At 73.2% G+C, this 56,505-nt stretch carries 54 protein-coding genes (1 of these 54 only partly in view); 9 read left to right on the top strand and 45 right to left on the bottom strand.

Annotated elements, in window-relative coordinates; translation table 11 throughout:
• Position 1, bottom strand: partial view of a flavin monoamine oxidase family protein gene (locus tag ACIQCH_RS23645; RefSeq protein WP_402583844.1) — a 1-nt sliver only. The gene continues 1,694 nt to the left of window position 1, outside the view; just 1 of its 1,695 coding nucleotides falls inside the window; only part of the start codon is in view: it crosses the left edge, with 1 base visible at position 1; the stop codon falls past the left edge of the window.
• Between the two features lie 144 nt (positions 2–145).
• Positions 146–943 (bottom strand): carbon-nitrogen hydrolase family protein, encoded by a 798-nt coding sequence (locus ACIQCH_RS23640; protein ID WP_402583842.1) that lies wholly within the window; start codon positions 941–943, stop codon positions 146–148.
• Between the two features lie 364 nt (positions 944–1,307).
• Here ACIQCH_RS23640 and ACIQCH_RS23635 point away from each other — a divergent pair, with 364 nt between their 5' ends.
• On the top strand, positions 1,308–1,889 hold the full coding sequence (locus tag ACIQCH_RS23635; RefSeq protein WP_402583841.1) for a Repetin: 582 nt from the start codon (positions 1,308–1,310) through the stop codon (positions 1,887–1,889).
• 151 nt (positions 1,890–2,040) lie between these two features.
• Here the strand turns inward: ACIQCH_RS23635 and ACIQCH_RS23630 are convergent, their stop codons facing one another.
• Together ACIQCH_RS23630 and ACIQCH_RS23625 are read right to left on the bottom strand one after the other, a co-directional pair.
• Positions 2,041–2,496 carry an Lrp/AsnC family transcriptional regulator gene (locus ACIQCH_RS23630; protein WP_030199146.1) on the bottom strand — a complete coding sequence of 152 codons (456 nt, stop codon included), beginning with the start codon at positions 2,494–2,496 and terminating at the stop codon, positions 2,041–2,043.
• Between the two features lie 10 nt (positions 2,497–2,506).
• The gene (locus ACIQCH_RS23625; protein WP_402583839.1) at positions 2,507–3,973 is read right to left on the bottom strand and encodes an amino acid permease; all 1,467 of its coding nucleotides are present in this window, start codon (positions 3,971–3,973) and stop codon (positions 2,507–2,509) included.
• A gap of 431 nt (positions 3,974–4,404) precedes the next feature.
• Between ACIQCH_RS23625 and ACIQCH_RS23620 the strand changes: the two genes are divergently transcribed.
• Positions 4,405–5,409 carry a GDSL-type esterase/lipase family protein gene (locus ACIQCH_RS23620; protein ID WP_402583925.1) on the top strand — a complete coding sequence of 335 codons (1,005 nt, stop codon included), beginning with the start codon at positions 4,405–4,407 and terminating at the stop codon, positions 5,407–5,409.
• A 165-nt stretch (positions 5,410–5,574) separates the two neighbouring features.
• Here the strand turns inward: ACIQCH_RS23620 and ACIQCH_RS23615 are convergent, their stop codons facing one another.
• The 31 genes from ACIQCH_RS23615 to ACIQCH_RS23465 all read right to left on the bottom strand — a co-directional run bounded on the left by ACIQCH_RS23615 (position 5,575) and on the right by ACIQCH_RS23465 (position 37,559).
• Entirely contained in the window at positions 5,575–6,642 is a 1,068-nt protein-coding gene (locus ACIQCH_RS23615) for a calcium-binding protein (protein ID WP_402583837.1), read from the bottom strand.
• A gap of 248 nt (positions 6,643–6,890) precedes the next feature.
• Positions 6,891–8,108: a hypothetical protein gene (locus ACIQCH_RS23610; RefSeq protein ID WP_402583836.1), complete on the bottom strand. Its 1,218-nt coding sequence runs from the start codon at positions 8,106–8,108 to the stop codon at positions 6,891–6,893.
• A 114-nt stretch (positions 8,109–8,222) separates the two neighbouring features.
• Positions 8,223–8,852 carry a GNAT family N-acetyltransferase gene (locus tag ACIQCH_RS23605; protein ID WP_402583834.1) on the bottom strand — a complete coding sequence of 210 codons (630 nt, stop codon included), beginning with the start codon at positions 8,850–8,852 and terminating at the stop codon, positions 8,223–8,225.
• A 177-nt stretch (positions 8,853–9,029) separates the two neighbouring features.
• A complete protein-coding gene (locus ACIQCH_RS23600; RefSeq protein WP_402583924.1) occupies positions 9,030–10,478 on the bottom strand; it encodes a GuaB1 family IMP dehydrogenase-related protein in 1,449 nt (482 codons plus the stop codon).
• 133 nt (positions 10,479–10,611) lie between these two features.
• Positions 10,612–11,790, bottom strand: a complete 1,179-nt coding sequence (locus ACIQCH_RS23595; RefSeq protein ID WP_402583832.1) for an XdhC family protein — start codon at positions 11,788–11,790, stop codon at positions 10,612–10,614.
• 12 nt (positions 11,791–11,802) lie between these two features.
• Positions 11,803–13,092: an IS701 family transposase gene (locus tag ACIQCH_RS23590; protein ID WP_402583830.1), complete on the bottom strand. Its 1,290-nt coding sequence runs from the start codon at positions 13,090–13,092 to the stop codon at positions 11,803–11,805.
• 72 nt (positions 13,093–13,164) lie between these two features.
• On the bottom strand, positions 13,165–13,809 hold the full coding sequence (locus ACIQCH_RS23585) for a TMEM175 family protein (RefSeq protein ID WP_402583828.1): 645 nt from the start codon (positions 13,807–13,809) through the stop codon (positions 13,165–13,167).
• Between the two features lie 84 nt (positions 13,810–13,893).
• Positions 13,894–14,235 carry a nuclear transport factor 2 family protein gene (locus ACIQCH_RS23580; protein WP_030199171.1) on the bottom strand — a complete coding sequence of 114 codons (342 nt, stop codon included), beginning with the start codon at positions 14,233–14,235 and terminating at the stop codon, positions 13,894–13,896.
• Between the two features lies 1 nt (position 14,236).
• Positions 14,237–15,727 (bottom strand): ATP-binding protein, encoded by a 1,491-nt coding sequence (locus tag ACIQCH_RS23575; RefSeq protein WP_402583826.1) that lies wholly within the window; start codon positions 15,725–15,727, stop codon positions 14,237–14,239.
• Positions 15,724–16,998 (bottom strand): MFS transporter, encoded by a 1,275-nt coding sequence (locus tag ACIQCH_RS23570; protein ID WP_402583824.1) that lies wholly within the window; start codon positions 16,996–16,998, stop codon positions 15,724–15,726. The genes ACIQCH_RS23575 and ACIQCH_RS23570 overlap by 4 nt, the downstream gene beginning before the upstream one ends.
• A gap of 41 nt (positions 16,999–17,039) precedes the next feature.
• Positions 17,040–17,882: an FAD binding domain-containing protein gene (locus tag ACIQCH_RS23565; protein WP_402583822.1), complete on the bottom strand. Its 843-nt coding sequence runs from the start codon at positions 17,880–17,882 to the stop codon at positions 17,040–17,042.
• Positions 17,879–20,272, bottom strand: coding sequence for a xanthine dehydrogenase family protein molybdopterin-binding subunit (locus ACIQCH_RS23560; protein WP_402583820.1), 2,394 nt, complete (start codon positions 20,270–20,272; stop codon positions 17,879–17,881). Before ACIQCH_RS23560 ends, ACIQCH_RS23565 begins: the two co-directional genes overlap by 4 nt.
• A gap of 6 nt (positions 20,273–20,278) precedes the next feature.
• On the bottom strand, positions 20,279–20,812 hold the full coding sequence (locus ACIQCH_RS23555) for a (2Fe-2S)-binding protein (RefSeq protein ID WP_402583818.1): 534 nt from the start codon (positions 20,810–20,812) through the stop codon (positions 20,279–20,281).
• A gap of 22 nt (positions 20,813–20,834) precedes the next feature.
• Positions 20,835–21,452, bottom strand: a complete 618-nt coding sequence (locus ACIQCH_RS23550; protein WP_402583816.1) for an NADPH-dependent F420 reductase — start codon at positions 21,450–21,452, stop codon at positions 20,835–20,837.
• 15 nt (positions 21,453–21,467) lie between these two features.
• A complete protein-coding gene (locus ACIQCH_RS23545; protein ID WP_402583814.1) occupies positions 21,468–22,952 on the bottom strand; it encodes an aldehyde dehydrogenase family protein in 1,485 nt (494 codons plus the stop codon).
• Positions 22,953–23,019: 67 nt separating this feature from the next.
• Positions 23,020–23,757: a type 1 glutamine amidotransferase domain-containing protein gene (locus ACIQCH_RS23540; protein WP_402583813.1), complete on the bottom strand. Its 738-nt coding sequence runs from the start codon at positions 23,755–23,757 to the stop codon at positions 23,020–23,022.
• A gap of 70 nt (positions 23,758–23,827) precedes the next feature.
• Positions 23,828–24,574, bottom strand: a complete 747-nt coding sequence (locus tag ACIQCH_RS23535; protein ID WP_402583811.1) for an AAA family ATPase — start codon at positions 24,572–24,574, stop codon at positions 23,828–23,830.
• Complete coding sequence (locus ACIQCH_RS23530) at positions 24,574–25,818, bottom strand: PP2C family protein-serine/threonine phosphatase (RefSeq protein ID WP_402583809.1); 1,245 nt, start codon at positions 25,816–25,818, stop codon at positions 24,574–24,576. The genes ACIQCH_RS23535 and ACIQCH_RS23530 overlap by 1 nt, the downstream gene beginning before the upstream one ends.
• Positions 25,800–26,273, bottom strand: a complete 474-nt coding sequence (locus ACIQCH_RS23525; RefSeq protein ID WP_402583807.1) for an ATP-binding protein — start codon at positions 26,271–26,273, stop codon at positions 25,800–25,802. Before ACIQCH_RS23525 ends, ACIQCH_RS23530 begins: the two co-directional genes overlap by 19 nt.
• The gene (locus tag ACIQCH_RS23520) at positions 26,266–26,577 is read right to left on the bottom strand and encodes an STAS domain-containing protein (protein WP_030199195.1); all 312 of its coding nucleotides are present in this window, start codon (positions 26,575–26,577) and stop codon (positions 26,266–26,268) included. The genes ACIQCH_RS23525 and ACIQCH_RS23520 overlap by 8 nt, the downstream gene beginning before the upstream one ends.
• 38 nt (positions 26,578–26,615) lie before the next feature.
• Entirely contained in the window at positions 26,616–28,754 is a 2,139-nt protein-coding gene (glgX, locus tag ACIQCH_RS23515; protein ID WP_402583805.1) for a glycogen debranching protein GlgX, read from the bottom strand.
• On the bottom strand, positions 28,751–29,113 hold the full coding sequence (locus ACIQCH_RS23510) for an STAS domain-containing protein (protein WP_402583803.1): 363 nt from the start codon (positions 29,111–29,113) through the stop codon (positions 28,751–28,753). Before ACIQCH_RS23510 ends, glgX begins: the two co-directional genes overlap by 4 nt.
• 37 nt (positions 29,114–29,150) lie before the next feature.
• A complete protein-coding gene (locus tag ACIQCH_RS23505; RefSeq protein ID WP_402583801.1) occupies positions 29,151–30,971 on the bottom strand; it encodes an AGE family epimerase/isomerase in 1,821 nt (606 codons plus the stop codon).
• On the bottom strand, positions 30,964–31,446 hold the full coding sequence (locus tag ACIQCH_RS23500) for a VOC family protein (protein ID WP_402583799.1): 483 nt from the start codon (positions 31,444–31,446) through the stop codon (positions 30,964–30,966). Before ACIQCH_RS23500 ends, ACIQCH_RS23505 begins: the two co-directional genes overlap by 8 nt.
• Positions 31,446–32,060, bottom strand: a complete 615-nt coding sequence (locus tag ACIQCH_RS23495; RefSeq protein WP_402583797.1) for a DJ-1/PfpI family protein — start codon at positions 32,058–32,060, stop codon at positions 31,446–31,448. Before ACIQCH_RS23495 ends, ACIQCH_RS23500 begins: the two co-directional genes overlap by 1 nt.
• Positions 32,050–33,651, bottom strand: a complete 1,602-nt coding sequence (locus ACIQCH_RS23490; protein WP_402583795.1) for a GMC family oxidoreductase — start codon at positions 33,649–33,651, stop codon at positions 32,050–32,052. Before ACIQCH_RS23490 ends, ACIQCH_RS23495 begins: the two co-directional genes overlap by 11 nt.
• 12 nt (positions 33,652–33,663) lie before the next feature.
• Positions 33,664–34,065, bottom strand: a complete 402-nt coding sequence (locus ACIQCH_RS23485; protein WP_402583793.1) for a nuclear transport factor 2 family protein — start codon at positions 34,063–34,065, stop codon at positions 33,664–33,666.
• Between the two features lie 13 nt (positions 34,066–34,078).
• The gene (locus ACIQCH_RS23480) at positions 34,079–34,534 is read right to left on the bottom strand and encodes a nuclear transport factor 2 family protein (protein ID WP_402583791.1); all 456 of its coding nucleotides are present in this window, start codon (positions 34,532–34,534) and stop codon (positions 34,079–34,081) included.
• Positions 34,535–34,556: 22 nt separating this feature from the next.
• Positions 34,557–34,988, bottom strand: coding sequence for a nuclear transport factor 2 family protein (locus ACIQCH_RS23475; protein ID WP_030199227.1), 432 nt, complete (start codon positions 34,986–34,988; stop codon positions 34,557–34,559).
• A gap of 24 nt (positions 34,989–35,012) precedes the next feature.
• Positions 35,013–36,659 carry a thiamine pyrophosphate-binding protein gene (locus tag ACIQCH_RS23470; RefSeq protein ID WP_402583789.1) on the bottom strand — a complete coding sequence of 549 codons (1,647 nt, stop codon included), beginning with the start codon at positions 36,657–36,659 and terminating at the stop codon, positions 35,013–35,015.
• 75 nt (positions 36,660–36,734) lie between these two features.
• Positions 36,735–37,559 carry a type 1 glutamine amidotransferase domain-containing protein gene (locus tag ACIQCH_RS23465; RefSeq protein WP_402583787.1) on the bottom strand — a complete coding sequence of 275 codons (825 nt, stop codon included), beginning with the start codon at positions 37,557–37,559 and terminating at the stop codon, positions 36,735–36,737.
• A 275-nt stretch (positions 37,560–37,834) separates the two neighbouring features.
• Between ACIQCH_RS23465 and ACIQCH_RS23460 the strand changes: the two genes are divergently transcribed.
• The 5 genes from ACIQCH_RS23460 (at position 37,835) to ACIQCH_RS23440 (ending at position 41,430) form a co-directional block, all read left to right on the top strand.
• Positions 37,835–38,101 (top strand): UBP-type zinc finger domain-containing protein, encoded by a 267-nt coding sequence (locus tag ACIQCH_RS23460; protein WP_402583785.1) that lies wholly within the window; start codon positions 37,835–37,837, stop codon positions 38,099–38,101.
• A complete protein-coding gene (locus ACIQCH_RS23455) occupies positions 38,098–39,840 on the top strand; it encodes an FAD-dependent oxidoreductase (RefSeq protein WP_402583783.1) in 1,743 nt (580 codons plus the stop codon). The genes ACIQCH_RS23460 and ACIQCH_RS23455 overlap by 4 nt, the downstream gene beginning before the upstream one ends.
• 95 nt (positions 39,841–39,935) lie before the next feature.
• Positions 39,936–40,439 carry a hypothetical protein gene (locus tag ACIQCH_RS23450; RefSeq protein ID WP_402583781.1) on the top strand — a complete coding sequence of 168 codons (504 nt, stop codon included), beginning with the start codon at positions 39,936–39,938 and terminating at the stop codon, positions 40,437–40,439.
• Positions 40,440–40,556: 117 nt separating this feature from the next.
• On the top strand, positions 40,557–40,886 hold the full coding sequence (locus tag ACIQCH_RS23445) for a putative quinol monooxygenase (protein WP_037888416.1): 330 nt from the start codon (positions 40,557–40,559) through the stop codon (positions 40,884–40,886).
• Positions 40,887–40,941: 55 nt separating this feature from the next.
• A complete protein-coding gene (locus ACIQCH_RS23440; protein ID WP_037888418.1) occupies positions 40,942–41,430 on the top strand; it encodes a group II truncated hemoglobin in 489 nt (162 codons plus the stop codon).
• Positions 41,431–41,512: 82 nt separating this feature from the next.
• On the opposite strand, the gene ACIQCH_RS23435 is transcribed toward ACIQCH_RS23440, so the two are convergent.
• From ACIQCH_RS23435 to fmt, 9 genes are all read right to left on the bottom strand, one after another.
• Positions 41,513–41,941: a barstar family protein gene (locus tag ACIQCH_RS23435; RefSeq protein WP_402583779.1), complete on the bottom strand. Its 429-nt coding sequence runs from the start codon at positions 41,939–41,941 to the stop codon at positions 41,513–41,515.
• A complete protein-coding gene (locus ACIQCH_RS23430; RefSeq protein WP_402583777.1) occupies positions 41,938–42,408 on the bottom strand; it encodes a ribonuclease domain-containing protein in 471 nt (156 codons plus the stop codon). The genes ACIQCH_RS23435 and ACIQCH_RS23430 overlap by 4 nt, the downstream gene beginning before the upstream one ends.
• A 93-nt stretch (positions 42,409–42,501) precedes the next feature.
• Positions 42,502–43,077, bottom strand: a complete 576-nt coding sequence (locus tag ACIQCH_RS23425; protein ID WP_402583775.1) for a hypothetical protein — start codon at positions 43,075–43,077, stop codon at positions 42,502–42,504.
• A gap of 125 nt (positions 43,078–43,202) precedes the next feature.
• Positions 43,203–44,261 (bottom strand): sugar-binding transcriptional regulator, encoded by a 1,059-nt coding sequence (locus tag ACIQCH_RS23420; protein ID WP_402583773.1) that lies wholly within the window; start codon positions 44,259–44,261, stop codon positions 43,203–43,205.
• Positions 44,262–44,395: 134 nt separating this feature from the next.
• On the bottom strand, positions 44,396–45,082 hold the full coding sequence (gene rpe, locus ACIQCH_RS23415) for a ribulose-phosphate 3-epimerase (protein WP_402583771.1): 687 nt from the start codon (positions 45,080–45,082) through the stop codon (positions 44,396–44,398).
• A 159-nt stretch (positions 45,083–45,241) separates the two neighbouring features.
• Entirely contained in the window at positions 45,242–47,764 is a 2,523-nt protein-coding gene (locus ACIQCH_RS23410) for a M48 family metallopeptidase (protein ID WP_402583769.1), read from the bottom strand.
• A gap of 120 nt (positions 47,765–47,884) precedes the next feature.
• Positions 47,885–48,496, bottom strand: a complete 612-nt coding sequence (locus ACIQCH_RS23405; protein ID WP_402583768.1) for a hypothetical protein — start codon at positions 48,494–48,496, stop codon at positions 47,885–47,887.
• Between the two features lie 260 nt (positions 48,497–48,756).
• Complete coding sequence (locus tag ACIQCH_RS23400; protein WP_402583766.1) at positions 48,757–50,217, bottom strand: RsmB/NOP family class I SAM-dependent RNA methyltransferase; 1,461 nt, start codon at positions 50,215–50,217, stop codon at positions 48,757–48,759.
• A 255-nt stretch (positions 50,218–50,472) separates the two neighbouring features.
• On the bottom strand, positions 50,473–51,402 hold the full coding sequence (fmt, locus tag ACIQCH_RS23395) for a methionyl-tRNA formyltransferase (protein WP_402583922.1): 930 nt from the start codon (positions 51,400–51,402) through the stop codon (positions 50,473–50,475).
• A gap of 705 nt (positions 51,403–52,107) precedes the next feature.
• On the opposite strand from fmt, the gene ACIQCH_RS23390 reads away from it, so the two are divergent.
• Together ACIQCH_RS23390 and ACIQCH_RS23385 are read left to right on the top strand one after the other, a co-directional pair.
• Positions 52,108–52,632: a hypothetical protein gene (locus tag ACIQCH_RS23390; protein ID WP_030211095.1), complete on the top strand. Its 525-nt coding sequence runs from the start codon at positions 52,108–52,110 to the stop codon at positions 52,630–52,632.
• Between the two features lie 385 nt (positions 52,633–53,017).
• Entirely contained in the window at positions 53,018–53,656 is a 639-nt protein-coding gene (locus ACIQCH_RS23385; protein WP_402583920.1) for a GNAT family N-acetyltransferase, read from the top strand.
• Between the two features lie 132 nt (positions 53,657–53,788).
• On the opposite strand, the gene ACIQCH_RS23380 is transcribed toward ACIQCH_RS23385, so the two are convergent.
• Positions 53,789–56,038 (bottom strand): primosomal protein N', encoded by a 2,250-nt coding sequence (locus ACIQCH_RS23380; RefSeq protein WP_402583764.1) that lies wholly within the window; start codon positions 56,036–56,038, stop codon positions 53,789–53,791.
• Positions 56,039–56,505: the final 467 nt, after the last annotated feature.

Below are 56,505 nucleotides of genomic sequence, written 5' to 3'. Positions count from 1 at the left end.
TGGGGTACGACTCCTTGCGCGGGGGTGGTGTGGCAGGCGAGCGGTTCCGGCGCGAGGAGGGGGGCGCCGGGTCCGGATCCGGGGGCAGATCCGGGAGACCCTTGCGGAGCGGTCTCGGGGGCGGGATCCGGGGGGATCCGTCAGGTCAGAGGAGCGACTCGTAGAGTCCGGGGCGGCGGTCGCGCAGGTACGGGTTGTTCTCGCGCGAGGCCCGCAGCAGCTCCGGGTCCACCTCTCCGAGGACGAGCTCCTCGCCGCGGCCGGCCCGGGTCCGGGTGGTCCCGTCGGGGCTCGCCAGGCAGGACAGGCCGACGAACTCGAACTCGCCCTCGGGGCCGGTGCGGTTGACGTACGCGACGTACATCTGGCTCTCGAAGGCGCGGACCGGCACGAGGCTCTCGGCCACGAACTGGAACGGGTGCATCTGCGCGGTCGGCACCAGCAGCAGGTCGGTCCCGGCCAGCGCGTGGGCCCGTACGTTCTCCGGGAACTCCACGTCGTAGCAGATCAGGATGCCGATGGTCAGGCCCGCGTACTCGGCCTGCACGACCGGGGTGTCCCCCGGGGTGAAGCTCTCCTGCTCGAAGCAGCCGAAGAGGTGGGTCTTGCGGTAGTTCGCGAGCGACGTGCCCTCGGGGCCGATCAGCTGCGCGGAGTTGTAGACCGTGTCCCCGTCCCGCTCCGGGTAGCCGTACAGCACCGCCAGGCCGTGCCGGCGGGCGATGTCGCCGATGGCCCGCGCGGACATGCCGTCGACGGACTCGGCGAGCTTGGGGACGTCCTCGCCGATGGCGTAGCCGGTCAGGAACATCTCGGGGGCGACCAGCAGCCCGGCCCCGGCCGCGGCGGCGCGCTCGGCAGCCTCGTCGAGCGCCTTCAGGTTCTCGGCGACGTCGCCGAGTCTTCCGGAGCTCTGGAGGAGTGCGGTGCGCAGCGAAGACATGGGCGAACCTCTGGGGCGAGTGGGGGCGACTGGTACACCTGCGACGTCGGGAGCGTCTGGGACGGTCCGGCGCGTCTGGGGCGAAAGTCTGTTCCTGGGGGACTTCTAGACCGTACGGGTCACCGTTCGACCCGGACAAGGCGCCACCGTTGCGCGGCGCCGACCGATTCGTTGCGCGTTCACCGCCCCTTGCGGCGATTCGTTGCACGGTCCTGTCTCATCCGCCGGGTGGAGGGGGTCCCCGCCGTACGGGTGAGCGGATGGGTCCCGTGGTCCGATGTTGCCCGGACGGCGGACCGGAAGAGTAGGGGGCACCGGGGAGGAGCCCCGGGGATCACGCCCCTGACCTGCCGAAAGGGTCATCATGAACGCCATCCGCGCCCACCGCCGCACCCGTCTCGCCGCACTCGCCACCGCCCTCCTCCTCACGGCGGGCGCGGCCGGTTCGGCCGCCGCGGCGGCGGACAACGATTCGTCGGGGCACCGGCGCGAGGCGGCGGCGCTGACGGGTACCGCGAAGCTCTACCGGCCGGCGGGCGACGACATCACCTTCACCGTCGACGCGCACCTGGCCGCGAAGGACAACATGGACCCGCGCAAGGCCACCGGCACCTTCCACTTCAGCCACTACACGGGGACGTGGGGCGCCTCGGCCGACGTGAAGGTGGACTGCCTGGTCACCGGGGGCAACGTCGCCGTGGTGACCGGGATCGTGACCCGCGCGGACGGGGTCGCGGCCCCCGCGGTCGGCAAGCGGGTCGGGGTGACGGTGCACGACCTGGGCCGGCACGACCGGCTGGGCTACAGCTGGGCCGCCGTCGGCGTCCCGGGTGAGGGCGAGCCGCTGCCGTGCACCAGCTCGGCACCGTTCGAGAAGGTCAAGGCCGGCTCGGGCGACTGGAAGGTGCTGCCCTGGATCCCGGAGTACCCGCAGTCGAACGAGTAGGCCCCGTCGGACCCGGCCGGCCCGGGTACCCGGGACGCGTACGGCCCGGCCGGCCGGTACGCGTACGGCCCGGCCGGCCGCGGGTCGCGTGAGGGGGACGGGGGTCCCGTCACGCGCCCGGGCCGCCGGGCCGTACGGACGAGCGGGTCGGTCAGGCCGGGGAGCCCGACGAGAACCGCCGCAGCAGCGGCGAGAGCACCAGCACGGACTTGGTGCGCTCCACGAAGGGCTCGCCCGCGATCCGCTCCAGCACCCGCTCGAAGTGCCGCATGTCGGAGGCGAAGATCTGCACCAGGGCGTCCGCGTCGCCGGTCACGGTCGACGCGGACACCACCTCCGGGTACCGCTCCAGGCCGCGCCGGATGTCGTCCGGCGAGGTGTTGTGGCGGCAGTAGATCTCGATGAAGCCCTCGGTCTCCCAGCCCATGGCGGCGGGGTCGACGCGGACCGTGAAGCCGGTGATGGCCCCCTCCGCCCGCAGCCGGTCCACCCGTCGCTTGACGGCGGGGGCGGACAGCCCGACCTCGGAGCCGATGTCGGCGTAGGAGCGGCGGGCGTCCTCGGCGAGGGCGTGCACGATGCGTTCGTCGAGATCGTTCAGTCGCACTGCGGGTGGATCACTTCTCTGCGGTAGCCAGTTCCGATCGGCGGATGCCGTAGAGGAAGTAGACCACGAGGCCGACGGCCATCCAGCCACCGAACGCGATCCACGTGGCGGTCGGCAGGTTGTACATCATCCAGGCGCAGGCCATGAAGCCGGCGATCGGGGTGATCGGGAAGAGCGCCACCTTGAAGGTGCGGGGCATGTCCGGGCGGGTGCGGCGCAGGATCATGACGGCCACGTTGACCAGGGCGAAGGCGAAGAGCGTGCCGATGCTGGTGGCGTTGGCCAGCTCGCCGAGCGGGATGAAGGCCGCCAGCACGCCGCAGAAGATCGAGACGATCACGACGTTGGCGCGCGGGGCACCGGTCTTCTCGTCGACCTTGGCGAAGACCTTGGGGACCAGGCCGTCGCGGGACATCGCGAAGAGGATGCGGGTCTGGCCGTAGAGCACGGCGAAGACGACGGAGAAGATGGCGACGACGGCGCCGGCGGCCAGGACCACGCCCCAGAAGCTGTGGCCGGTGACGTCGGTCATGATCTTGGCGAGCGCCGCCTCGGTGCCCCCGAAGTCCTTCCACGGCATGGCGCCGACGGCGACGAAGGCGACCAGGACGTAGAGGATCGTGACGATGCCCAGCGACAGCATGATCGCGCGCGGCAGGTCCTTCTTCGGGTTCTTGGCCTCCTCACCGGCGGTGGAGGCGGCGTCGAAGCCGATGTAGGAGAAGAAGAGGGTGGACGCGGCGGCGCTGATGCCGGTGACGCCGAGCGGGGCCAGCGGGGTGTAGTTGCCGGCCTTGATGCCCATGACGCCGATGCCGATGAAGAGCAGCAGGGTGACGATCTTCACGCCGACCATGATCGAGTTGACCCGGGCGCTCTCCTTGGCGCCGCGCATCAGGAAGACCATCGAGAGCAGCACGACGACCAGCGACGGCAGGTTGATGTAACCGCCCTCGCCGAACGGCGCGGCCGCGAGCTTCTCGGGGATGGTGATGCCCAGGGTCCCGTCGAGGAGCTCGTTGAGGTACTCGCCCCAGCCGACGGCGACGGCCGCGACCGAGACGGCGTACTCCAGGACCAGGCACCAGCCGCAGATCCAGGCGATGAACTCGCCCATGGTGGCGTACGAGTAGGAGTACGAGGAGCCGGAGACCGGGACGGAGCCGGCCAGCTCGGCGTAGGACAGGGCCGAGAACAGCGCGGTCAGACCGGCGACGACGAACGAGATCGTCACGGCCGGGCCGGCCTTGGGAGCGGCCTCGCCGAGCACGACGAAGATGCCGGTGCCCAGGGTGGCGCCGATGCTGATCATCGTCAGCTGCCACATGGTGAGGGAGCGCTTCAGCGCACCGCCCTCGCCCTGGCCGCCCTCGGCGACCAAGCGCTCGACCGGCTTGCGCCGGAGGAGCGGGTTGCCGCCGAGCCGCGAGGGCGCGGTGGCAGGGGAGGCGGGGGGCGCCTGGCCGTGGTCCAGCACGGAGGGACTCCTTGTTCGTCGCGGATCGGGGAAGGCGTCGACCGCGGCGGTCCGGAGCAGAGCAGTGCCTGGTCAGGCAGGAGCTAGGGGGACCGCCGAGCAGGCGGTCTCGCCACTCCACGTACAGCGAGTGAGCCTACGAGCAGCTGGTAACCGCCCGTAATGCACCATCCTTGCATATTGACGCACGATCATTGCGCACATCTGTCCAGGATGGGTGTTTGTTGCACGCAGGTGAAAGATCACTGCGCGGTAACGCTCTGCGACCGAACTTGACGGTTCGTCAGATCTGGCGGATGGTGTGCCCGCCCGAAGGGCTCGGAAGGGGTGGCGCGGGGGCCCGCGCGGGGCAGTCTTGGGAGGGGTGCGGCGGTGCGGCGGGGGTACCGGCAGGGGGCCGGTACCGGCGATCGGAGGCGGGGCGAGTGGCGATGGGCGTGCACGCGGGCGAATGGCTGGATCCGGTCCCCTTCCTCCGCGGGGTGGCCTGGCGGGACGGCGGCCGCGCGCTGCGGGCGGACCCGGCGGACACCGAGCGGCTGCCGTGGGACACCGGGGAGCGGGCCACGCTGCCGATCGGGGTGCGGCTGGAGTTCACGGCGCCGCGGGCGCACGCGGTGGAGATCAGCTACCGGGCGACCGTGCCCGGGCCCACGGACGCGCTGCGCGACCTGGCGCACGGGTTCGCGTTGTGGAACCGGTCGGGTCCCCTGTCGGAGGTGTTCACCGAGCCCGCGCCCGAGGCCGTGCTGCGCATCGAACTCCCGCCCGGCTCGGGGCCGTTCACGATCCACCCGCCGGAGACCCAGTCGCCGCTCATCCTCGGGCTGCGCGGCGTCGGCGGTCCGCTGCTGCCCGCGCCGGCGGCCCCGCGGTGGGTGGTGCACGGCGACTCGATCACCGAGGGCTGGTGGTCGACGCGGCCGGCGCACGGCTGGACCGCGGTGGCCGGCCGCGCGCTCGGCGTCGACACCGTCAACCTCGGCTACGCGGGGGCGGCGCGCGGGGAGTTGGTGGTGGCCGAGCAGCTCGCGTCCCTACCCGCGGACGTGCTGACGCTCGCCTTCGGCACCAACTGCTGGTCGCGGGTGCCGTTCTCGGCACCCCTGCTGTACGAGACCACGCGGGCGTTCCTGGAACTGGTGCGGCAGGGGCATCCGCAGACCCCGCTCCTGCTGGTCTCCCCCGTCCTGCGGCCCGGGGCGGAGGCCGTCCCGAACAAGCTCGGTGCGACGCTGGCGGAGCTGCGGGCCGCGATGGAGCGGGCCGTCCGGGAGCGGATCCTCGCCGGTGACCGCCGGCTGGCGGTGCTCCCGGGCCTGCCCCTGCTCCGCCCCGAGCACCTGGCCGACGGGCTGCACCCCAACGACGCCGGGCACGCGGCCCTCGGCGCCGCGGTGGCGCGGTCGCTCCGGGAGGAGGGCTTCGTGGGGTAGGCCCGTCTCCAGGGTCCTGCGTGCCCGCACCGCTCCCTCGGCTACCGTCCGGGACGGCGTTCCGCAGGCGGGCGCGGCGTCGCCGGCAGTACCCCGTCACGGCCCTCGCCGGGCCCGTCGCCGTGCAGCACGGCGACGGGCCCGGCGACGACCCCTGCCGGGTGCCTACGGGACACCGACGACCGTCTCGCAGTGCACTGCGGTGTCACCCGTGCCGGCTTCGCCGTCGCAGTCGTCGGTCTGCTGCCCGCCGTCGAGGCGGTCGTCGCCCGGGCCTGCTCGCAACGCGTCGTCCCCGGCACCGCCGTCGAGGTGGTCCCGCCCGCCGGCAGTGCCGACGGTCCTGGTGCCGTCGACGTCGGTGTTGTCGCCGAAGAGGACGTCGTTCCCGCCCCTTCCGTCGATCCGGTCCCTGCCGGCGTCGGAGGAGTCGTCCGCGGCGCTGTCGCCGATGAGCAGTTCGGCTCCGGACCCGCCGAGGATCCGGTCGTCGCCCGCGCCGGTCGCCGTGGCTCCCGGCGTGAACGTGTTGTGGTCTCCGACGACGAAGTACCCGCCGTCCGCGCCGAGGTCCAGGGTGTCGTCCCCGCTCCCGTCGGCGCCGAGGGCCGCGTTGCCGTCTCCCGTCAGCGTGTCCAGGAGACCCGGGCCGGCGAGGAGGGTGTCATCGCCCGCACCCGTGGCGCGGCCGGAGAACGTGGTGCTGTCTCCCGCGATGCGGTCGTCGCCGAGTCCGCCCTCGATCCGGTCGCGGCCACCTCCCGAGACGTCGCCGTCGATGGCCAGGCTGTCGCCGGTGGCGGCGTCGTCACCCGGCCCGAGGAGCAGGAGGTCGTTGCCCCCGCCGTGGGCGTCGCCGCTCGCGGTGCGCACGTCGCCGACGGTGATGTCGTCGCCGGGACCGGCATCGATCCGGTCGTCGCCGAGCCCCCCGATGAGCAGGTCCTTCCCGTCGAGGCCGCAGATCCGGTCGTTGCCGCCCTTGCCGTCGACGGTGTCCTCCCCGGGAGAGCCGATGATGACGTCGTCGCCCGGCGTTCCGTCGACGATGCCCGCGCCCGTGATCGTCGCCGGGCGGCCGAAGCACGTCGGCTGGGCGGGGCCGGCGGCGACCGTGGGGACGGTCAGCACGAGCAGTGCCGCGGTGACCAGGCCGGTGGTGAGCGCCTGTCGGGGTGCCGGACGGTGGAACCCCTCCCTCGGACACGGCAGGGGAAAGGACTGCAAGGGCATGCGAAACCTCCGACTGCTGGCTGGAACGTGCGGTGCGGCGCTGTACCGATGGCGGCATGAGGGCCCCGCGCGTCCTGCGGACGGCGCGGCTCCGGCTTCGGTCCAACTCCGCATGGGGATGCGATGGGGAACACATCGGGTGGTTCGGGCGGGTGTGCGCGGCGCACGCCCCGCGTCCGGGTGAGAGCCCTTCCGACTCGGGTCGCCGGCCGGCCCGTGCGTCCCGGCGGCGGGGGCCGACCCGCGGCTCAGCGGCAGGGCACCGGCACCCCGCGGCCGTCGGCCGGTGCGCAGGGAAGCCGCCGCGCGGGACGCACGGGGCGGTGGGCCGCCCGGCCCGGGGCGTGGGCCTTGGCCTTGGCGAGGGCCAGGGCCGGGACGGGAGCCCGGGTCGGGAGCCGGCCCGGGTCGAAGGCCCGGGTCGAGGGCCGGGCCGGGGCGTGAGCCGGGGCGGCGGCGTACGGGCCGGCGGCGGGCCCCGGCAGGGCCTGGAGGCGGCCGACGGCGTTGCCGATCAGTTCGGTGAACCAGATGTTCCGGTCGGGGCCGGTGGCGATGTTGAAGGGCACCGTGTCCGCACCGCCCGCCACGGGGAACTCGGTGATCCGCCCGTAGGGGGTGATCCGGCCGATGTAGCCGGACTGGTCGGCGTACCACATGTTCCCGTCGGGTCCGCGGGTGATCCCGTCGGCTCCGCCGTCCTGGTGCGGCCGCAGGTAGAGGGTGACCGTGCCGGACGGGCTGATCCGCCCGATCCGGTCGGAGGCCGTGAACCACATCCCGCCGGGGCCGGAGGCGATGTCGGAGGGGAACTCGTAGCCGGTGGGCAGCGCGAACTCGGTCACGGTGCCGGACCGGTCGACCCGGCCGATCTTGCCGGCGATGATCTCGGTGAACCACACCGAGCCGTCGGGGGCCGCCGCGACGTGGTACGGGTAGGCGTCCGGCGTGGGGATCGGGTACGAGACGGCACGGCCGCTCGTCGTGATGCGCCCGATGGAGTTCGTACCCCCGTCGGCGAACCACAGCGCCCGGTCGGCCCCGCGGGTGATCCCCAGCGGGTACGCGCCGGCCCAGGGCAGCGGGAACTCGGTGACCCGGCCCTTCGTGGTGATCCGCCCGATCACGCCGGCGACCCCCTCGCTGAACCAGAGCGCGCCGTCGGGACCCTCGGTGATGTCGAACGGGAAGCCGTCCGCGGTGGGCAGGGCGTAGTCGGTCACGTCGCCGCGGGTGGTGATGCGCCCGATCCGGCCCACGCCGGACTCGGTGAACCACAGCGCGCCGTCCGGTCCCGCGGTGATGCCGGCGGGGAAGCCGTCGGCGACGGTGGTGATCGGGAACTCCGTGACGTCCCCCACGTCGGCCCGGGCGGGCGCGGTGGCGGCCGTCACCGCGAGCACTGCGCCGAGGGCCGTGGTGAGCAGGCGGTGGAGACGTCGTCGGGCGGTGGGCGCGTGCGGCATGGACCGACCCCTTCCGGGTGGCGGCAGGCAGGGCGACAGGTGACGGGTTATCAGCTGCGCCCCGTCCCCGTCCGCGCACACGCCCGGTCGCCGCGCCCCAACCCCCCGACTGCCCTACGGCGTCGCGCCCGAACCCCCCGACGTGCCGCGGCGGCCCGGCCCGCACCCGGACCGTCGCACTCCGTCGGCGGCCGTCCGCACGTGCAGGTGCCCCTCGGTGCGGAAGGCGGGTGGATACGGGGGGAGCACCGAGTCGAGACCGTACCCGCTCTTCTCGGCGACACGGCAGGACGCCGCGTTGCCGGACGCATGGATCAGATGCAGCCGGTCCAGACGCATGCCGGTCCGGGGACCGAGCGCCCAGCGCGAGACGGCGTCGAGGGCGCGGGGGGCGACTCCCCGGCCCCTGGCCCCCGCCGAGGTCCAGTAGCCGACTTCCGCCGGGTCCTGCGGACGGCTCCCGCGCTTGAGCGCGACATGGCCGATGGGCGGGCCCGCCCCCGTCCGCCCGTCCCCGCACTCCAGCACGGCGAAGCTGAAGCGGGTCCCCGCGCTCCACCCCGCGCCCTGGTCGACGATCCACCGGCGCGCCTGGTCCTCGCCGTCGAGGTGCGTGGCGAGCCAGGTCTGCAGGAGGGGGTCGCGGTGCGCCGCGAGGAGCGCTTCGACGTCCTCAGGTGACCAGGGCCGCAGCACCAGACCGGGTGATGACGGAGTGGGATCCACCGACAGAGTGACGACCACGTTCCCCCCTCGGGCGCTCGACGGTGATCCACAACCTAGGTCAAGGGGCCGTGCGGGGGAAAACGCGCCGCGCCGGCGGAACCCGACGGAGGGCTCCGCCGGCGCGGCGGGTGGAACGGGTCGGGCCCGGAACGTCGGGACCGGGTCGGGGGCGGGAGCCCCCGCGGGCCGGGAGCGTCAGCTCCAGGAGGCGTGGAGGGGCTTGCCCTCGGCGTAGCCCGCGGCGGACTGGATGCCCACCACGGCCTTCTCCTCGAACTCCGCCAGGGAGCCCGCACCGGCGTAGGTGCAGGACGAGCGGACACCGGCGATGATCGAGTCGATCAGGTCCTCGACGCCGGGACGGGTCGGGTCGAGGAACATGCGCGAGGTGGAGATGCCCTCCTCGAACAGCGCCTTGCGGGCGCGGTCGTACGCCGACTCGTCCGAGGTCCGGTTGCGCACCGCGCGCGCGGACGCCATGCCGAAGGACTCCTTGTAGAGGCGGCCGTCGGCGGCCTGCTGGAGGTCGCCCGGGGACTCGTACGTACCGGCGAACCAGGAGCCGATCATCACGTTCGACGCACCGGCGGCCAGGGCCATCGCCACGTCGCGCGGGTGGCGGACGCCGCCGTCGGCCCACACGTGCTTGCCGTACTTCTTGGCCTCGGCCGCGCACTCCAGCACTGCGGAGAACTGCGGGCGGCCCACGCCGGTCATCATGCGGGTGGTGCACATGGCGCCGGGGCCGACACCGACCTTGATGATGTCCGCGCCGGCCTCGACGAGGTCCTTGACGCCCTCGGCGGCGACGATGTTGCCGGCCACGATCGGGACCTGCGGGTCCAGTGCGCGGACCAGCTTGATCGCCTCGATCATCTTCTCCTGGTGGCCGTGCGCGGTGTCGATCACGAGCACGTCCGCGCCCGCGTCGAGGAGCTGCTTGGCCTTGCCCGCCACGTCGCCGTTGATGCCGACCGCGGCCGCGATGCGCAGCTTGCCGTCCGCGTCCACCGCCGGGCTGTACAGGGTCGCGCGCAGCGCGCCCTTGCGGGTCAGGATGCCGACGAGCTTTCCGTCCGCGTCGACGGCCGGGGCCAGCTTGCGGTGGCCGGCGTCGAGGGTGGTGAAGGCCTCGCGCGGGTCGATGTCGGCGTCGATGAGCAGCAGCTCCCTCGACATGACCTCGGAGAGCTGGGTGAAGCGGTCGACGCCGGACAGGTCGTGCTCGGTGACGACGCCGATCGGGCGGTGCTGGTCGTCGACGACGACGCCCGCGCCGTGGGCGCGCTTGGGCAGCAGCGACAGCGCGTCGGCCACCGTCTGGGTCGGGGCCAGGACGATCGGGGTGTCGAGCACGTGGTGCCGGGTCTTGACCCACGCGATGACGTCGGTGACGACCTCGATCGGGATGTCCTGCGGGATGACCACGAGACCGCCGCGGCGGGCGACCGTCTCGGCCATGCGGCGGCCGGCGATCGCGGTCATGTTGGCGACCACGAGCGGGATGGTCGTGCCGGTGCCGTCGGGCGCGGAGAGGTCGACGCCCTGGCGGGAGCCGACCGCGGAGCGGCTCGGCACCATGAATACGTCGTCGTACGTCAGGTCGTACGGCGGCTTGAGGTCATTGAGGAAACGCACGTGCAGACATCCCAGTCGTTCGGAGGTACCTCGACAGGACGACAGCCGAGGCAAACGCACGTACTTCATTCTCCCATGTCCGGACCTTTACGACTCCCGGGACGATCGTCCAGGACATACCGGGCCGCCTGGTCCTTTCCTACGGGACTGTGGTCCTCGCCGGCCCCACCGGCCCCGTGGAACCCACGGTTCCCGGCCGTCGGTGGATGGGCCGCCGGGTCCCGGTCAGCGGCCCTCCGGAGGCCCCGTGCCGGGCGGCGACGATCTCCGCGGCGATGGACAGGGCGGTCTCCTCGGCCGTGGCCGCGCCGAGGTCCAGCCCGATGGGCGAGCGCAGCCGGGCCAGCGCCCGGGGGCCGACCCCCTCCTCGCGCAGCCGGGCCAGCCGCTCGGTGTGGGTACGGCGCGAGCCCATGGCCCCCACGTACCCGACCGGCAGGCGCAGGGCCAGCTCCAGCAGCGGTACGTCGAACTTGGCGTCGTGCGTCAGGACGCAGACGGCGGTACGGGCGTCCAGCCGGCCCGCTTCGGCCTCGACGGCCAGGTAGCGGTGCGGCCAGTCGACCACCACCTCGTCCGCCCCGGGGAACCGCTCGGGCGTGGCGAACACCGGCCGGGCGTCGCACACGGTCACCCGGTAGCCGAGGAAGGAGCCGGCCCGGGCCAGCGCGGCGGCGAAGTCGATGGCGCCGAAGACCAGCAGCCGGGCCGGATCCGCCGCGGACTCCACCAGGAGGGTGAGCGGCTCCCCGCACAGGCCCCCCGCGCTGCCGAGCTCCGCGGTGGCGGTGCGGCCCGCCAGCAGCAGGGCGTGGGCGCACTCGGCCGCGGTGCGGTCCAGCGCGGCGGGTCCGCCGAGGTCGCCCTCGTACGAGCCGTCGGCGCGCACGGCCAGGGCGCGGCCGAGCTGCCCGGGCGGGCCGGTGACGACGCGGGCCAGCGCGGCCCGGCCGCCGCGCGCCGCGGTGTCCAGTACGGCGCCCAGCACGGGCCGTACCGGGTCGGCCCCGCGCACCGGCGTGACCAGCACGTCCAGCACTCCCCCGCAGGTCAGGCCGACCGCGAAGGCGTCGTCGTCGCTGTAGCCGAAGCGGTGCAGGCCCGGCTCCCCGGAGGCGATGGCGTCGAGGCACAGCTCGTGCACCGCGCTCTCGACGCAGCCGCCCGAGACGCTGCCCAGGGCGGTGCCCCGGTCGTCGACGGCCAGCGAGGCGCCGGGGCCGCGGGGCGCGCTGCCGCTGACGGCGACCACGGTGGCCAGGGCGAACTCCCGCCGGGCCGCACACCACGCGCGTAGCTCGGAGGCGATGTCCAGCATCGGCCGGCCCCCTCAGCGGATGTACTCGTGGCGGGAGGCCCGCCCGGGGTTCAGGGGGCGCCGGGGCGGCGGCACGGGCGCGGGTCGCGGGGTGCCGTAGCGGCCGTCGTCGTGCGCGGCGGGCCGGGCCTGCCCCTCGTGGGGGCGGCGGGTGGCCAGCAGGGTCGCGGCGTGGGCGACGCTGGCGAGGGTGGCGTGGTGGTGCCAGCCGCGGAAGGAGCGGCCTTCGAAGTCGCGGATGCCGACCGGCTCGCAGATGTCGGTGAAGTCGAGCTGGACGCGGTCGGTGAGCTTGGCGAGCAGGAAGAGCTGGGCGAGCGGCCGGTCGCCGATGTTGGTGAGCCAGAACTCGGTGGGCAGCAGGGCGGTCTCGGTCCAGGCGCCCATGAGGAGCAGCGGCGGGTGTGCCGGTGGGCCGGGCCGGTCCTCGTGGTGGGCGCCGAGGACGGTGGCCGAGGTCAGCAGGGTGACCGCGCCCTCGCCCCGGCCGTGCCGGGTCCACTCGACGACCCGGCGCTGGGAGCGCAGGGAGTCGATGAGCTCGCGGGCCGGGGCGACGTACGGGCCGGGCCGTTGGCGGCCGGCCGCGCCGAAGGCCACCGGCAGGGAGCCGTCGACCTTGAGGACGAAGGGGATGTCCTGTGCGCACAACGCGTCGACGCTGCGCGGCAGTTCGGTGTTGGACAGGTCCATCACCACGGGTCGGCGCTGGAGCTGCCAGGTGGCGGCCATGCGCTGGACGGCGTGGACGGCGTCCTGGGAGGGGGTCAGGGAGCGGGCGGTGTCCGGGATGCCGGCGCGCCGCCTGCGCAGGAGTTCGCTGGTCCACGGACCGGGGAGGGTGAGGGTCCATTCGACCGGGAAGCTGGCCTGGCTGGACGCGAGCCATATCCCGCTGGCCTGCTGGCAGTTGGCCGTGCGGCCGAGCTGGGGGACGAACTGGCGGCCGACACCGACGGAGCGGTCGCCGGCCTTCTCGATGACCATGGGGCGCACGACCCAGGCCAGCGGCCGCTGGGCGGTGCGTTCGAGGTACTGCGCGAGGGAGCGCCGTACCGGCGCCCAGTCCCAGGGGGACTTGCTGATGAACTGCTGGAGGCTCTGCTCCACGGAGCTCGCGCCGGCTCCGGCGATATTGCGGATGGTCTTCTTTCCGGTGGTGGAAACAAGGCCGTTGAGGTATACGCGGGCCCAGTTCCGCTGGTCCCGCCGGGGTAATGACTCGAAGAACAAGGAAATCAGTACGTCGATTAATTCGGAGACTTCCTTCGAGGATTCCTCCGGCAGGACTCCGCGAGCCATCTGCGCCTCCCCCGCCCAGATCTAGATCCAATACCCTACTTGACCGATTAGCCCGCCCGTAGGCCCCGGCGACTACTTCATGAGGTCGACTTCGCTTTCGAGCCGCTCTTCTCCCACCACGAGCGGGATGGGCAACTGGTTCGCCGCGTAGTAGATCGCGATGACCCCGTGTGCGACCAGTGTGGCGGTGGCGGAGAAGAAGGACAGGACGACAGTGAAGGGGTACGCGATCGCCCCCAGGCCGAACCGCATCCGGGTGGCACGGGCCCCGCCCTTGTCCACCCGTTCGTGGAACAGGTGGCCGACGCGGGTGACGTACCACCAGAAGCCGAGGAACGCGAGGGCGTAGACGACGGTCCACGAACTGTAGAGGATCGCCGCGGCGTTGGCCGATTCCGGGTCCTTGAGGTGCTCGGCCAGGACCGAGGTGGTCCACGGGATCACCGAGACCACCATGAGGAGCATGAGGTTCAGGAAGAGCAGGGGGCGGTCGACACGCTTGAGGTGACTGAAGATGGTGTGGTGGTTGACCCACATCACCCCGATCACGAGGAAACTGACCACGTACGCGGCGTAATGCGGCCATTGATGACCCAGTGCGGGCCAGAGCTCGTCGCCGCCGTGCTCCGGGACCTTGATCTCGAGGACCAGAATGGTGATGACAATCGCGAACACACCGTCACTGAAAGCCTCGACGCGGTTGGTCTCCTGCTCCATGGACCATCCTTTTAATTGTCGTCCGAGTATGCGGGGAAGGCGGCTCGGCCGCCGTCCCCGCACACGCTACCCAGAAGTTCGCGGTCAGCTGCCGAATCCCGCGGTCTGGCGCCAGATCCGGCCATCGCGGACGACGAGTGTCCCGAACGCGTGCTCCGGTTCGCCGTTCAGGTTCATGATCGCCCGGTAGAAGATGGTGTCGTCGGTCTCGATGTACTCCTGGAGTTCGACGAGAGTCGGCTTCAGCGTCAGATATCCGGTGAACGTCTCGCGTACGGCCTTCGCCCCGGTGGACACCCCCTCGAAGCGGAGCAGCACCGCGTCGTCCGTGTAGTTCGCCATCACCGCGTCGATGTCGAGCGCGGCCAGCGCGTCCATCTGGCGGCGGAACACCGGGTGCAGCTTCTCGATCTCGTACTTCGGCATCTCAACTCCCTGTCTGAGGTGTCACGTTGGGATCGGACGACGGGTTCGTCGCGAGGGGCAGGCGCACGGTCATGCGGGTGTCGCCCGGCGCCGAGCGCGCGGTGAGCGAGCCGCGGTGCCGCTGGGTCACGATCCGGTAGCTCAGGTGCAGCCCCAGGCCGGTCCCCTTGCCCACGTCCTTGGTGGTGTAGAAGGGCTCGAAGATGCGGGGCAGCACGTCCTCGGGGATCCCGCGGCCGCTGTCCTGGACCTCGACGACCATGCAGCCGCCCTCGGTGCGGGCGCGCAGGGTCAGGGTGCCGGCCCCGTCCATGGCGTCGACCGCGTTGTCGACGAGGTTGGTCCACACCTGGTTGAGCTCGCTGGGGTAGCCGGTGAGCTCGGGCAGGTGGTCCTCGTAGGCGCGGACGACGGTGACGGCGGAGAGCTTGGAGCGCAGCACGACGAGGGTGTTCTCGAGCCCGTCGGTGACGGAGAACCGCTGCTCGGGGGCGCGGTCGAGGTTGGCGTAGTCCCGGGTGGCGGCCACCAGCTGGGAGATCCGGGGGCCGGCGGCCCGCAGCTCGGCGGCCAGCGACCGGGTCTCCAGCAGGGCCGCGAGGTGGTCGAGGGCGGCCGGCAGGGCCGGCTCGGAGACCCCTTCGAGGCGCTCCAGCAGCCAGCCGAGCTCCAGTCCGAGGTCGGCGATGCCGGCGGCGAGCAGACCGGGGCGTTCGGCGCCGGTCTCCTCGGCCCAGTCGGCCACCTCCTCCTCGGCGTCGGCCTGGGCGAGCGGGTCGCTGGTGGCGGGCGGCGGGACCTTGTCGAGCTCGTCGGCGAGCCGGTCGAGCACGGCCCGCTCCGACCCGCCGGCCACGGCGCCCCAGCCGTGCGCGGTGCGGGTGAGCCGGTCGAGGGCGGGCCCGAGCTCCTGGGCGGCCCTGGCCACGGCGGCGGCCGGGTTGTTCAGCTCGTGGGCGAGGCCGGCCGCGAGGGTGCCGAGGGCTTCGACGGTGGCCCGTTTGCGGGCCTGCACCTCGGAGGACTTGATGCGCCAGGCCAGGACGGGCAGCAGGACGGCCGCCACGCCGTGGCAGCGGGTGAGCATCTCGTAGAAGACGGCCTTGGGGTAGCTGACGACGGTGGTCGCGGGCCCCGAGGCGGCGGCGGTGGCGACGTACGCGCCGTCGGTGAGCAGGGGCAGCTCGCCGGTGAAGCGGTGGGCGGCGGAGGGCTTGCCGTCGTGGGAGTCGGCGCTCTCCTCCTCGGTGGAGTGGCGGGTGAGGACCTCCTCGCGGCCGTCGACCACCTTGGTGACGACCAGGCCGCCGGAGAGCAGCACGTGGAAGTCGGTGGCCGGGTCGCCGTCGTGGAAGAGGGCCTCCCCGTCGGACAGCACCCGGGGCTGCGAGACGGAGACGAGCCAGTCGAGCTGCTCCTCGGTGAGGCCGGCGAAGAGTTCCAGCGCGACCAGGGTGGTGCGCAGCCGCCGCGGGGTCATGGCCTCCCTCACGTCGCGCCTCCTTCCGCCGTGCGGGTCGTGGTGCCCCGGGCGCCGAGCCGTACGGTGGCCAGCAGCGCCACCACGCAGACGGCCGCCACCGCCGCCATGAAGCCGACGGAGGTGCGGTGCAGGCCGTGGACGTTGGTCAGGACGCCGGCCAGCACGGCGGGGACGCTCATGGCGAGGTATGCGAACACGTAGACGGCGGCGGTGAGTTCACCGCGTCGGGCCGGGTCGGCCAGGGCGCTCAGGGCCCGGAAGGCGCCGAGGAACGCGGCCCCCCAGCCGCTGCCGAGGACGGCGGTGGCGACCAGGAACAGGGCGGCCGAGCCCGCCGCGAGGGAGAGCAGGACCAGACCGAGGCCGGCGAGCAGCAGGAGCAGCCCCACGATCGCGGTGCGCAGGGCGGCGACCCGGCCGAGCAGGAGCTGCGCGCCGGTGGCGGCGCCGGCGAGCAGGGCCACGGTGGCGCCGCCGACGAGGTAGTTGGCGCTCTTGATGAGCGACAGGGCCAGGTGCGGCCCGAGCGAGAGGTAGAAGCCGCCGACGGACCAGACGGCGACGATGGTGAGGACCAGCACGGCGAACCGCCCGCGCACCTCGGCGGGCACCCGGATGCGGTGCGGGGCCACCCGGAGCGGGCCGCCGGCCCCGGGGGCGCTCTCGCCCATCCGGAACACCCCGACCAGCGAGAGGGCGAAGGCCCCGACCAGCAGCAGGTAGCTGAGCGCGGTCGGGGCGGGCGCGTACTGCACGAGCGCGCCCGCCCCGATGCCGCCGAGTCCGATGCCGATGGTCGGGCCCGCGCTGTTGACCTGCGCCCCGAGGGCGGGCCGCGAGCGCGGGGCGAGCTCCAGCAGGGCGGCGCCCATGGCCCCGGTGGCCAGTCCCACCGCGAACCCCTGGACGGCCCGGGCGGCGAGCAGCCAGGCCAGGCCCTGGGCGCCGGCGAACAGCAGCATCGACACGATGGCGAGGACGAGTCCGGCGGTGAGCACCGGCCGTCTGCCCACGGTGTCGGAGAGCGAGCCGAAGACCAGCAGTCCGATGAGCACGGTGACCGCGTAGACGGCGAACACCACCGTGATCATCCCGGAGGACAGGTCCCATCTCTCCTGGTAGAGCACGTACAGCGCGGAGGGTACGGAGGAGGAGAGCATCAGCAGCACGAGGACCGCGCCGACCACCCAGAAGCCGGAGCCTCCGGATGTGCTCGCCGGTCGCGGGGCGCGGTGCTGCCGTACCCCGTGGGTCTGGTGGTTGGACGTGTCGCTGGCCACTGGTGCTCACTCCCCCGTGTGCGGGCCTGGGCGGGTACGGGTCACGTACTGTTCGCGAGGTGCTGCGCCCTCTTCAGGGCGCGTGCGGTGAGCACCCCGGCGAGGTGGCCGAGGTACTCGGCCGAGGTGCCGCGGCCGGGTGTGAACCGGTCGCGGGGCTCGGCGCGGAAGGCGGCGAGGACCGCCTCGGTGCCGAGGTCGGTGCCGCGCAGCCGGTCCTCGACGCCGCGCAGCCGGACCGGCCGGGCGGTGGCGCCGGTGACTGCGATCCGCAGGCCGGCCGGGCCGACGCGGACCGCGACGGCGCACACCGGGTAGCGGGTGGCGCGGTCGGCGGTCTTCACGAAGGCGCCGGCGCGGGCCGGCGGTACGGTCAGGGCGGTGACGACGGAGCCGGTGGGCGCACCGGTGGCGGCGAACTCCTCGGCGGGCACCGAGCGGCGGCCGGCGGGGCCGGCGATCAGCACCCGGGCGTCGGCGGCGATGGCGGCGGCGGGCAGGTCCGTGGCCCGGCCGCGGGCGGCGAGGTTGCCGCCCACGGTGCCGAGGTTGCGGACCTGCGGGTCGCCGTTGGCCCGGGCGGCCTGGGCGAGGGCGGGTGCCTCGTCCAGGACCCGGCGGTCGGCGGCGAGTTCGGCGAGCGTGGTGGCGGCGCCGATGCGCAGCGAGCCGTTCTCGGTGCGCCGGATGCCGCGCAGTTCCTCCAGGCGGCGTACGTCGACCAGAAGGGCGGAGCCGGGCTCGAGGACGGTGTCGCCGGTGCGCAGGTCGACGAGCAGGCTCTGGCCGCCGGCCAGCACCACGGCGCGGGAACCGGTGCCGAGCAGTTCCAGGGCCTGGGCCAGGGTGCCGGGCCGGACGTAGTCGAAGTCGGTGAGGATCACTGCGCCTCTCCCTGCATCCGGCGCCAGACCTTCTCCGGCGTGAGCGGCATGTCGATGTGCTGTACGCCCAGGTCGGAGAGGGCGTCGACGACCGCGTTGACCACGGCTGCGGCGGGCGGCACGGTGGCGATCTCGCCGGCGCCCTTGGCCCCCAGCACGTTGTGCGGGGTGGGCGTGACGGTCTTGTCGAGGGCGAAGAACGGCGCGTCGGCGGCCCGCGGGAGGGCGTAGCTGCGCAGGTCGCTGCTGACCAGGACGCCCTGGTCGTCGTAGACGGCGGCCTCCATGAGGGCCTGGCCGAGGCCGTGCAGGATGCTGCCCTCGATCTGGCCCTCGACGACCTTGGGGTTGCCGATGTTGCCGGCGTCGTCGACGGCGGTGTAGGCCACCACCTCGGTCTCGCCGGTGAGTTCGTCCACCTCGACGACGGCGACGTGGGTGCCGAACGGGTAGTTGAAGTCCGGCGGGTCGAAGTGGGTGGTCTCGTCGATGGCGGGCTCGATCTCCGGAGGCAGGTTCCAGCCGTACCAGAGGGCCATGGCGAGGTCGGCGAAGGCCTTGCCGTTCTCGGGGTTCGCGCGCTCGAAGACGCGGCCGTCCTCGTAGACGACCTGCTCCTCGGGGAGGTTCATCAGGGCGGCGCCGGCCCGGCGCATCTTCTCCTTGACCTTGCCGGCGGTGAGGGCGACGGAGGGGCCGGCCATGCTGAAGGAGCGGCTGCCGTAGGTGCCCTGGCCGTAGGGGGCCTTGAGGGTGTCGCCCTCGAGGACCTGCACCTGCTCCGGGTCGATGCCGAGGACGTCGGCGGCCACCTGGGCGAAGACGGTGCCGTGGCTCTGGCCGGTGGAGGCCGAGCCGACGGTCAGCGTGACCTCGCCGGTGGGGTGGACGCGGATGTTGGAGCTCTCCCACGTGCCGCCGAGCATGCCCTCCTGGGACATCCGGGTGGAGGGGCCGACGCCGCAGATGGCGACGTACGTGGCCAGGCCGACGCCGAGGCGCTTGCCGCGGCCGCGGGCCTCCTCCTTGCGGGCGGGCACGTCGGCGTAGCCGGCCAGGGCCAGGGCCTTGTCGAAGTTCTCCTGGTAGTTGCCGGAGTCGTAGGTCCAGCCGAGGCCGTTGTCGTACGGGAACTTCTCCGCCGGGACCAGGTTCCTGCGGCGGACGGCCGCCGGGTCCTGGCCGATCTCGGCGGCGTAGCGGTCGACCAGGCGCTCCATGAGGAACGCGGCCTCGGCGCGGCCGCTGCCGCGCTGGGCGCCGAGCGGCACGGTGTTGGTGAAGGCGGCGTACACCTCGCAGAAGGCGGCGTCGACGTCGTACATGCCGGTGATGGAGCGGCCCATTAGGGCGGTGGCGACACCGGGGCCGATGGTGGAGGGGTAGGCGCCGAGGTTGGCGTAGCTGGTGCAGCGCACGGCGGTGATGCGGCCGTCGCGGGTGCCGGCCAGGGTGACGTGCTGGCGGTGGTCGCGGCCCTGGACGGTGGAGTTCATCAGGCCGGTGCGGGTGTCGACCCACTTGACGGGGCGGCCCAGCGCCTTGGCGAGCTTGAGCACCAGCGCCATGTCCGGGTACAGGTAGCCCTTGGTGCCGAAGCTGCCGCCGACGGTGGGCGCGACGACCCGGAGCTTGTTGAACGGGATGCCGAGGACCAGGGCGGCCAGCAGGAAGCGGTGGTTGTGCGGGCCCTGGGTGGAGGCGTGCAGGGTGTACTCGCCGGTGGCCGCGTCGTACTCGCCCACCGCGCCGCGCGGCTCCAGGGGGCTGTTGATGGTGCGCTGGTTGACGAGGTCGAGCTCCACCACGACCTCGGCCTCGGCGATGGCGCGGTCGGTGCGCTCCTGGTCGCCGCAGGTCCAGTACGCGTTGAGGTTGCCGGGTACGGCCTCGTGGAGCTGCGGGGCGCCCTCCGCCAGGGCGTGGTCGGCCCGGGTGACCACGGGAAGCGGCTCGTACTCGACGGCGATGGCGCGCAGCGCCGCGTGGGCCTGCTTGGGCGTCTCGGCGACCACGACGGCGATGGCGTCGCCGACGTGGCGGACGGCGTCGCCGGTCAGGACGGGGCGGGCGCCGGGCAGTCCGTACGGGTGCGGCGGGAAGTGGCTCTCCACTCCGCCGGGGATCCAGATGCAGGGCAGCGGCATGACGTCCTGGAAGTCGGCGGCGGTGGCCACCTTGAGGACGCCGGGCATCTGCTCGGCGGCCTTGGTGTCGATGCCGAGGATGCGCGCGTGGGCGCGGTCGCTGCCGAGGATGGCCATGTGCGCCATGCGGGGCAGTTCGATGTCGGCGACGTACCTGGCCTGGCCGCGCAGGAGCTGCGGGTCCTCACGGCTGTCGAGCGGCGCGCCGAGCGGTCGGGTGTGGTCCCCCACCACGGTGGTCATCTCTCGTCATCCCTCCGTCGTGGCGGCCGGTCTGGACAGTGCGGCCGCGGGCTCCGCGGCGGCGCCGGGGGCCGCGGCGGCGCAGGCGCGCTGCACGCCGCGGACGACGCTGTGGTAGCCGGTGCAGCGGCACAGGTTGCCGGTCAGCCATTCGCGGATCTCGGGCTCGGTGGGGGCGGGCCCGCCCCGGCTGTCGTCGAGGAGCTCGCCCAGGGACATGACCATGCCCGGGGTGCAGAACCCGCACTGGGTGCCGTGCTCCTGGCGCAGCGCCTCCTGCAGGCCGGTGAGTTCCCCGTCGGCGGCGGCGACGCCCTCGATGGTGGCGACCGCGCAGCCGTCGGCCTGGACGGTCAGGACGAGGCAGCTCTTGACGGAGCGGCCGTCGAGCCGGACCACGCAGGTGCCGCACTGGCCGGTGTCGCAGCCGACCTTGGTGCCGGTGAGGCCGAGACCGTCGCGCAGCCGCTCGACGAGCAGCTCGTTGGGTTCGGCCGGAAATCGCTCCGGCACGCCGTTGACGTTCAGTTCGACATTCATGACCACGCCCCTTCGCTTGCTTTCACCGCGCGCCGATTGCGGTGCGGGCCTGCTGTTCCGTGAGCGTCCGGTTGAAAAGCGGACCACCGGGCTGTTGGAGAATTCCGCCCGTGTGGAGTGAACCGGTGTCGACGGGTGCGAATCCCAGGTCGCGGATGATTCCGGCGACGATTTCCTTGGCCTCGGCGTCGTCGCCCGACACGTAGTGGGCGAGCGGCGGTCCGGCGGCGGTGCCGGCCGTGGCCAGGGTCTGGAAGTGCATGGTGTTGAGGGATTTCACCAGTCGTGCGCCGGGGTACCAGTCGGCGACGAGCTCACTGGAGCCGCGGGGGCCGAGGTCGCGGGGCTCGCCCCGGCCGGTGAAGGCGTTCATGGCGTCGACCACGAGTCGGTCCTTCACGGCCGGGGCGGGCAGCAGGCCCCGTGCGCTGTCGAACGGCACCATCAGCACCAGGAGGTCGGCCGCGCGGGCGGCGTCCTCCGGCTGGGCCGCGCGGGCGGCCGGACCTAATGCCGCGACCAGCGGGGCCAGGGAGGCCGGGCCGCTCGCGTTGGCCAGGACCGTGTGGTGACCCGCGTCGGTGAGGATCCGGGCCAGCGTGGAGCCGATCCGCCCGGTGCCGATGATGCCGATGTCCATGCGCTCGTGTGCTCCTCAGCTCATGCCGATCCAGACCGACTTGGTCTGGGTGTAGCTTTCGAGGGACTCGGGGCCGCACTCGCGGCCGAACCCGGAGGCCTTGTAGCCGCCGTAGGGCACCGAGGGGTCGTACTGGTTGTAGCAGTTGACCCACACGGTGCCGGCCTTGATCTGCGAGGCGACGCGGTGCGCCCGCTTGAGGTCCCGGGTGTGCACGCCCGCGGCGAGCCCGTAGGCGCTGTCGTTGGCGATGCGGACGGCGTCCTCCTCGGTGTCGAAGGGGATGATGCCGAGCACGGGACCGAAGATCTCCTCCTGCGCGATGCGCATGGAGTTGTCCACCCCGGTGAAGACGGTGGGCAGGAAGTACAGCCCCTCCGACGAGGCCCCCTCGGGGGTCCAGCCGGTGCCGCCGGTGCGCAGGGTGGCGCCTTCCTTCTGGCCGATCTCGATGTACGAGCTGACCTTCTCGAACTGGCCGCGGTGGGCCAGCGGGCCGAACAGGGTGGCCGGATCCCGCGGGTCGCCGGGCTTGAGGGCGGCGGCGCGGGAGACCAGGCGCTCGACCATCTCGTCGTGGATCTGGCGCTGCAGCAGCAGCCGGGAGCCGGCGGTGCAGATCTCGCCCTTGTTGTAGTAGATGCCGAAGAACGCGAGCTCCTCGGCGAGGTCGAGGTCGGCGTCGGCGAAGACGATGTTGGCGGACTTGCCGCCGAGCTCCATCGTGACCTTCTTCAGGGTGCCGGCGGACTTGCGGATGATGCTCTGGCCGACGGCCGTGGAGCCGGTGAAGGCGATCTTGTCGATGCCGGGGTGGTCGGTCAGGGTCTCGCCGAGCTCCACGCCGGGCCCGGTGACGACGTTGAGCACGCCGTCCGGGATCTCCGCCTCCTGGAACAGCTCCGCGATCTTCAGCGCGGTGAGCGGGGTGGCCGGGGAGGGCTTGTGGACCACGGTGTTGCCCGCGGCCAGGGCCGGGGCGATCTTCGTCATGGACAGCAGCAGCGGGAAGTTGAACGGGGTGATCGCGCAGACCACGCCGAGCGGTTCGCGCAGGGTGTACGCCAGCTGTCCGCCGGCCGGGGTGCGGGAGGCGCCGTCGACGCGGGTGACGGCGCCGGCGTAGTAGTGCATGAGCTGCGCGGCCATCGGGGCGTCGACCGTGCTGGAGAACGCGAACGGCTTGCCCATGTCCACGGTCTCCAGCAGGGCGATCTCCTCCAGGTCGCGCTCGATGAGCTCACCGACCCGGTTCAGCCTGAGTGCGCGCTCCTGGGCGGAGAGTCTGCTCCAGGGACCCTCTTCGTAGGCGGTGCGGGCCGCTGCCACGGCGGCGTCGGCGTCCGCGGCGGTGGCCTGCGCCACCGGCACGATCTCCTGTCCGTCGATGGGGCTGAGGTCCGGCTCGGTGCGGCCGTCGGCCGCGTCCCGCCATTGCCCGCCGATGAACAGCTTCCCCGGGTTCGCCAGGGGCTGGTCGCTGAGCGCGCGCTTGGTCATGGCTGCCTTCCGGTGTCGGTGGGGGGTGCGGATGCCCCGACGGGCCCGGGCCTGCCCCGGGACCCGTTCACGCGCCGAGCTGCGCTAAGAACGTCTCGGCGAGGGCCTTGGAGGAGTAAGGGTTCTGGCCGGTGGTGAGGTTGCGGTCCACCACGACGTGGGAGTCCCAGATCTTCTCGGCCTTCTCGTACCGGGCGCCGAGACGGGTGAGCTCCACCTCGAGGATGAGGGGCAGTCGGCCGGCCATGTTGGTGACGAGCTCCTCGCTGTGCGAGAAGGCGGTCATCCGGTAGCCCTCGAAGGGCCACCGGCCCTCGCCGTCGCGGAGCGCGAGCAGGGAGGTGTGGCCGTGGCAGACGGTGGCGATCTTCTTGTCCTGGGCGATGGCCCAGCGCAGCAGCTGGGCGAGCTCGTCGGACTTGGGCAGGTCGCCGATGGCGCCGTGCCCGCCGCTCACGTAGATGCCGTCGTAGCCGGCGACGTCCTTCTCGCCGAGGGTCTCCAGCGCAATCGGGCTCCGGAGCTGCGACGTGCTGCCGATGACGCGTACGTACTCCGCGGCGTTGGCCGCGTCGTCGTCCGCGGAGCCCTCGGGGCGCACCCACTTGAGGAAGTTCGGGTCGATGCTGGTCTGGTCGACCGTGGGAGCCTGGCCCCCGATCGTCGCCACGTCGACGGTGTGGCCCGCGGCGCGGAAGAGCTGGTAGGGAACGACGAATTCCTCGGCCCAGAATCCGGAGGGGTGGAGTTCCCCGTCCAGGAGGTGGAGCGTGGCCTTGGCCGTCATGACGACGAGTATCTTCATGACTCTTTCTCCTCTTTCTGGAGTGGTGCCGATTCAACACGTCCCGCTGGGGGCGCGCGAGAGTGGGGCGTCAGGCACGCGAGACTTCGTCACGTGCATCCAGTACCGCAATGATGTTCCGGAATTCATCCACCAAGGGGTGGTCGGGACAGGCTTCCGCGAATATGCGTTCTCCGCACAGCGCCGCCATTTCCGGCACGTAGGGAAGAATTCCGGCCAGTGGGGCGCCGTAGACGCGCTCGGCCCGGTCCCGTACCCGTTCGCGGTCGATGCCCTCCGGGGCCATGCTCATCACGAAGGTGCGCCGGCAGGCCAGCCGGCCCGCCAGGGCGATGGTCTCCTCCACCCCGGACAGGTCGATGCGGTCCGCCCTGGCCATGATCATCAGGACGTCGGCGCTCGCCATCGCCGTCACGGTCTCGTTGTTGAGCCCCGCATGGGTGTCCAGGAGCAGGACGTCCAGGTCGTACTTCTGGGTCAGCCGGCCGAAGGCCTCGGGCAGCAGGCCCACGTCGTAGCCGGTGGCCATGATCTCGGGGAGGGAGGAGGTGGTGGTCCGGGCGGGTACGAGGTAGAGGCCGGGCGGGCCGACCGGGTGGGCGGCCGCCTCGATCTCGCAGCGCCCGAGCAGGTAGTCGGTCAGCGACCAGACCCGGGGGCCGACCCTGAAGAGCACGTCCATGGTCGGTGACTGGATGTCGGTGTCGATGAGGGCGACGCGGCGCCCCTCCGCCGCGATCAGCAGCGCGAGGTTCGCCAGCACCGTGGACTTCCCGGTGCCGCCCCGGTGCGAGTGCACCACGATGGTCGTCGCCATCACGCCACCGCCTGCCCGGCCGCGTGCGGCCCCCGCGCCGCACGTGGCCGGTGCAGGGCCAGCATGGTGACGTCGTCGTGCTGCTCGGCCTCGCCGGTGTGCTGGCGCACGGCCAGGTCCATCCGGTCCAGGACCGCGCGGCCGTTCACCGCCGACTCGCTGAGCAGGTCGATCATCCGGTCGTCGCCGAGGAACCGGCCGTCCGGGCAGCGCGCCTCGGGTACGCCGTCCGTGTAGACGAACAGGGTGTCCCCCGGGTCGAGCTGGGCGTACCCGAGGGCGTACGAACAGTCCGGCAGCACCCCGACGGCCGGCCCGGTGGGTTCCAGCGGCACCGGCTCGGCACCGTCCGCGTCCAGCAGCAGCGGCGGGTTGTGGCCGCCGTTGATGTAGACGAGGCTCCCCGTCGCGGGGTCCAGGACCGCGAAGAAGAGGGTGGCGAAGTAGCCCTGCCGCAGGTGGTTGCGGGTGAGGTAGCCGTTGGTGGCCGTGACCGCGTTGAGCAGGGGCGTGGCGCCGACGACCGGGATCCCGGCGCCGGAGCGGCCGGCGGCCACCAGGTGCTGCAGCCCGCTGTTCTCCGCGGTGTGCCGCAGCAGCGAGCGGATCAGGGCCATGAACAGGGCGGAGCCGACGCCCTTGTCGCACACGTCGGCCACGACCAGGGCGAGTCTGCGCCGGTGGACCAGTTCGAAGACGTCGTAGAAGTCGCCGGCGACCTGGCGGGCCGGGCGGAACCGGACGTCGATCTCCCAGCCCGCGGGGACGGGGAGGTCCTCCGGCAGGAAGCCGGCCTGGATCTCCCGGCCGATCTCCAGCTCCTTCTCGTAGCTCATGAGTTCGGCCCGGGCGTCGGCCTCCTGGAGGGTGCGGCCCAGCTCGGCGCGCTCGGAGCAGCTGTGCAGCCGGGCGCCGACCAGGGCGGGCAGGAAGGGCGGTACGAGGTAGTCGTGGCCGAGTCGGACGTGGTCCTCCAGGGCCTCGAAGTCGTCCGTGGTCCACACGACCGCGATCGGCGCGCCGGCCCGGCGCCGCAGCCGCCGCACGGCCGTGCGCACCGGCTCGCCCGGGATCTGCGCCGGGGCGAGCAGGACGTCGGCCTCCGGCAGCGCGGAGATGGGGCCGGTGAGCAGCTGGGCCAGGGAACGCGCGGAGAGCTCCGCGTCCATGCTGGCCAGCGCGTCGAGCAGGGCCTGGGGAGGCGGCGGCTGCTCGTCCAGGATGATCACGGTCGTGGAGGGCATGGTCGCGTCCTTCTCACGTCTTCACCGAGGACCGTCAGCGTGCTGATGTTGCGGCCGTCGCTCCTTACGTAGCCGAACTCGTCGACGCTGGTCAGCGCGAGGTGGATGCCGAGGCCCCCGACCCGCCGCCGCTCCGGGGGGATCCCCGTTGCGGGCGGCAGGCAGCCGGCGACCGGGTCGAAGGCGGGGGCCGTGTCCTCGAGGCGGACCCGGACCCGGCCGGCCCCGGCGCGGCCCCGGACGGTGATCCGTCCGTCGCCGCCCCGGTAGCCGTGGGTCACGATGTTGGTGGCCAGTTCGTCCACCGCCAGCCGCAGCCGGTACGTCGCCCGCCTGCCGAGCCCGGCCTGGTCGGCCAGGCCCAGCACGAAGGCGGCGATGTCGGCGAGGGCTCCCAGGGTGGCGGGCACCTGCAGCTCGGTGGGGCGCTCGGCCAGTCGGACAGGGTCAGTCATCGCTCAGCACGATGCTGCGGTGCAGCCCGGCGGTCCTGATGGTGCGGGCCACCGGCTCGATCGCGCCGACCACCTTGATGGTGACGTTCGAGGCGACCTTCTGCTGCGCGAAGACCAGGGAGCGCAGACCGGCGCTGGCCATGTAGCCGACCCCGGCCATCCTGATCTCCACGGTGCCGGTGCCGTGGCCCGCGGCCTTCTCGATGGTCTGGTGGAAGTCCGGCGCGGTGTTGGCGTCCAGTTCGCCGGCGAGCTCGATCACGGTGGTGTCGCCGTCGATGGTCAGGGACACGGAAAGCGGCATGTCAGGCTCCTTCGGGCGTACGGGGTCCAGGGCGCGGGTCAGTCCTCGGTGGGCACGCGGCCCACCAGGATCACGACCGAGCGCGGTCCGATCAGGTACTTGCCTGCGTTGTCCAGTTCGCTCTCCGCCCCCGGGGTGCGGATGTCGTACGGCGCCTCGGCCCCGGTGTCGGCGAACAGGTGCCAGCTGCGGCCGCCGGGCAGCGCCGGCAGCTCGAGGTCGTGCGGCTCCCAGTGGGAGTTCATGGCGACGTAGACCACGTCGTCGTCGCCGGCTCCGCACCGGGCCACGGCCAGCAGCCGGGACTCGGGGGACCAGTCGGGGAGCCAGGCGCGGGCGCCGTGCCAGCTGATGTCCGGCAGGCCCAGGCCCTCGCGGATGGCCCCGGTGGGGTGGGTGGTGGAGCGCAGTTCGCGGTGCCGCTTGCGGAAGGCGATCATCTGCCGGACGAAGTGGAGCAGTTCGGCGTTGTCGTCGACCTGGTCCCAGTCGAACCAGGAGAGCTCGTTGTCCTGGCAGTAGGTGTTGTTGTTGCCCTTCTGGGTGCGCCCCACCTCGTCGCCGGACAGCAGCATCGGGATGCCCTGGCTGGTGAGGAGGATGGCGACGGCGTTCTTCATCTGCCGCAGCCGCAGGGCGTTGGTCTCCGGGTCGTCCGTGGGGCCCTCGGCGCCGCAGTTCCAGCTGTTGTTGTCGTTGGCGCCGTCGTTGTTGTTCTCGCCGTTGGCCTCGTTGTGCTTGTCGTTGTACGAGACCAGGTCGGCCAGGGTGAAGCCGTCGTGCGCCGTCAGGAAGTTGACGGAGGCGGCGGTCCCGCGGGTGGAGTACAGGTCCGGGGAGCCGGCGATGCGGGTGGCCAGTTCCCCGGTGACGCCCGGGTCGCCCTTGATGAAGCGGCGCACGGTGTCGCGGTACTTCCCGTTCCACTCGGCCCAGCGGCCGTAGGCGGGGAAGTTGCCGACCTCGTACAGCCCGGCGGCGTCCCAGGCCTCGGCGATGAGCTTGGTGTGCCGCAGGACCGGGTCGAAGGCGAGCGATTCGAGCAGCGGCGGGTTGGGCAGCGGGGTGCCGTCCAGGGCCCGGCCGAGGATGGCGGCGAGGTCGAAGCGGAAGCCGTCGATGTGGTAGTCCGCGACCCAGTGGCGCAGGCAGTCGAGGACGTAGTTGCGCACCACGGGGTGGTTGCAGTTGACGGTGTTCCCGGTGCCGCTGAAGTTGAAGTAGTAGCCCTCGGGCGTGAGCATGTAGTACGTGGCGTTGTCGAGGCCCTTGAACGAGATGGTCGGGCCCATCTCGTTGCCCTCGGCGGTGTGGTTGAAGACCACGTCGAGGATGACCTCGATGCCGGCCGCGTGCAGGTCCTTGACCAGGGTGCGCAGTTCGTCGCCCTGCATGCCGTAGCGTCCGGTGGCCGCGTAGCCGGCCTTGGGCGCGAAGAAGGCGACGGTGTTGTAGCCCCAGTAGTCGTAGAGCTTCTCGCCGGTCTCGGGGTTGGTGCGCGGGTTGTCGGTCTCGTCGAACTCGAAGATCGGCAGCAGCTCGATCGCGTTGACCCCGAGCTCCTTCAGGTACGGGATCTTCTCCCGCAGCCCGGCGAAGGTGCCGGGGGCGGTCACCCCGGAGGAGGGGTGCCGGGTGAACCCGCGCACGTGGGTCTCGTACACGACGAGGTCCTCGGCGGGGATCCGCAGCGGAGTGTCGTCGCCCCAGTCGAAGTCCTGCAGGCAGACGCGGGAGCGGTACTGGTAGCCGCGGCTGTAGTCGGGCTCGGTGCCCCACACGTCCCGGCCCGCGATGAGCCTGGCGTACGGGTCGGAGAGCACCTGCCGGGCGTCGAAGCGGTGGCCGGTGACCGGGTCGAAGGGCCCGTCGGCCCGGTAGCCGAACTCGATGTTCTCGTGGTCGAGTCCGAACACGGTCATCGCGAAGACGCTGCCGGTGCGGAACTCCTGCGGGAACTCCAGTTCGGCGAACGGCTCGGGCTCGCCGCGCTTGTAGAGGACCAGGGTCATGGAGGTGGCCTGGTCGGAGAAGACGGAGAAGTTGACGCCGCCGGGCACGACCCACGCCCCGAAGGGGTAGGGCTTGCCGGCCCGGACGCCGTACCCGGCCACGTCGTGGGTCGGGTAGGCGTCGACGCGGACCTGGTCCGCGCGGGCGGCGGCCTCGGGGCTCATCGGGCCGTCCTCGTGGCCAGCCGTTCCCTGCGGGCGGCCTCTGCCTCGGCCGCCTCGCCGGTCTCGAAGAAGTCGAGGAAGCCGGTGGCCGACATCACGAACCGCACCTCGTCGCTCACCCCGGACAGGGTGACGGCGACGCCGGCGTGCTGGGCCTCGCGGTAGACCACGAGGAGGGTGCGCAGTCCCGCGCTGGAGACGTACGTGACCGCCTTGAGGTCGATGCGCAGGGTCTGGCCCTCGCGGACGAGCGGGAGCAGCTTGTCGAGCAGCTGCCCGGAGGTCTCGCTGTTGATCTCACCGGCGGCGGCGAGCACGGTCGCGGCCTTGGTCCGGCGTTCCTTGATGGTCAGAGTCATTTCCCATCCCCTTGGTGTGGGGCGCCCCCGTTGAGCGCTACTTGGCCGTGGGCCGGAGCCGGACCTTGACCTTGACCCGCCCCTGGACGTCCGGGAGCTTCACGGTGAGGGCCTCGGCGTCGAAGTCGTCGTACGGCTTCTCGTCGATCTCGACGGAGGCGATCCGCACCGATCCGGCGGGCAGCAGGTCGGGCGATACCCGCAGGACGCGTTCGGGCAGGTCGGTCGGGTCCGGCTTGAAGTGGAAGTCCATCTCCCGGCCGTTGATGAGCAGGTTGTTGTAGACGGCGGCGAGGTAGCAGAGTTCCGCCGAGTGGTACATGGACATCGAGTGGCTGCCCTTGAGCCGCTCGGTGCCGAGCAGGTACGGCGTGCCGCTGGCGAGCACGTTGAAGTAGACCGCTCCCTCGTCGTGGTCGAGGAAGAACGTGTTGTAGAAGGCCTCGGCCTGGCGGGCTTCCTTCTTGAACAGGTCGCCGCCGACGGTGCCGTGCAGGATGAGGTAGGCGAGGATCGCCTGCTCCTGCTGCCACCACGCCTTGCGGTCGTGCCAGGCGAAACGATACGTCTCCTGGTCGCCCTCCTTGACGCGCTCGACGACGTCGTACCAGCCGCCGCGCTGGAGGTCGCTGCCGACCTCCGGCATGATCTCGCCGATCTTGGTGGCGAGCTCCCGGTAGGCCGGCTTGGCCTTCAGGGAGTTCATGCGCATCAGGTTCCAGGCGATCTTCAGGTTGTGGCCGACCACCGCGCGGTCCTGCTGCCAGCTGTGGCCCTTGTCGTGGGACCAGTCGCGGAAGAAGCGCTCCTGGACGAACGGGCTGTTGTCGTAGTCCGGGAACCGCTCGGCGATGGTGTCGAAGGTGTACTCGAGGAAGTCGGCGTACTTCTGGTCGCCGGTCGCCAGGTACAGGTTGATCAGGTACGCCGGCGCGTGGTCGCCCACCGAGTTCCAGTTCTTGCGCTCGGCGTTCTCGCCCAGCGACTCGTGGTCGGCGCTGAAGAGGATCGGGTCGATGTGCGAGTAGTAGCCGCCCTGCTCGCCGTCGAAGAAGAACTTGTCGAACAGGCGGATCGTGCCGTCGGCGTCGTTCTTGATCCGCACGTCGCCGGTGACCCGGTAGGTCTGGATCGGGCCGGCCAGGGCGTAGATCTGCTCGTACATCGGGATCGCGTCGAAGTCGTCGTAGAACTCGGAGGTGAAGAGCTTGCGCTCGGCGTCCCCGTCGACGCTGATGCCGTGGTACCAGTACGTGACGTCCTCCTCCGAGTCCACCACGCGCATGTGGGCGCGCAGGTACTCGGTGCCCCGCTCGGCGACCTCCAGGTACTCGTCCTTGCCGGTCAGCAGGTACGCGGAGGCCATGCCGTAGACCAGGCGGGAGATGGTGTCGGTCTCCTGGACGTGGCTGGCGGTCTTGTCGCCGCCGAGCCGGATCTCGGTGCGGTACTCGGTGAAGTCCACCGGCCCGTCGCCGAACTGGGCCCGCTTGTAGAAGGCGGCCAGCGACTCGACCTGCTTGACCCACCAGCCGGACTCCTCGAAGCGGTAGTCCTCGGCGCCGCGGCCCAGGAACACCAGGCGCTTGGCGTCGAAGCGCCCGCCCTGCTCCGGGTAGTGGACGCCGTAGACGAAGAGGAACCGGCCCGGGGAGAGCATCTCGTCGATGTGGCCCGAGGCGTCGACGTACGGCTCGTCGAGGTTGCGGACGAGCTCGGCGCTGGGGCCGGAGGCGAGCGACACGGTGAACTCGCGGCCGTCGGCGGTGGTCAGCCTCAGCTGCCGGGACTCGGAGTCGAAGTGGCCGACGTAGCCGGCGATGGTGTCGGAGAAGGAGAAGCTCACGGCGTCAGCCATGTCGGGCACCTTCCTTGTCGTGGGTCGGCTCGGCGGTGGTGCGGGGCGCTCGCGCGCCGCGGTCGTCCGCTTCCTCGGGTTCGTCCGCGAAGCCCTGGCTGACCTCGACGATCACGCCGTCGGGGTCGCGCAGCCAGACGGTCCGCCAGCCGCAGATGAAGTCGTCGAAGTCCAGCGGGCCCAGGGTCACCTCGGCCGCGTCCCCGAGGTCGGCGAGGAAGGCGTCGACGCTGTCGGTCTGGAAGGCCAGGTGGCGCATCCGGCCCGGCGCCTGCGGCCCGTCCTCCTGCGCCGCGCGGGCCGGCTCGGTGCCGGCCGGGAACAGCTCCAGGTACGCGTCCCCCTTGCGCAGGAACACGATCTGCGAGGCGCCGAGGTCGACCACGCGGGCCCGGGTGAAGCCGAACCACCGCGTGTAGAACTCCTCGGTGACCTTCTGGTCGGTGCAGTTCAGGCCCACGTGCGACCAGCGCATCAGTCGGCCCTCCGGCCCCGGCCGGCCGCGATGAGCTCGATGATGCGGCGGGCGAAGAGGTGGTGGTGGGCTCCGGTGCGACCGGTGACGAGGTCGCCGTCCACGACCACGTCCTCGTCGACGTACTGGCCGCCCATGTTGCGGACGTCGCCGATGAGGTTGTTGTGGCAGACCACCTTGCGGCCGCGCACCGTGCCGGGGATCGAGGAGGCCAGCCACATGCCGTGGCAGATGATCCCCTTGAGGACGGTGGGCTCCTCGAAGGCCCGGCGCAGCAGCTCGGTGGCGGGGGCCAGGACGTCGACGTCCTCGGTGTAGCGCAGCCGGTCGGCCACCATGCCGGAGGGCACGATCAGGGCGGCGTACGCGCGCAGCTCGTCGTCCCCGATGCCCTCCAGGCTCCGGTCCGCGGTGAAGGGCGCCCGGTACTCGTGCCCGGTGAAGGTGATCGAGTCCTGGCCCCATAGCCGGGTCAGGAAGTCGACCTGCGCGCCCTCCTCGGCGAACCGGCGCTGGTAGTAGAAGATCTCGGGCTCGTAGAAGTCGCTCTCGACCAGGACGGCGATCCTCGTCCCGGACAGCGGACCCTCGCGCAGGACGACGTCATTCGACACGGGAGACCCCCTTGATGAAGTCGGCGGCCCGCTCGGCGATCATCGCGATGGCGGTGTGGCAGTTGCCCGAGGGCACCGCCGGCATCACGCTCGCGTCGACCACGCGCAGGTTCTCGGTGCCGTGCACGCGCAGCTGGGGGTCCACGACCGAGAGGTCGTCGACGCCCATGCGGCAGGAGCCGGACTGGTGGTGGTAGCTCTCGGACTTCTGCTTGACGAAGGCGCGCAGCTCGTCGTCCGTGGCGGTGCCGGGCCCGGGCTGCAGCTCCTGCTTGTACCAGGGCGAGAAGGCCGAGGTGGCGAAGATCTCGCGGGCGGTCCTGACGCCCTGGACCATGCGTTCCAGGTCCCAGCGGTCGCCCAGGTAGTTCGGGTGGATCAGCGGGTGCGCCAGCGGGTCGGCGCTCGCCAGCCGGATCCAGCCGCGGGAGACCGGCCGCACCACCCCGGGCAGGATGCTGACGGTGTTCGGGTGGGACTGGCCGACGATCACGTCGAACGGCACGTGCACGAAGGCGATCTGGAGGTCCGGGGCCGGCAGGCCGGGCTGCGAGGCCAGGAACAGCGCGCTCTCCGAGAGGTTCTGGGCCGGCGGCGGCAGCTCCTGGGTGACCTCGGCCATCAGCCCGGTCAGGACGTGGTTGTGGAAGTTCTCGCCCACGCCCGGGACGGCCGCCGTGACGTCGATGCCGTGCTCACGCAGCTGCTCCGGGTTCCCTACGCCGGACAGCAGCAGCAGCTTCGGGGACTCGATGGCCCCGGCGGCCACGATCACCTCGCGGCGGGCCCGTACGGTGTACGTGCCCGGCGCCCCCGGGGTGTCGGCGGCCACGGTGCGGCCCGGGAAGTCCGCGGGCGGGGCCGTCTGGACGTACTCCACGCCGGTGGCGCGGGTGCCGTCGAACAGGATGCGGGAGGACTGGGCCCCGGTGCGCAGGGTGAGGTTGGGCCGGCCGAGCGCGGGCTCCAGGTAGGCGGCGAGGGTGCCCTGCCGCTTGCCGTCGGCCACGTCGATGTGGTGCCAGCCGGTGCCGAAGAGGCCGCGCTGCGGGCCGTCGGTGTTGAAGTCGGCGATCTCGCGGTGGCCGAGTTCGACGGCCGCGTCGATGAAGGCCCGGGAGACCGGGTTGGGGTCGTGGCGGCCGGCGTTGGTGACCCGCTGGGGGCCGTCCGTACCGATGGCGGCGGTGGTCCGGTCCTCCTGGGACTCCAGCAGCGCGAAGTACGGCAGCACGTCCTCGTGCGCCCAGCCGGCCGCGCCCTGGTAGGCCCAGTTGTCGAAGTCCGAGGCGTGGCCCCGGATGTGCATCATGATGTACAGGTTGCTGCTGCCGCCGGGGGCCTTGCCGCGCGGTTCGTACGTGCGCCGGCCGTCCAGGCCCGGCTGCGGTACGGACTGGTAGCCCCAGTCGACCGGGCCGCCGAGCAGCTTGTACCAGGAGGAGGGGTCGTCGACCTCGGGCGGGATGCGGCCGCCGCCGGCCTCCAGGACGAGCACCGAGACGTCCGGGTCCTCCGAGAGCCGGTTGGCCAGCACGCTGCCCGCGGTGCCGGAGCCGACGATCACGTAGTCGTACTCAGTCTCCGTCACGACTGCGCCCCCTCAGCCCTGGCTCAGGACCTGGAAGGGGACCGTGTCGTGGAAGTTCGCCATGTACGCGATCTTCCCGTCGACGATCTTGAAGAAGTTCATCACCTCGGCCTCGATCGCCGCGCCGGAGGCGCTGACGGCGCTGAGGTGGGAGACGGCCGCGGCCTTGACGGTGCCGGGGGTCTCGCCGCCGGGGCCCTGGGTGTTGACGATCAGGTGCACGGGGGTGTTCCGGAAGACCCGGTACATGTCCCCCATGCCCTTCATCATCGAGCGCAGGGTGTCGAGGCCCTCGATGTGGCCGGCCAGCTGCTCGTCCATGACCTGGTCGTCGGCGAACAGGTCGCACCAGCGGTCCCAGTCGCCGGCGTTGGCGTACTCGTAGTACTTGGTCAGGATGTGGCGTGCGTCCATCGCGTGCTCCCCCTCATCGGTCCCTGCGGATGCCGCCCGGCGCGAAGGGCGCCCAGAACTGGCTGAAGGCGCTGGCGGTGTCCCCGAACAGGCCGTCCCGGCCCTCGACGATCCGTCCCTCGTGCCAGCGCATGAAGTGGAAGACCTGGTAGTCCATGCGCTCGTACGGGGACTGCGCGTCGTCCTTCGCGCCGGCCCGCGAACCGGTGTTGCGGCACACGTCGGCCGAGCAGTCGGGGCCGGTCAGGACGTACTCGATGTCCATCTTGAAGGTGCCGCCGGTGAGCTTGTGGGTCTCGCCCATGAGCTCCAGGAACGCGTCCAGGCTCTCGTACCAGCCGGCCAGCGGGTGGTTGCCGGGCACCAGCCACCGCAGGTCCTCGGAGTAGTACTCCAGGATCCGGTCGCGGTCGCCGGAGCCGAGCGCGCGGTAGGCCGCCTCGACCCGCTGCCGCGTCACGTTGGTCATGGTCCGCTTCTCCTTCGGGGCGTCAGAGGGAGGCCGAACCCGGCATCGGGGCCAGTTCGTTGACGGTGTACGTCTTGATCAGCGGCCCGTCCGGGCCGGGCACGACGGTCCAGGTCTGGTCGGCGTCGAAGCCGAGCCACACGCTGCGGGCGGCCGGCGGGTCCCAGATCTTGGCCTGCCAGTTCACCAGGACCCGGACGATGGCCTTGTCGCCCTCGATGACCGGCTCGACCTTGGTGACGGTGTGCACCTCGTCGAAGAACCGGTTGGTGACGGCGTCGTACCAACGGCCGAAGCCGCTGTGCCCCAGGAACGTGTCCTCGGGCACCTTGAACTCCAGGTCCTCGGTGATGAGGGCCAGCACCTCGGACAGCGGGACGTGCTGGTCGAGGGCGGTGTACCAGTCCCCCGCGAAGGTCCGGATCGCGTGCTCGGTGAGCCGCTCGGCGGGCATGCGCGCCTCCGTGTGATGTGGTGGTCAGATCTGGATGTCGACGAGGAACGGGCCGGGGTGGTCGAGCATCCGGCGCACTGCGGCGACGGCCTCGTCCGGCTTCTCCACGCGCGTGCCGCCCGCCCCGAGGGAGCGCGCGAGACCCGCGAAGTCGATCTCCGGGTGGGACAGGTCGAAGGAGCTCGGGAAGGCGTGCTCGGGGATCTCCCGCTCCCGCCAGTACTGGGCGATGTTGTCGTCCAGCAGCCGGTACTTGCGGTTGTTGCAGACCACGAACTTGGCGGCGATGCCGTGCCGGGCGGCGGTCCAGAGCGCCTGGTACGTGTACATGGACCCGCCGTCGCCCGCGAAGCCGACGACCGTCCGGTCGGGGTGCGCGAGCTTGGCGCCCACCGCTCCGGGGAACCCGACGCCGAGGGAGCCGCCGCGGGTGAGGTGGTAGTCCCCGGGCCGCTCGGCGGGCAGGTAGGCGGTCACCAGCGGGGAGGTGGTCAGCGCCTCGTCGAAGACGATCAGGTCGCCCCCGGTCCGCTCGGCCAGGGTCTGCAGGAAGACGGCCATCGGCGTGCCGTCCCATTCCACCGGCACCGCCGGCCGGGGGGCGAGCGCCCGCTCGCGCCGCCGGGCGTCGAGCCGGGTGGCCGCGGCCGCCCGGCGCAGCGGGTCCAGCTCCCGTTCGAGTACGGGCGCCAGCGCGCGCAGTGCGAGCTTCGGGTCGGCCGCCAGGCCGAGGTCCACCGGGTGGTTCTTGGCGATCTCGTAGGTGTTGAGGTCGACGTGCACGATCCGGGCGCCGTCGGCGAACGGGCTCGCCAGCTCCGGGAAGACCTCGGGGAACACGTACGTGCCGACGATCAGCACCGCGTCCGCGTCCCGGACCAGGGCCTTGCTGTGCTCGCCGAACATGTGGCCCAGCTGGCCGCGGCGCAGCGGGTGCGAGGCGGCGATGTTCACCTCGGAGGAGTCCACCTCGTACACGTCGGCGCCCAGCAGCTCGGCCACGGCGGCCAGTTCGGCCTGGGCGCCGGACAGGGCCACCCCGTCGCCGACGAGGACGACCGGCCGCTCGGCCCCGGCCAGCAGCCTGGCGGCCCGCCCGACGGCGGCGTCCGAGGGCGCCACGTCGGTCAGCGGGACGGCGGCCGGCAGCACGGGCTCGGAGTTGAGCTCGTCCAGCACGTCCATCGGCAGGGCCACGAACACCGGGCCGCGGGGCGGGGTGAGCGCGATCTTGACGGCCCGGCGGACGGTCCGCAGCACCGAGCGCGGGTCGGTCACCCGGGTGGCGTACTTGGTGACCGGCTTCGCCATGGCCACCAGGTCGGCGGCCATCTGCGCGTCCATGGCGTCGTACCGGACGCCCGCGTCGCCGGCGACCACGACCAGCGGGGTGTGGCCGCGCAGCGACTGGTAGAGCATGCCGATGCCGTTCCCCAGGCCGACGCCGGAGTGCAGCTGGAGCAGGGCGGCGCCGCCGGTGGCCCGCGCGTAGCCGTCGGCGATGCCGGCGGCCACGGTTTCCTGGAGGGTGAGCACGTACTGGAACCCCTCGGCCGCGTCGGCCGCGTCGAGGAATCCCTGCTCCACCGTTCCGGGATTTCCGAACATCACGTTGAGGCCGTCGGCCTTGAACTGCTCGATGAGCCTTTCCCGGCCCGGGGTCGCTGCCATGAATTCCCCCCTGGTTTCGCGGCTGATGGCGTGGCCGATTCCGATTCCGATTCCGTTTCCGGTTCCGCTCTTCGGTCACCAGCCGTAGCGGGTGAGGCCGTCCTCCAGGACTTCCACGATCTTCTGGCCCGTGAGGTACGAGTCGGGGGTCGACCGGCCCGTCACGAACGGGAAGTCCACGATCACCGAGACCGGCTTCCCGAAGTTGCCGTGATACGCGCCGCGCGGCCCCGTGGCGTCGCGCAGGATGTACTCCAGCGGGTACGGGGGCGGGCCCATGTTGAAGTCGGTGCCGAGGAACCCGGTGCCGTCCTTGTAGTCGTACTCCTTGCAGTGCCCGGTGACGTGCTTGCCCCGGATGATGCTGCGGCGGTCGTCCCAGTCGCGGGCGAAGGCCAGGCAGGCGACGCCGTAGCACTCGGCGGCCACGACCTTGCCGGCCTTCTTGAAGGCCAGGATCAGGGCGTGCACGCGCTCGTTGTTGGCGAGGTCGGCGATGGGGCCGGAGCCGCCGACGATCAGGATGGCGTCGTACTCGGCGATGTCGGCGTCGACCTTGTCGAGGTCGCGGTGGTACTGCTCCAGCTTGCGGAGGTAGCCCTCGTCGCTGGTGTACGGGCGCTCGGGGACCCAGGCCTCGATGTCGAAGGGGGTGTCGAGCCGGTTGGAGGCCTCGAACTCGCGGCCGAGCCGGGCGTTCTCCTCGGTGGTCACCGAGCGGCCCAGCGGCGGGTCGACGTAGTTCGCGTCGAGGCTCGGCGGAAGGGCGTGCGGCCGCTTTCCGGTCGGCGTGGCGAAGACGACCTCATAACCACGCTCGTCGAACTTGGAAACCGGTCCGATGAGTTCCTCGGCCCAGTAACCGCGTTCGGAGACAATGACCAGAATTTTTCTGCTCACGTATTCCTCCTGGCGCCGCCTGTTGTCGTTGGCGACCCCCACACTGCTGCTCCCGGGAGGTCCCGTCAAAGCGCCGGTGTGCGACTTCGTGAGGTAGCGGGGCAGGTCTTCGAGGAACCTTCGGTAGTCGCCCGCGGACGTCATGAAGTACCTCCAGGACTTCATGACTTCGGCCGAATCGGTGAACCTTCCGGCGTCCCCGGCTTTATGGTCTTCAAGATTCCCCGGAAGGGACCGGTGGGAATCGGGTAGGACGTCGGGAGGGACGGGGTCCGATGGACATGAGCTGCACCCATATCGATCAGATACGCCCGGTGACCGCAGGCACCGAGGGCTGCGAGGAGTGCCTCGCGCTCGGCGACTCGTGGGTCCATCTGCGGATGTGCCTGAGCTGCGGTCACATCGGCTGCTGCGACTCCTCCAGGAACCGGCACGCGACCAAGCACTACCGGCGCACGGAGCATCCGATCGCCGCCTCGCACGAACCGGGCGAGGACTGGGCCTGGTGCTACGCCGACGAGCTGCTGCTGGAGACCGCATGAGTACGGCGCACGACAGCGCGGCGCGGCCGGCCGTCGCGGCGGAGGCCGAGGGCCCGGTGCGGGCCCGGGAGGAGCGCGAGAGCCGCAAGCCCGTCATCCTGGCCGTCGACGACGACCCCCAGGTGCTCCGGGCCGTCCGCCGCGACCTGCGCAGCGCGTACGGCGACCGGTATCGCGTGCTGGGCGCCTCCTCGGCCGCCGACGCGTTGAAGATCCTCGATTCGCTGGACGAGCGGGGCCACGACCCCGCGCTGTTCCTGGTGGACCAGCGGATGCCGGACGTGACCGGGGTGGAGTTCCTGCTGGAGGCGGTCAGCCGCTTCCCGGACGCCCGCCGGGTGCTGCTGACGGCGTACGCCGAGACGGACGCCGCCATCACCGCGATCAACCGGGTCCGGCTGGACTACTACCTGCTCAAGCCCTGGGACCCGCCGCACGAGCGGCTCTTCCCGGTCCTCGACGACCTGCTGTCGGACTGGCTGGCCACCTACCGGCCCGCGTACGACGGGATCATCGTCGCCGGCCACCTGGTCGCCCCCGGCACGCACGCCGTGCGGGACTTCTTCACCCGCAACGGGCAGCCGTTCCGCTTCCTGAACGTGGAGCGGGACCCCGAGGCCCTGACCCTGCTCGCCACCCAGCCGGACGCAGCCCTGCCGCTGGTCCGCTTCCCCGACGGCGCCCTGCTGTCGGCGCCCTCCGACGCCGAACTCGCCCGCAAGCTGGGCCTGTCGACCACCGCCTCGCGCCCGCACTACGAGTGCGTGATCGTCGGCGCCGGCCCGGCGGGGCTCGCGGCCGGCGTGTACTCGGCCTCCGAGGGCCTGTCGACGCTGATGCTGGACTCGCGCGCGCCGGGCGGCCAGGCGGGCACCTCGAGCCTGATCGAGAACTACCTGGGCTTCCCCTCCGGCCTGTCCGGCGGCGACCTGACCCGGCGCGCCACCATCCAGGCGGCCCGGTTCGGTGCGGAGATCCTGCACCCGGTCGAGGTGGTCTCGCTGACCCGCGACGACCCCGCCAAGATCCTCACGCTGGCGGACGGCACGGAGATCAGCGCGGAGACCGTGCTGCTGGCGACCGGGGTCGCGTACAACCGGCTGGAGGCGCCGGGCGCGGAGCGCTTCGAGGGCGCGGGGCTCTACTACGGCGCGGCCACCACCGAGAGCTCGGCGTGCATCTCGCAGCACGTGTTCATCGTGGGCGGGGCGAACTCGGCCGGTCAGGCGGCCGTGCACTTCGCGAAGTACGCCGCCCGCGTGACGATCCTCGTCCGCGCGGACTCGTTGGCGGCGAGCATGTCCCACTACCTGATCGACGAGATCGAGCGCACGCCCAACATCGAGGTGCGGGCCCGCACCACGGTCGTCGCCCTCGACGGCGACGAGCACCTGGAGCGGATCACCCTGCACGACGCGGCGGCCGGCACGGACACCGAGGTCGCGTGCCGGTTCATGTTCACCTTCATCGGCGCCCGGCCGCACACGGACTGGCTGGCGGGCGTGGTGGAGCGGGACGAGTTCGGGTTCGTGCTCACCGGTTCCGACCTGATCGCCAACGGCGGCGAGCTGCCGGCCGAGTGGAGCCTCGAGCGGGCCCCGTACCCGCTGGAGACCAGCGTGCCGGGGGTGTTCGCGGCCGGCGACGTCCGGGCGCACTCGGTCAAGCGGGTGGCCTCCGGGGTGGGCGAGGGCGCGATGGCCGTCTCCCTGATCCACCGCTACCGCTCGATGGGCTGACCGCCTGCAGGCTGAGGGGACGGTCCGTTCCGCCGTGGGCGGAACGGACCGTCCCTCCTTGCGATCAAGCCGATAACGGACGCACCGTTGATTACATGATTACAGCCGAGCAGCGAGAGCAGCTCCGCGGCTGGTTCGCGGAGCGACTGCCCATCGACGTGTACGAGAGCCTGGTCGACGTGGTCGTCGACCGGGAGGAGATCACCGTCATCGGCCGCGTCCCGGCCGGCGAATCGGTGAAGGAGTTCCGCGCCCGCACCCGCGACCAGCGCATCGAGGTCGCCCGCGAGGCCGAGTCCCTCTACCGCCGCAAGGTGGCCTGGGGCGTCGAGACCGACGCCGGGCGCGCCCTGTTCACCCACCTCGCGGTCCCCGTCATGACCCGGCTGCGCCAGTCGGAGCGCCAGGTCCTCGACACCCTGGTCGCCGGCGGGGTCGCGCGCAGCCGCGCCGACGCGCTGGCGTGGTGCGTACGCCTGGTCGGCAAGAACACCGACACGTGGCTGGCGGACCTGCGGGCGTCCCTGGAGGAGGTCGAACGGGTACGCGCCCAGGGCCCCGACCGGGCGACCGACTCCATGGAGTCCGAGGAGGAATGAGGCAAACGGCTGACGGGGAAGGATGATCGCGCCAAGGTGGCGACGAGCAACTGATCAAGCCGACCGCCGGCCCGGAGCAGACGACCGGGGCAGGCAACAGGGAAGGGCAGACCTGACATGGCTACCACCGTCGAGTACATCCGCTACCGGATCGCGTTAGACGACCGCCAGGCCTTCGAGGACGCCTACCGCGAGGCCGCCAAGTCGCTGGCCGCGGCGCCCGAGTGCATCGACTACGAGCTGGCCCGCTGCGACGAGGAGCCGGAGCGCTACATCCTCCGGATCCGCTGGACCTCGGTCGAGGCCCACCTGCAGGGCTTCCGGCGCGGCGAGCACTTCCCGGGCTTCTTCAGCGCCATCCGCCCGTACGTGACCGCCATCGAGGAGATGCAGCACTACGGCGTCACGGACGTGGTCGGCACGGGCGGCGCTCCCGCACAGGCATGAACCGGCCGGCCATGCACCGGCCCGGTACGAGAGGCACGAGGCGAGGCGGAGCACGATGAGCACCTCGAACCCGTCGGGCACCCCGACGATCTACGAATGGATGGGCGGGGCCGAGGCGATGAACCGCCTCACCGACGCCTTCTACGGCCACGCGCTGCAGGACGAGATCCTGGCCCCGGTGTTCGCCGGGATGGACGCGGAGCACCCGCAGCACGTGGCGGTCTGGCTGTCGGAGGTCTTCGGCGGCCCGGCCGACTACACGGCGCACCACGGCGGCCACATGCACATGGCCACCAAGCACCTGGGCCGCGGCATCACCGAGGAGCAGCGCCGCCGCTGGGTGGACCTCCTCCTCGACACCGCGGACGAGGTCGGCCTCCCGACCGACCCCGAGTTCCGCGCGGTCTTCGTCTACTACATCGAGTGGGGCACGCGCATGGCCCTGATCTACTCGGGCGACGACCCGCCCCCGGTGGACGCGGCCCGCGTCCCCGTCTGGGGCTGGGGCCAGACCCCGCCCTGGATCCCGAAGACGGCGTCCTGACGCCACCGCGCGACCGCGGCCCCGTCCGACGACGGGGCCGCGGTCGCGACCGATGCCGCCCGGCCGGCACCGCCGGCCGGGCTCAGACGGCCTCCGGCGCGAGCAGCACCGCCAGCGGGGGCCCGGTCTCCCGCCAGAAGCCCGCCGCCGACTCCAGCACGTCGCGCAGCACCTCCGCCTCGTCGGCCCGGGCGGCCGCGTACGCCGTCCACGAGCCGACGACCAGCAGCCGGCCGGCCGGCCCGGGAGCCTCCGCCTCCGCCTCCCACGACAGGTCGGTCAGGCAGTCGGCCAGCGCGTCCCAGTTCCCCCCGAACCAGGACGGCAGCCGGAGCCCCCGCGCGAAGGCCTCCATCAGCGCGGCCTTCGCCCGAACCCCGTCCAGTTCCACGGCGTACGTGCGCCACCCCGCCTCCCGCGCGGCGTCCAGCACCGGCCCGAGGGGCTCCCCCGCCACCGCTTCGCGCACCCCGCCGGGACCGTCCCCGGCCGACGGATCCTGCGTCCTCATCGGAGCACCGCCCTGAAGCTGTCGTAGTGGTCGTCCGTGTAGTAGAGCTCGCCGCCCCGCCCGGTCACGATCCGCCGCGCCCCGCGGTCCCGCTCGCCCGGCGTCCGCACGGTGTACTCGTGGTAGTAGCCCCGCTCGCGCGCCGGCAGCAGTCGCTCGAAGTTCCCGAAGACCACGCCGTCCTGGCGGTACGGGTACGGCCCGCCCCGGTCGACGAGCCGCAGCGTGGCGCGCGCCTCGGCCGGCAGGTCGGCCGCCCGTACGACCGCCATCCCCGCCGCCCACGGCGGGACACTGGCCGTCGGCCGCCCCGGCGCCACCGTAGGGCTCGCCCCGGCACGCGTTCCGGCCGTCGCCGAGCCGCCGCTCCCCCCGCCCCCGCAGGCCGTCACGACGCCCAGCGCGAGACAGAGGAACACCACCCCCAGCACCCGGCGCACCGCAGCGCCCGCTCGCCGCACGATCATGCGCCCGATGCTGCCAAACATCCCCCGGACCCGCGATCGCACGGCCGTCGCGCGGCGACGCCCCGCCCACCGGACGGCCGCCGACGGCGGCCCTCAGCCGGCGTCCGCGTCCGGGGCCGCGTCGAGCTGCCGGAGGATCTCGGCGTAGTACCGGCGGCGTTCGGCGACGAACGCGCCGACCTCGTCCTCGGAGGCCGCCGGCACGTCCCGCAGCAGCTCCAACAGGTGCTCGCGCCGCTCGTCGCCCGAGCCCGCGACGTGGGCGAGCGTCCCGGTGCTGCCGCCCGCCGCGAAGAGCAGCCGGTGGGGCAGGCCGCACCACGTGTCGAAGCTGGTCGTGACCGCCTCCCAGAGCAGCCAGACGTCCTCGGGCCGGCGGTGCTCGGCCAGCAGCACCGCGGCGACCTCGATGCCGTGGTGGAAACCCCAGGAGTCCTTGTGGAAGAGGATCTCCTGCTCCAGCAGGAACCGGGCGAAGCCGTGGCCGACCGGGCCCGGTGCCGTGACGAGCAGGTCCAGGACGGCGGCGCGGTCCTCCCGCGCCCGGTCCCCGGTGGGACCGTCCGCCGTGGAGACCGCCTCGAAGCGCAGCAACTCCCAGTGCTCGGGGTCCTGCGCCCACCACTCCGGTCCGGGCACGTCGGCCCGGCCCACGCGCTCGCCGCTCACCGCCCCGCCCCTCCACTCACGGCCCACCGCCCTGCCGCGCACGACCGAGCTCCTGCCCTCTGCCGCGCGCCCCACTGCCCGCCCGGCGACCCGGCGATCGGGTGACCGTGGCGCGGGCGGAACGGTCAGCGCGCGGAGTAGTCGTCCGGGTCGGACCGCTCCAGCGCCGGCCGGACCGGCGGGTCCGACTCGCTCAGGAGGTACTCGGCGGCCGCCGTGTCCGTCACGAGGCTCGTGACGAGCCCGGACCGCAGCACCGCGCCGATGGCCGACGCCTTGCGCAGGCCGCCCGCGATCGCCACGACCTCGGGGATCCGCCGCAGCCGGTCGGCCTCGACCGTGATGCACCGCTCGCCGAGGTCCCGGCCGACCCTGCGGCCGTCCTTGTCGAAGAGGTGCGCGGACATCTCCGCGGCCACGCCGAGGGAGGCGTAGTGCGCCCGCTCCTCGTCGGTGAGCATGTCGTGGACCGTCGAGATGCCCGGCTCCCAGGAGCCGATGGACACGGCCGCGACCGTGACCTTGTCGAAGTACTCGAAGGCGCGGGCGATGCCGGTCTGGTTGCGCAGGGCGGCCGCCGTCGCCGGGTCGGGCAGCAGCATGGGCGCGTAGATGGGGTGCGCGTCGCCGCCGGAGACCTGCGCGGCACGCCGCACCGCCTCGACGGAGCCGCGCTCCGCCGTTCCCGCGTCGTACACGCCCGTCAGCTGCACCACCGTGCACGGGGGCAGCCGGTGCAGGGCGGCGGCCATGTGGATGGTCGACCTGCCCCAGGCCAGGCCGAGGACGTCGCCCTCGCTGACCAGCTCCCCGAGCAGGTCGGCGGCGACGGCGCCGAGGTTCTCCGGGTCGGGGGCGTCCTCGGCCGCGTCGGCCGGGGACTCCACGACGACCGCGTGCCGCAGCCCGTACCGGGCGCGCAGGGCGTCGGAGCGCTCCGCGTCGAGCTCGGCCGGCACCCGGATCTCGATCCGTACGAGGTCGCGTTCGAGGGCGGTCTCCAGGACCCGGGCCACCTTGAAGCGGCTGACGCCGAACTCCTCCGCGATCTGGATCTTGGACTTGCCCTCCAGGTAGAAGCGACGGGCCATGGCCGCCGCCTGCACCAGCTCCGCGGGTCCCATCCGCAGGGCCGTGCGTCCCGCCGACACACCAGACACCGCGATCTCCTCACTGCTGTTCACACTCTCGACTCGCCGTTCATCCTGTCAGATCCGGCGGCCGTTGATCAGCCCGGACAGCTACCGTTCACCGAGCTGTTCACCGAGCCTTCGTCTGGGGCGTCCGAGGCGCCCCAGGGGCCCCGGACGTCACGCGGTCAGTGGTCGCAGGCCCACGGCGCCGCGGCGACCGCGACGCCCGCCTGCTCGCGGAGGGTGCGGACCGCGGCGGCCGGGTCCACGGCCCCGTACACGGCCGAGCCGGCCACGAACACGTCGGCCCCCGCCTCGGCGCAGCGCTCGATGGTCGACGCCGACACGCCGCCGTCGACCTGGAGCCACATGTCCAGTCCGTGCTTGGCGATCAGCTCGCGGGTGCGGCGGATCTTGGGCAGCATCACGTCGAGGAAGGCCTGGCCGCCGAAGCCGGGCTCGACCGTCATGATCAGCACCATGTCCAGCTCGGCGAGGATGTCCTCGTACTGCTCGATGGGCGTGGCGGGCTTGAGCGCCATGGCGGCGCGGGCACCCTTGGCCCGGATCTCCCGCGCGAGCCGCACGGGCGCCGCGGCGGCCTCGGCGTGGAAGGTGATCGAACCGGCGCCGGCCTCCACGTACTGCGGGGCCCAGCGGTCCGGGTCCTCGATCATCAGATGCAGGTCCAGCGGGGTGTCCGTGGCCCGGCTGAGGGACTCGACGATCGGCATGCCGAGGGTCAGGTTCGGGACGAAGTGGTTGTCCATGACGTCGACGTGGAGCCAGTCGGCGCCCTCGACGGCCTTGGCTTCGTCGGCGAGCCGGGAGAAGTCGGCGGACAGGATGCTGGGATTGATCTGAACGGCCATGCCCCAAGCGTGCCATGCCCTCCACCCCTCCCCCTACGCGGGCGTCCCGCCCGTCTCCCGTCGGAGACGGACGGGCCCGCGGACGTGGCGGGGCGGCGACCGACGCGCCCCCGCCACGCGCGCGACGACGGACACCTCGGGCCGACGTGGCTGCCCGGGCTAGTGGCCCGGTCCGGCCGGCGCCCGGTCCGGGCCGGGACCGGCCGCGACCCCGGCCAGCAGCGCCCCGACGACGGCCGCCTCCACGCACAGTCCGACGAGCAGGGTCCACGCGCCCAGGAGCGGGGCGGCCGTGGCGAGCGCCCCCGTGACCAGGAGCAGTCCGGCCGCGCAGGCCAGCACCACCACCGCCACGGCCAGCACCGAGCAGGCCGCCCAGAGCGCCCGGTGCCGCCGTACCAGCCCCCCGGCCACCGTTCCCACGACCACGAGCAGCGTCATCGGTACGACCACGGCGGGCCGGTCCAGTCCGCCCGCCCCCGCCCGCGCGCACCACCAGCCGAAGCCGTACGGGAAGAGGACCGCCACGAGGACGGCGACACCGGCCACGCCCCACCCCCGTCGCCGTGCTCCCGGTGACGTCGGCGACCGCCCGCCACCGGGCGGCGGGGCCCACGGATCCGCGGCCCCCGCCCCCGCCGACGGACCGGGACCCCACGGCGCACGCACCCCGGCCCCGGGGCCGCCCCAGGACCCGCCGGCCGGACCCCCCGCCACACCCGCCCCCGCACCCGCACCGGCACCCGCACCCGCACCCGCACGCACCGCGTCCCGCTCTCCGACCTCCCCACGCACACCCGCCCGGCCCGTCGCACTCCCCGCGCCGGACCACCTCCCCACGGCCGCCCCCACCAACGGCACGCCCAGCGCCAGGAGCAGCACCGCCCCGAACCACAGCGGCTGCGCGAACCGGACCGCGAACATGTTCTGCGTCCACACCGCCGCCCGCACCGCGGCCGGCAGGTCCCGGAGCCGCTCGTCCAGGAACTGCCCGAGCTCGATCTGCCACGGCAGCCCGAACACCAGCGACGCGTGCAGGAGCACCAGCCCCACCGCGGCCAGCCCCAGGACCGCCACCCCCGGCAGCGGCCTACGGGTCGCCGCGAGCGGCCCGGCCCAGCACTCCGCCACGTACTCGCACCACAGCGCGAACAGCAGGCCCAGCAGCGCCACCGCCGCCCATCCCGCGAGCTGCGCCGGCACCCCGAGCCCGGGGAGCATCACGTGGTCGGCCACGACGCTCGGCGCCACCGCGTAGCCCGCCGCGATCCCGACCGCCAGCCCGGCCCGGAACGGCGCCCGGCGTCGGCGGTCCGGCGCACCCGGCACGCCGGGGCGGTCGTCCGGTCCGAGCCGCGCGCCGAGTCCGCGGGAGCGGGCCACCGTCAGGAAGAGGACCACGGTGACCACGACGGTGATCAGCTCGGCCGGCCACCAGGACCGCAGGCTGCCGACCCGCGCGAGGGCGGTGAAAGAGACCGCCGGGTCCCAGGCCGCCGGCACGCAGAACCCGAGCACGAAGGCGAAGCCGAACCCCTGGTGCGTCAACGCACGCCGGTCGATCAGGCAGCGCTCCCGCTCCGCGAAACCCGGGTGGCTGCGCGTGAGCCGCCGCCACCCGTGCACCCACCGCCGCGCCCCCGCCCGGACCCGCAGCCCAGCCGCACCGGCCACCCCAGCCGCACCCGGCACCCCAGCCGGACCGTGCACACCAGCCGGACCGTGCACACCAGCCGGTCCGTGCACCTCGCCCGACCCCCGCGCCGAAGCCGACCCCCGCATCCCGGCCGACCCCCGCGCCCCGGCCCGTACGAAGGCCCGCGTCAGGGGACCCGGCCCGCCCTGCCACTCCACCACCCTGGCGTCCGCCTGGAACTCCCGGGTCCTCAGCACGGCTCCCCGCGCCACCAGCAGCACCGCCCCGAACGCCGCCCAGTCGACCAAGGCTGCCACCGACCACCGGCCCGCGGCCGGTACGAGGAGCAGCGACAGCAGGTCGCCGAGTGCCCGCGGGACCAGCATGAGCACCACGAGGCAGCGCATCAGCCCCATCGTGATCATGGTGATGTCGACATCGCGGTTGCGCAGGTGCGCCAGCTCGTGCAGCACCACGGCCCGGAACGCCTCCCGGTCCGCCCCTCCCCCGCCGCCGTCCCCTCCCCCGCTGCCGTCGGCGTCCCACCCGTACAGCTCGACCAGGCCCCGGCTGAGGAGGACCCGTCGCCGGCCCACCCGCCCGAAGGCCACGCCGTTCACGCCGGAGTCGAGGAGGTCGACGAGGTACACGACGCCGCCTGCGTGCGGCACCCCCGCGGTCAGCCGACGGAGCTCGGCGTGCACGGCGGCCAGGGCGGGGGACGCGGCCGGATCCAGCCGGCACACGCCCCGCCGGCGTTCCCGACGTCCGGAACGGAACCAGTAGTGACCGGCGGTCGCCGCCACGAGGATCGCGTACGAGACCAGCGTGCCCTGGGCGGTGCGGTCGCCGGAGACCCCGCAGCGCCCCGTGCGGGGGCCGTTCAGGAAGGCCTCGACCCCACCTGCCCGGGAGATGGCCTCCCGCAGGCACGCGTTCGGCTCGCCCGGCAGTCGCCGGGCTCCGGCCAGCCAGTCCGCGTAACCGGGATGCAGGACCCCGATGAAGGCGAACACGGCGCAGATCAGCAGCACGAACGCGATCAACGTGCCGGACGGCAGCGCCGCGCCGCGCCCCGGGGGTACCCCGTCACCGACCGCCCACCACCGCCGACTCCGCACCGCGCCGCCAAGACGGCGCCCGTCCGCCCCGACCCGGGACACGGATCAGACCTCGGCCCGGCCGGCACCCCGCAGGTGCTCGGCGACCACCGCGGCCAACAGCTCGGACCTGTCCTCGGGCAGACCGAGCAGGACCGCACTGCGGCGGGCCACGTCGCGCAGCTCCGCGATCCGCTCCTCCGACAGCACGCCGGACCCGGCCACCACCTCGCCCGGGACGCGCCCGCCGCCCGCCGCCGGGTCGGCGGCACCCTCGCCCGCCGAGGTCCGCTCCACGGTCCCCTCGGCCCGCACCGGCGAACCCTCGCGCAGGCCCTCGCTCCGGCCTCCGGCCCGCACCGCCCGCCGCCGGGCCAACCTGCGCCGGAGCCGGACCACCAGGCCCGCCCCGAGGTCCTGCGACATCGCCTTGACCACTTCCACGGCCACCCCGCACGCCACACCGGTGACCACGACCTCGGCCACGCCCCCGAACGCGAGCGGATCGTCCTTCGCCCGCCCGCGTCCACCGGACCCGCGCCCGACCCGGCGGCCGCCGTCCCCGACGAGGCTCTGCGCGGTCAGCTCGAACAGCGGCAGCTCCTGCGGGGCGAGGCGGGCCACGATGACCCGCGCCAGCCGCAGGTCAGGAGCTTCCGGCGGCACGACCTCGGCCATGTGCGCCCCTCCCTCCGGCCACCCCGGAAGGGGCGGTAGGAGGGGCAGGCTAGTCGCGCGCACCCCGACCGGACCCGCCGGTTCCAGCCCCCCGACCCACAACTGGCCGCGTTCTTACGCTACTTGGCCGGATCCCACGACTTCCGAGCCCCCGGACCCGACACCGGCACCCGACCCGACCCACCGGTCCACCGACCCGCACACCAGCCCCCAGCCGCACACCAGCCCGCGGACCGCCCCAGCAGCCCGCGGGCCCCGCGTCACGCGGTGCGCCGCAGCAGCGCCAGGTACATCGCGTCCGTGCCGTGCAGATGCGGCCACAGCTGCACGTCCGGGCCGTCCCCGAGTGCCGGCACACCCGGCATCAGCGGCCGGGCGTCGATCAGTTCGGCGGCCACCGGCTCCGCACCACCGCGCCCCGTGAGGATGTCGTCCACGACCACGCGCGTCTCCGCGAGGTGCGGCGAGCAGGTCGCGTAACCGACCACGCCGCCCACCCGCACCGCGCTCAACGCCTCGCGCAGCAGCGCACGTTGCAACGGCGCGAAGCCGTCCATGTCGTCCGGGCGACGGCGCCAGCGAGCCTCCGGACGGCGGCGCAGCGCGCCGAGGCCCGAGCACGGCACGTCCATCAGGACGCGGTCGAAGCTGCCGGGCAGCCACGGCGGGCGGGTGCCGTCCGCGGCGATGACCTGGTACGGGCCGGGGTTCCCGTCGAGGGCCCGGGCCACGAGGCGGGCCCGGTGCGGCTGCTTCTCGGAGGCGAGCAGTGCCGCGCCGCGCTCGGCCGCCAGCGCGGCGAGCAGCGCCGCCTTGCCGCCGGGGCCGGCGCAGCCGTCGAGCCACCGCTCGTCGCGGCCTTCCAGCGGGGCGTTGGCGAGGGCGATGGCCACCAGCTGGCTGCCCTCGTCCTGCACGCCCGCGCGGCCCTCCCGTACCGGCCCGATCGCACCGGGCTCGCCGCCCTCCGCGAGCCGGACGGCGTACGGCGACCAGCGCCCGGGCAGCGCCGACTCCTCGCCGACGACGCCGAGCAGCTCCTCGGGCGTCGAGCGGCCGGGGCGGGCCACCAGCGTCACCTCGGGACGCTCGTTGTCGGCCTCCAGCAGGTCCTCGATGCCCGCCCGGCCGCCGCCCAGGGCGTCCCAGAGGGCGGACACGACCCAGCGCGGGTGCGAGTGCACGACCGCGAGGTGGTCCTCGGCGTCCTCGTCGTACGGCGGGGCGACCCGCTCCAGCCAACCGTCGAGGTCGTCGGCCGCGATCTTGCGCAGCACGGCGTTCACGAACTTGGCCCGCCCGTCGCCGAGCACGACCCGGGCCAGCTCGACACTGGCCGACACCGCCGCGTGGGTGGGGATCCGGGTGCCGAGCAGCTGGTGGGCGCCCAGCGAGAGGACGTCCAGGACCGGCGGGTCCACCTCGCGGAGCGGGCGGTCCACGCAGGCGGCGATGATCGCGTCGTACGTGCCCTGGCGACGCAGCGTGCCGTAGACCAGCTCGGTGGCGAGGGCGGCGTCCCGCGCATCGAAACCGCCGCCCTTGGCCTCCGCGGCCTCGCGGGCCTTGCGCAGCAGGGGCGGCAGGACGAGGTTGGCGTACGCGTCACGCTCGTCGACCGCCCGCAGGGCCTCGAAGGCGAGGACGCGGACGGGGTCCTTCTGGGGCCGCCGGTACGGCTTGGCCTGCTTGCCGGGACGACGACGGGGCTGCTCGGTCACGTGAAAGGTGCTCCGCTTACGGTGATGGTGCGCGATGTCGCCTTCAGCGTACGTCCCCCACGCCCCCTCGCCCCGCCACGGCCCCACGCCCACGAACCTCCCGCTTCGGGGCACAGCACAGCACCCCACCGGAGCCCCCGGGGCCAGGGGCCCGCCGACCGTAGACGGCACGGACGGCGGGTACCGGGGCGAAGCCCAGGAGGCCCAGCCGCCCGCAGCACGGACCGGACGGCAGGCCTCCGGGACGACCGAGGATCAGGCCAGCCGGTCGGCGGCGGTGAGGCGAACCCCCCGAGCCCAGTCCGCACCCCGCATCGGCTTCTTCCCCTGCGGCTGCACCCACAGGAGCTCGACCGCGTGCGACCCGGTCCCCACGTACACGTTGTTCTTGGCCCCCGCGAGCTCACCGGCCGCCAGGTCGGTCCGCTCCGGCAGCAGCCCCACCGAGATGAGCTTCAGCCGCTCGCCGCGGAAGACCGTCCACGCACCCGGAGCGGGGTTGCAACCGCGGACCACCCGGTCCACGCGCATCGCCGGCACGGCCCAGTCGACCTTGGCGTCCTCGACGGTGATCTTCGGGGCGAGGGAGATGCCCTCGGCCGGCTGCGGCACCGCGCGCAGCGCCCCGTCCGCGATGCCGTCCATGGTCGCGGCCAGCAGCCCGGCACCCGCGAACGCCAGTCGGGTCAGCAGGTCGCCGCTGGTGTCGGTCGGCCGGACCTGCTCGGTGAGCACGCCGTAGAGCGGCCCGGAGTCCAGACCCTCCTCGATGAGGAAGGTGGAGGCACCGGTCACCTCGTCCCCCGCCATGATCGAGTGCTGCACGGGGGCCGCGCCGCGCCAGGCCGGCAGCAGCGAGAAGTGCAGGTTGACCCAGCCGTGGGCCGGGATGTCGAGCGCCGACTTGGGCAGCAGGGCTCCGTAGGCGACCACGGGGCAGCAGTCGGGCGCGATCTCGCGCAGCCGCGCCTGGAACTCCGGATCGCGGGGACGCGTCGGCTTGAGGACCTCGATGCCGGCCTCCTCCGCACGCTGCGCGACGGGGCTGGCGACCAGCCGACGGCCGCGGCCGGCCGGCGCGTCGGGCCGGGTGACGACGGCGGCGACCTCGTGCCGCTCCGAGGCGATCAGGGCGTCCAGGGCGGGCACGGCCACCTCGGGGGTACCTGCGAAGACGAGCTTCACTGGGGTCATACCTCGCTTTGCGCTGACGTCATGCTTCTCTCGAGCAACGGCCCAGTCTACGGCCTGCCTTGCACCCCCGGCATGCCCGGGAGCCGCCCCGACCCCGGACACGACCGCACCACACCCCCAACCGCCGCCGGCGCCCGAGGGCAGCTGAACCGACCCCGCCCCCGAAACCACTCGAAGCCCCGGGCCCACACACCTCGCGAGAGTGCCGCCCCGTGGTGTGTGGGGGGAGGCGCTTGAGGCGGCATGGCAGGCTGGTCCGGAGGCAGGCCCGGGCCTGGGGTGGCCGAAGGCCAGGGCGAAGCCCCGAAGCCCCAGGGGTGGGCCTGCCGCATGGCCTGCAGGCCATGCCGCCTCAAGTGGCGAGGGGACCCACGCACCACGGGGCGGCCGTCACCCACCCCATCCCACCACCGCCCCACCACCCCGCCCCGCCCTACCCCACCACCCCGACACCGGGCCCCACCGCCCCACCGGCCCCACCGGCCCCACCCCGCCCCGTCAACACCGGTACGCACCACCGCCGCCAGGGGGCGTACGCACATACGCGCGCCCCTCGCATATGCCGACACGCCCCAGGTGCGTGACTCCTCGGCGGATGGAGCGTTGGTCAAGAGAGATTGACCGAAACGGGCCGCATTGTGTGACGCACCGTCCTTTGGCCCGATCCGTTCCTACGCCGGTACGAGAGGCTTGTTCATGGCCGACCACGCCACCCACGACGCTCAAGCGAGGGCCAGTCTGCATCTGCTGGTGCGGGACATCGAGCGGGTCCGCCGTCAGGTGGATGCTCTGCGTACGCTCACCGCCCAGCTGGGCAACGTCTACCGCCCGCGTCGCTCCGGACCCTCCACGGGATTCGTCGTCTACGGCCGGGCGCCCGCCCCTACCGTCCGTCTGGCCCAGGAGCTGCGCGACAGCGTCGAGACGCTCGTCACCGCCGCGGTCGACTTCGACCGCTCGCTCGGATTCTCGTGGGACGCGGTGGGCTCCGCCCTCGGGGTCACGAAGCAGGCCGTGCACCGGCGTTACGGGGCCCGGCGGGCAGCCGCCGCGGCGGAGGCCGCCGAACCGCTGGCCGAAGGCACGACGACCCGCACGATCAACATGCCCACGGTGCCCGCCGCCCGCTCGATGCCGCCGCAGCCCACGTCCGGCTCCCAGGGGCTGCGCGAGGAGGCCACGGCCCGCCCGGCCGCCTTCCCCGGTCCCCGCACGGGCTGACCTCCTCCCCGGCCCCGCGCCGGGACCGCGGCCCCGCTGGGCGGATCCCTCGCCCACCGGGGCCGCCGCGCGTCGGCCGTGGCGTCACCCCACCCACCCCGCACCCGCACCCGCACCCGCACCCGCACCCGCACCCGCACCCGCACCCGCACCAACCCGACCGGACACGATCGGATACGGTCGCGAACGGATCACCGGCGTGATCAACGTCGTCGAAGCCGACCAGGGGGCAACCGTGGAGCAGGTGGCGCACCAGGAACAGACACGGACCGGGACCGGGACCCAGAACCAGTCCCAGCACCAGCACCAGCACCAGCACCCGAACCAGCACCCGAACCAGACGCAGGCCCAAGCCCAGCCCCAGGCCTATGCCCAGCCCCAAGCCCTGACCCTGGCGGACGTGCTGGACGCGGCGGCGCGGGGTCAGTACCCGCCGCCCGACGGTGGTGTGACGGTGCTCCCGCAGCCGAGCCACCGGGACGCCGGGGTGATCGCGTTCACCGCGCACTCGGTGGTGTTCACCGACGAGGACCCCGAGTGGGTGCACGCCACGCTGGCCGCCCTGGACTGCGACGCACTGGCCGCCACGATGAACGCCCGTTTCCTGGCGGCCCTCCTCGACCGGACCGGCCGGACGACCGACACGATCGACCTCCTCACGGCGGCGGACCCGCTGTCGGGCGAACCGCCACTCCCCCTGCACGAGCTCGTGGACCCCGACCACCCGCGTGTGACCAGTGCCCGCAGGCGCCGCGACGACGTACGCGTCTGGGCCTGCGACGGCGGGGTGCTCGTCCTCGGGCGGGGCGTGGCGGGGCGCTGGGAGACGGCGGTCGAAGTGGACGAAGACGCCCGCCACCGCGGTCTGGGCCGGGCCCTGGCCACGGCCGCCCGGTACCTCGTACCGGACGGGTCGCCCGTCTGGTCCCAGCAGGCCGCCGGCAACGCCCGCAGCGTCCGCGCCTTCCAGGCCGCGGGCTACCGCCCGATCGGCGCGGAAGCGCTACTCCTCCCCCGCGGCTGACCACCGACCTCCCGAACCGAGCGCGACCGCCCGTCCAGCACCCGACCGACGGACCTCAGCCCCACCCCTCCCCCCATCACCCATCACCACCCACCCAGCACCCGTCACCGATCACCGATCACCGATCACCGATCACCCGATATCCAACGGATCGATCCGCACCCGAATCGGATCCGCAGCCGCAGGCCCACGGGCCAGCCGGGCCGCCTGGGCGGACTTCAGCGCGGCGGCCAGCGCCGCCCCCGAACCCGGCGGCACCCGGACCAGCGCCCGCGCCATCCCCCCGTCGCCACCCCCGACCTCACCGCCCCCGGGGCCACCGCGCCGAGCCCCGCCCCCGCCGGACCGAGCACCCGCACCACCACCCGAACCCCCACCTCGGCCAGCCCCCGCACCCGACCCAGCTCCAGCCCCCAACACCGGAACCGGCCCCAGAATCTCCGCATCGGACGGCAGGGCCGCGCCGGCGAGGAAGCCCTCCAGGGTGTCGGGACGGCCGACCACCGCCGCCATCCGCGACACCGGTGGGAAGCGCAGTTCCGCCCGCTCGGACAGTTCCCGCACCGCGTGCCCGACCGGGTCCCAGCGCACGAGCGCCTGTACGGGCCGGAGCGACGGCTCGGCGACCACGACCACGGTGCCGTCCCCGCGCACCAGCGAAGCGGCCGTGATCCACCGGCGCAGCGCCTCCTCGCCCGCCCGCAGGTCGGGGAAGCCGAGCATCGCCCAGCCGTCCAGCAGCAGGGCAGCCGCGTAGCCGGCGCCCTCGGCCACCGGTTCCGCGCCCGGTGTGGACACGATCAGCGCCGGGCGGTCCGGCACGGAGTCCAGTACGTGGTCCCGCCCCGACGTGCGCACCGGCACCGCCGGGAACGCCCGGCCGAGCTCCTCGGCCGTCCGCCGGGCGCCCACGATGCTGGCCCGCAGCCGTGCCGAACCGCAGGCGCCGCAGTGCCAGTCCAGCTCGCCGCGCCCGCACCAGCCACACCGCAGCGCCCGCTCGTCCGGCGCCTCCAGCGGCCCGGCGCAGGCCGTGCAGCGGGCCGGGGTACGGCACCGCTCGCAGGCCAGCCGGGGCACGTACCCGCGGCGCGGGACCTGGACCAGCACCGGGCCGGTCTTGAGGCCCTCGCGCACCGCCTGCCAGGCGAGCGTGGGCAGCCGGGCGGCCCGGGCGGCCTCGTCGCGGGCCAGGTCGTCCTCGCCGACCGTGCGCACGAGGGGCGCGGCGGCCCGGACCTGTTCGCGGTCGGCGGTCACGGGCCGGGCCCAGCCGGACTCCACCAGCTGCGCCGCCTCGACCGTGCAGCTGGTGGCACCGAGCAGGAAGGCGCACTCCTCGTGCGCCGAGCGCAGTTCCAGCACCTCCCGCACGTGCGGGAAGGGCGCGTTGTCGTCGCTGTGGCTGGAGTCGCCGTCGTCCCAGATCGCGACCAGGCCCAGGTCCCGTACGGGTGCGAACATGGCGGACCGGGTCCCGATCACGGCCCGCACGGAACCGCGGTGCACGGACAGCCACTGGCGGTAGCGCTTCTCCGGACCGGACTCGGCGGTCAGCACCGCGTGCCGGCCGTCTCCGAGGAGGGCGGTCAGAGCGGCGTCCAGCCGGGCCACCGACCGCCCGTCGGGCAGTACGGCGAGGGCGCCCCGACCGGCGGAGAGGGCGGCGGCCATCGCGCGGGCCAGCTCGTCGGGCCAGCCCGGGCCCGGCAGCGCGGTCCAGACGGCCCGCGGGTTGCGCCCGGCGGCCAGCGCACCCAGGAAGGCGGGCCCGGCCGGGTAGCGCTGCCAGCCACCGGGCTCGGGAGCGGGCGGCGGGGGCAGCGGGTCGGGCGAGGGCCGGGACTCGGCGCGGGCGTTGCGCGGCGGCACGGCGAGCTGCAGGACGTCGGCCAGGCTGCCTGCGTACCGGTCGGCGACGGCCCGGGTGAGGGCGAGCAGGCGCGGCGTGAGGACGGGCTCGGGGGAGACCACGTGCGCGAGCGCGGCCAGCGGGCCGTTGTAGTCGCTCTCCGCGCGCCGCTCGACGATGAACCCGTCGATCAGCCCGCCGCCCTCGCGACGGCCCTCGCGGACCTGGTGCGCCCCCGCGCCGAAGCGGACGCGGACCCGCACTCCGGGCTGGGCGGCCTCGTCGAGCTCGGCGGGGACGGCGTAGTCCCAGAGCTGGTCGAGGTGGAGCACGCCCTTGTTCACCAGGATCCGGGCGACGGGCAGCCGCTCTGCGAGCGGTGCGCCGCGCCATGTGCGCGGCTTGGCCCGGGGCGCGGCGGCCTTGGCGGCCCGCACCGTCTCGCGAATGAGCGCGAGCTGCTCCGGCGGCCCCCCGCCCGCCTCCTGCTCCGGCTCTCCGCCCGCCCCCTGCCCCGGCCCCCCGCCCACGTCCTGCTTCGGCCCCCGACCAGCCTCCTGGTGCGGCCCCCCACCCGACTCCTGCGGTTCCGCCCGCTCACCCGCGCCCCGCGGCCCCCCGACGGGCCCCCGCGCCGTAGGAGGACGCCGGTCCCCGGCGGACTGCGGTCCCCGGGGAGCCGTTTCCTGCCCCCGGGCCCTCCCGGCGGCCTCGCGGGGTTCGTTCGCGCTGGTCACACCAGCATTCTTACCAAAGCCCGCTGACAACGCGGACGGCCCCGGGCCCGGACCGAGAGGTCCGGGGCCGGGGCCGTCCGTACATCACACCACGCAGCGGAATCCGCGACAGCCGTCCTTACGGACCAGCAGCTGCGCCTGGAGACCAGCGGCCGTGCTTACAGACCGGCTGCCGCGCGCAGGGCGTCGACGCGGTCGGTGCGCTCCCAGGTGAAGTCCGGCAGCTCGCGGCCGAAGTGGCCGTAGGCCGCGGTCTGGGC

This window comes from Streptomyces sp. NPDC093225, from assembly GCF_044753805.1.
GTDB lineage: Bacteria > Actinomycetota > Actinomycetes > Streptomycetales > Streptomycetaceae > Streptomyces.
This window is presented reverse-complemented; position numbering and strand designations above follow the sequence as displayed.

Excerpts from the sequence above, each read along its gene's own strand:
- ACIQCH_RS23460 (WP_402583785.1), top strand. The coding sequence starts at position 37,835 with ATGGACATGAGCTGCACCCATATCGATCAGATACGCCCGGTGACCGCA.
- ACIQCH_RS23555 (WP_402583818.1), bottom strand. The coding sequence starts at position 20,812 with ATGAATGTCGAACTGAACGTCAACGGCGTGCCGGAGCGATTTCCGGCC.
- ACIQCH_RS23540 (WP_402583813.1), bottom strand. The coding sequence starts at position 23,757 with ATGAAGATACTCGTCGTCATGACGGCCAAGGCCACGCTCCACCTCCTG.
- ACIQCH_RS23580 (WP_030199171.1), bottom strand. The coding sequence starts at position 14,235 with ATGCCGAAGTACGAGATCGAGAAGCTGCACCCGGTGTTCCGCCGCCAG.
- ACIQCH_RS23525 (WP_402583807.1), bottom strand. The coding sequence starts at position 26,273 with ATGACTGACCCTGTCCGACTGGCCGAGCGCCCCACCGAGCTGCAGGTG.
- ACIQCH_RS23430 (WP_402583777.1), bottom strand. The coding sequence starts at position 42,408 with ATGATCGTGCGGCGAGCGGGCGCTGCGGTGCGCCGGGTGCTGGGGGTG.
- ACIQCH_RS23455 (WP_402583783.1), top strand. The coding sequence starts at position 38,098 with ATGAGTACGGCGCACGACAGCGCGGCGCGGCCGGCCGTCGCGGCGGAG.
- ACIQCH_RS23450 (WP_402583781.1), top strand. The coding sequence starts at position 39,936 with ATGATTACAGCCGAGCAGCGAGAGCAGCTCCGCGGCTGGTTCGCGGAG.
- ACIQCH_RS23440 (WP_037888418.1), top strand. The coding sequence starts at position 40,942 with ATGAGCACCTCGAACCCGTCGGGCACCCCGACGATCTACGAATGGATG.
- ACIQCH_RS23480 (WP_402583791.1), bottom strand. The coding sequence starts at position 34,534 with ATGACCAACGTGACGCGGCAGCGGGTCGAGGCGGCCTACCGCGCGCTC.
- ACIQCH_RS23530 (WP_402583809.1), bottom strand. The coding sequence starts at position 25,818 with ATGCCCTCCACGACCGTGATCATCCTGGACGAGCAGCCGCCGCCTCCC.
- ACIQCH_RS23595 (WP_402583832.1), bottom strand. The coding sequence starts at position 11,790 with ATGCTGGACATCGCCTCCGAGCTACGCGCGTGGTGTGCGGCCCGGCGG.
- rpe (WP_402583771.1), bottom strand. The coding sequence starts at position 45,082 with ATGGCCGTTCAGATCAATCCCAGCATCCTGTCCGCCGACTTCTCCCGG.
- ACIQCH_RS23475 (WP_030199227.1), bottom strand. The coding sequence starts at position 34,988 with ATGCCCGCCGAGCGGCTCACCGAGCACGCGATCCGGACCTTCGCGGGG.
- ACIQCH_RS23635 (WP_402583841.1), top strand. The coding sequence starts at position 1,308 with ATGAACGCCATCCGCGCCCACCGCCGCACCCGTCTCGCCGCACTCGCC.
- ACIQCH_RS23505 (WP_402583801.1), bottom strand. The coding sequence starts at position 30,971 with ATGGCTGACGCCGTGAGCTTCTCCTTCTCCGACACCATCGCCGGCTAC.
- ACIQCH_RS23615 (WP_402583837.1), bottom strand. The coding sequence starts at position 6,642 with ATGCCCTTGCAGTCCTTTCCCCTGCCGTGTCCGAGGGAGGGGTTCCAC.
- ACIQCH_RS23560 (WP_402583820.1), bottom strand. The coding sequence starts at position 20,272 with ATGACCACCGTGGTGGGGGACCACACCCGACCGCTCGGCGCGCCGCTC.
- ACIQCH_RS23585 (WP_402583828.1), bottom strand. The coding sequence starts at position 13,809 with ATGGAGCAGGAGACCAACCGCGTCGAGGCTTTCAGTGACGGTGTGTTC.
- ACIQCH_RS23435 (WP_402583779.1), bottom strand. The coding sequence starts at position 41,941 with ATGAGGACGCAGGATCCGTCGGCCGGGGACGGTCCCGGCGGGGTGCGC.
- ACIQCH_RS23535 (WP_402583811.1), bottom strand. The coding sequence starts at position 24,574 with ATGGCGACGACCATCGTGGTGCACTCGCACCGGGGCGGCACCGGGAAG.
- ACIQCH_RS23470 (WP_402583789.1), bottom strand. The coding sequence starts at position 36,659 with ATGGCAGCGACCCCGGGCCGGGAAAGGCTCATCGAGCAGTTCAAGGCC.
- ACIQCH_RS23520 (WP_030199195.1), bottom strand. The coding sequence starts at position 26,577 with ATGCCGCTTTCCGTGTCCCTGACCATCGACGGCGACACCACCGTGATC.
- ACIQCH_RS23405 (WP_402583768.1), bottom strand. The coding sequence starts at position 48,496 with ATGGCCGAGGTCGTGCCGCCGGAAGCTCCTGACCTGCGGCTGGCGCGG.
- ACIQCH_RS23590 (WP_402583830.1), bottom strand. The coding sequence starts at position 13,092 with ATGGCTCGCGGAGTCCTGCCGGAGGAATCCTCGAAGGAAGTCTCCGAA.
- ACIQCH_RS23640 (WP_402583842.1), bottom strand. The coding sequence starts at position 943 with ATGTCTTCGCTGCGCACCGCACTCCTCCAGAGCTCCGGAAGACTCGGC.
- ACIQCH_RS23500 (WP_402583799.1), bottom strand. The coding sequence starts at position 31,446 with ATGCGCTGGTCGCACGTGGGCCTGAACTGCACCGACCAGAAGGTCACC.
- ACIQCH_RS23610 (WP_402583836.1), bottom strand. The coding sequence starts at position 8,108 with ATGCCGCACGCGCCCACCGCCCGACGACGTCTCCACCGCCTGCTCACC.
- ACIQCH_RS23620 (WP_402583925.1), top strand. The coding sequence starts at position 4,405 with ATGGGCGTGCACGCGGGCGAATGGCTGGATCCGGTCCCCTTCCTCCGC.
- ACIQCH_RS23445 (WP_037888416.1), top strand. The coding sequence starts at position 40,557 with ATGGCTACCACCGTCGAGTACATCCGCTACCGGATCGCGTTAGACGAC.
- ACIQCH_RS23390 (WP_030211095.1), top strand. The coding sequence starts at position 52,108 with ATGGCCGACCACGCCACCCACGACGCTCAAGCGAGGGCCAGTCTGCAT.
- ACIQCH_RS23550 (WP_402583816.1), bottom strand. The coding sequence starts at position 21,452 with ATGGACATCGGCATCATCGGCACCGGGCGGATCGGCTCCACGCTGGCC.
- glgX (WP_402583805.1), bottom strand. The coding sequence starts at position 28,754 with ATGAGCCCCGAGGCCGCCGCCCGCGCGGACCAGGTCCGCGTCGACGCC.
- ACIQCH_RS23545 (WP_402583814.1), bottom strand. The coding sequence starts at position 22,952 with ATGACCAAGCGCGCGCTCAGCGACCAGCCCCTGGCGAACCCGGGGAAG.
- ACIQCH_RS23510 (WP_402583803.1), bottom strand. The coding sequence starts at position 29,113 with ATGACTCTGACCATCAAGGAACGCCGGACCAAGGCCGCGACCGTGCTC.
- ACIQCH_RS23485 (WP_402583793.1), bottom strand. The coding sequence starts at position 34,065 with ATGGACGCACGCCACATCCTGACCAAGTACTACGAGTACGCCAACGCC.